Below are 57671 nucleotides of genomic sequence, written 5' to 3'. Positions count from 1 at the left end.
ACCCGCAGCCCCGCCTCCAGGTCGTCGACGAGGACCACGCCGCTCTGCTCGCCGCGCAGCGCGGTGCCGATCCGCTCGGCGTGCTTGGCGGCCGGCGCCTGCCGGGCCAGCTCGGCGTCGACCGCGTCGGCCAGCTCGCTGGACGGGGTGACCAGCACGCTGGCCGCGAGGGGGTCGTGCTCGGCCTGGCTGATCAGGTCGGCGGCGACGTGCGCCGGGTCGGCGGTGTGGTCGGCCAGGATGGCGATCTCGGTCGGGCCGGCCTCGGCGTCGATGCCGACCACGCCGCGCAGCAGCCGCTTGGCCGCGGTGACCCAGATGTTGCCCGGCCCGGTGATCATGTCGACCGGCTCGCAGCGCTCCGCGCCGGCCGGGTCGACGGTGGCGCCGTACGCCAGCATCGCCACCGCCTGGGCACCGCCGACGGCGTAGACCTCGTCGACGCCGAGCAGCGCGCAGGCGGCGAGGACGCGCCGGTCGGGCAGGCCGTCGTTGTCCTTCTGCGGCGGGCTGGCCACCACCAGCGAGCGGACCCCGGCCGCCTGGGCCGGAACGACGTTCATCACCACGGTCGACGGGTACATGGCCAGGCCGCCGGGGACGTAGAGGCCGACCCGGTCGACCGGCACCCACCGCTCGGTCACCGTGCCGCCCGGCACGACCTGGGTGGTGTGGTCGGTGCGACGCTGGTCGTCGTGGACCTTGCGGGCTCGGGTGATCGACTCCAGCAGCGCGGCCCGGACCTGCGGGTCCAGCTCGTCCTCGGCGGCGCGGATCACCTCCACCGGCACCCGCAGACGCTCCGGCGAGACGCCGTCGAACCGCTCGCTGGCCTCCCGGATCGCCGGGTATCCATGCTCGCGGACCGCCTCGACGAGCGGGCGGATCCGCTCGACCGCCACGGAGACGTCGAGCTGGGCACGGGGCAGCAGGCGGCGCGGGTCGCGTACTCCGCCGCGCAGGTCGATCCGATTCAGCACGTCTGCGAGTCTAGGCCGCCACCGCGCGGACCGGTCGGGGCCGCCCGCACGCCGGGACGGTGAGCCGGGACACGCCGGACGGGCGTACGGGGGATACGCTCGATCAGTGAGCGCACGGCTGCCGGTGTTCCCCCTCGGGACCGTCCTCTTCCCCGGGCTGGTCCTTCCGCTGCACATCTTCGAGGAGCGCTACCGGGCGTTGGTCCGCCACCTGGTCGGGCTGCCCGAGGGCGCGCCCCGCGAGTTCGGGGTGGTGGCGATCCAGGCCGGGTGGGAGGTCGCGCCCGCCGGGCCGCCGGGGCGGTCCGGGCTGGCCGGCGGCCCGGTCACCCTGCACGAGGTGGGCTGCACCGCCGAGCTGCGGCAGGTCACCGAGCTGGCCGACGGCGGTTTCGACATCGTCACCGTGGGGCGGCGGAGGTTCCGCATCGCCGAGGTCGACGACGCCGCCGAGCCCTACCTCACCGCCGAGGTGGAGTGGCTGCCCGAGCCGACCGGCCCGGACGAGACGGCCGATCTGCTGGCCGCCCGGGTGATCTCGGTGTTCCGGCACTATCTGGGCCTGATCCGGCCGGACCCGGAGGACATCTCCGAGCAGCTGCCCGAGGACCCGACCGTGCTGTCGCACCTGGTCGCCGCGACCGCCGCGCTGACCGTCGCGGACCGGCAGCGGCTGCTCGCCATCGACGACACGCCCGGCCGGCTGCGCGCCGAGCTGCGCCTGCTGCACCGGGAGACGGCGCTGCTGCGCGAGGTGCGGGCCGTGCCGGTGCCGCTCAGCGAGCTGGCGGGTCTCCCGGCGCCGAACTGATCCCGGGCGGCGGCCAGTCGCCCGCCTGACCCGTCGGCGGCGGCCAGTCGCCCACCTGACCCGTGGGGGGCGGCCAGTGGCCGCCGGGCTCCGGTTCCGGGCGCAGCGACGGCCAGCGGGACCACCCGGCCAGCAGCGTGTATGTCACGGCCGCGCCGAACGCGGCGAGCAGCAGGCTGCCGTGCGGCACGGGCAGCGGTCCGTACCAGTCGACGCCGCCGGCGCGCAGGTCGGCGGGTTTGGTGAAGTCGGTGCCCGGCGGCGCGGTGTCCAGCAGCCGCTGGAACGTGGCCAGCCCGATCCGGCGGCCCACCTGCCAGGCCACCACGGCCGCGCCGAGCCCGCCCAGCGTCACCGCGAGCAGGCCGGCCGGGCCGCGTCGACGACGCAGCAGCACCCAGAGCGCGACCGCGGCGAGCACGCCGAAGCCGAGCGCCAGGAGGCTGAACCAGCCGTCGGCGGCGATCGGCTGCTCCGGCTGCGGGGTGACGTAGACCGCCCCGTCCGGGGTCTGCCGCACCGGTGTGTCCGGCGCCAGCCACGCCCACAGCAACCCCAGCGGCGCGCCGAGCGCGGTCAGCAGCGCGGCCAGGCCGAGGACGGTCGCGACCGGGCGGCGGACGGCGCGCCGGGCGGCCGGGGCCGCTCCGGGCAGCTGCCCCACGACGCCCGGATGGCCGGCGAGCGGGTCCGCGCCGGGCGCGGTGACCGGGGTGCCGGCGGGCACCGGCAGGCCGCTCGGCCAGGCGGGCGGTTGCGCGTCGGCCGCGCGCGCGCCCTCGGGCGACCGCCCGTCGGTCGCGCGGGCGCCGGCGGACTGCGCCGCCTCGGGCGCCTGCCGGTCGGTCGGTCCGCCGCCGGGACGCTCGGGATCAGGGGTGTCCGGACTCACCCGGTGATCCTCTCAGGCCGGGGCCCGGCGCGGGGCGGTGGTGGGCGGTCAGCGCGCGAACGGCTCCACCATCACCGCGGCCGCCTTGAGCCAGGCGTCCCGGGTCTCCGCCTGGAGCTGGTGGTATTCGATCGAGGAGCCGGTCTCCAGCGCCGGGTCGTAGGGCACCACGGCGACCGCCCGGGTGCGGGTGGCGAAGTGCCGCTCCAGGTCGTCCTGCAGGGAGGTGCGACCCGGGGTCGGGCAGGAGATCAGCGTGACCGCGTTGTCGGCCAGCTCACCCATGCCGACCTCGTGCAGCAGGTCGAGCATCCAGTCGGCGCTGAAGGCGGCGTCCTCGCGCGGCACGGTGGTCACCACGAGCTGGTCGGCGGCCTGCATGACGGTGCGCCAGTTCGGGCTCTCCACGTTGTTGCCGGTGTCCACGCAGACCACCTCGTGGGTCCGGCGCAGCAGCTCCAGCACCCGCTTGACGGTGAACTGGTCGAGGCGCTGGGCGAACCGTGGGCTCTCCTCGCCGGCCAGCACGTCGTAGGAGCCGTCGGAGGCGTGCCGCAGGTAGTCGTCGAGGTGCGACAGCAGCGTGTCACCCTCCAGGATCTCGATCTGCGCCAGGTCGTGGACCAGGTGGCGGATGGTGCGGGCGTGGCGGGCGCTGCCGGCCCGCAGACCGAGCGTGCCGCGCAGCTCGTTGTCGTCCCAGGCGAGCACGCCGCGCCCGCGCACGCTGCCCACGGTGGCCGCGGCGAGCACGGTCGCGGTGGTCTTGTGCACGCCGCCCTTGGGGTTGGCGAACGCGAGCACCCGGGGCGTGCCCAGCTCGCGGCGGAGCACCCCGGTCGCCCGCTCCAGCTCGGGGTCCTGCTGCGGGGCGCGGGCCCGCCACCGCGCCGGCGCCGGCTCGACCGGGCCGGGCCGGGCCTCCACCGGCCGTCGCGGGGCGGGCAGCACCGGCTCCGGGGCGGGCGGGGTCTCCGGGCGGTAGCGGCCCCGGTCCAACAGCGCGTAGCGGGACTCCGCCGGGGGCGGCGCGGGCCGGTAGCCGCCGTCGAGCAGCGCGTAGCGGGACTCGACCGGCGCCTCGGCCCGCCCACGGGGCTCGGGGACCGGCTCGCCGCCCCACGACGGTTCCGCGCGTGGTTCCGGGGCGAGGGGCGCCTCGGCGCGCCAGGACGGCTCGGGGGCGTACGTCGGCTCGGCCCGCCAGCTCGGCGCGGCCGGCTCCGGGTCGGCGCGGTACGCGGGCTCCGCGCGGTAGGCCGGCTCGCCGTCGAGGCGGGGGTCGGCGCGGAAGGCGGGATCGACCCGGAACGTGGCCTCGGCGCGGTAGCCGGGCTCGGCGCCGTACGACCCGTCGGCAGCGCGGCCGACGGCGGCGGCGCGGCCGGTCCACCCGTTGCCCGCGCCGCGACGCGGCAACGGCTCGGGTGGTGGTGCCGGGTTCTCCTCGGCGCGCCGCTCGGCGTCGGTGTGCTCCGCGCCGCGACCGCCCAGGCGGGCCCGGTCGAGCAGCGCCCGCCACCGCGGTGCCGGCTCACCCTGCCGACCCCAGCCGGTCTCGCTGCCGTCCAAGGATTCGCCCTCCCCCAGCCCATCGATCTCCGCCTGACAGGCTACGAACGAAACCCTATTCGGACCACTCCCCGCTCCGCACATCGCCCGGTGGCCCTCCTCACCGTGTCACCCGTCGCGCCGTCGCGCACCGGGGTGTCTCAGGAGGTGGGAGCGGGATTGGGCGACCCGGACCCGGTGGCGGCCGGGCGGGCGACGGGTGAGGGTCCGCTCACCGTCGGTGCGGCTTCCGACGAATCACCCATACCGTCGCCGGACGCCAACCCGGTGTCGGCCGGCGGCCGGGCCACGTCGCGCTGCTCCGGCAGCGGCGGGGTGAACACCGTGCGGTCCAGGCGGGTCACCTCCGGCGCCGGGTCGACCCCGCGTACGCCGGGACGGGCGGCGAGCGTGCGCAGCGCGTCCGGCCCGCCCCGCACCACGGCGGCGTAGACGCAGGCGCACCCGGCCCGGTAGGCGTCCGCCTCCCGGGCCGCCACCTCGGCCCCGGTGGCGTACACCCGGCGCGCCTCGGGGTCGGCGGTGGCCGCCGGGGCGGCGGCGCGGGCCCGGTAGTCCGCCGCCTCGCGGTCCTTGCGCGCGGCGACCTCGGCCATCCCGCCGGCCACGTCGTCGGGCAGGCGCAGCGCGGCGATGCGCACGATCTCGGTCTGCCGGCCCGGCAGCGGCACCCGGGCGACCACGGCCGACACCGGCGTGCCGCCCAGCGTGGACGCCACCCGGGCCGGCGTCAGGTAGGCGCTGAACGAGACCAGGGCGTAGCCGTCGGGCGCGTCGAGCCGGGCCAGCTCGTCCCCGGCGGCGCGCAGGTACGCCGGCACCGCGTCGCCGTCGGCCACGCCGACCCGGGTCACCTCGCCCACCGTGCGGTCGCCCACCGGCCGGTCCCGCCGCTGTGCCACGCCCACGACCAGCACGATCAGCGCACAGGCGAGGGCGAGCCAGGTCAGCGCGGCGGCACGCGACCGGCGCGGCGGCGCGGGACGGTCGGTCACGTCAGTCGCGCAGGATCTCCAGCGCCCGGGCCAGGTCGTCCGGGTAGTCGCTGACGAAGGTGACCTCGTCGCCGGTGCGCGGGTGCGCGAAGCTCAACGAGCGGGCGTGCAGCCACTGCCGGGCCAGGCCGAGCCGGGCGGACAGCGTCGGGTCGGCGCCGTAGGTCAGGTCACCGACGCAGGGGTGCCGCATGCTGGAGAAGTGCACCCGGATCTGGTGCGTACGCCCGGTCTCCAGCCGCACGTCGAGCAGGCTGGCGGAGGGGAACGCCTCCAGCGTGTCGTAGTGGGTGATGCTCGGCTTGCCCCCAGAGACGACCGCCCAGCGGTAGTCGTGGTGGGGGTGCCGGTCGATCGGCGCGTCGATGGTGCCGCGCAGCGGGTCCGGGTGGCCCTGCACCACGGCGTGGTAGCGCTTCTCCACCTCGCGTTCCTTGAACGCGCGCTTCAACGCGGTGTAGGCCAGCTCGCTCTTGGCCACCGTCATGATTCCGGTGGTGCCCACGTCGAGCCGGTGCACCACGCCCTGCCGCTCGGCGGCGCCGCTGGTGGAGATCCGGTGACCGATGCCGGCGAGCCCGCCGATCACGGTCGGGCCGGTCCAGCCGGGGCTCGGGTGGGCGGCCACCCCGACCGGCTTGTCCACCACCACGATGTCGTCGTCGGCGTAGACGACGGTCAGCCCGGGCACGGCCTGCGGCACCACGGTCGGCGGCGCGGCCGGCGCGGGCAGCGTGACCTCCAGCCAGGAGCCGGCCCGGACCTTGTGCGAGTTGGCCCGGACCGCGCCGTCGACCAGCGCGTCCCCGGCGTCCACCAGCGCCGCCGCGGCGGTGCGGGACAGCCCGAACAGTCGGGACACGGCCTGGTCCAGCCGCATGCCGTCGAGCCCGTCCGGGACGGGCAAGGACCGGTGGTCGCCGCCGGTGGCGAACGCGGCGGTCACGCGCGCTCCTTCTGGTCGGCCGGGGCGTCCTCGGTGGCGGGTTTCGCGGCGGCCCGGGAGCCGTCGCGCTGCCGGCCGGTCAGCTCCAGGAAGACCGCCAGCACCACGCCGCAGAACAGCGAGCTGTCGGCCAGGTTGAACACCGGGAAGAACTCACCGTACGGGCCGAACACGCTGATCATGTCGACCACGTGGCCGACGAAGTGCCCCGGCGCGCGGAAGATCCGGTCGGCCAGGTTGCCCAGCGCGCCGCCCAGCACCAGACCCAGCGAAACCGCCCAGGGCAGCGAGCGCAGCCGCAGCGCCATCCAGGCGATCCAGCCGATCACGCCGAACGTGATCAGCGGGAAGACCCAGGTGTGGTCGGAGCCGATGCTCCAGGCCGCGCCGCTGTTGCGGGTGAGGGTGAAGTAGACGGCGCCGCCGAGCACCGACACCGGCTCCTCCCGGCCGGGCAGCTCGCTGAGCGCGAGCTGCTTCGTGCCGAGGTCCGCCAGGAGCGAGACCAGGGACACGCCGAGCAGCAGGCCGACCGCCTTTCGGCGGGGCGCGCCGGCGCCTGTCTCGGTGGTGCCGGAACCGGCGGGCGGTGCTGCGGTCATCTGCTCCCCATCGACGCTCGCGACGGTGGCGGTCACCGTCTGCCGTACGGCCGCCGGGGAGCGGACGTCAGCGCCGCTCCTCCAGCTGCTTGCAGCTCACGCAGAGGGTGGCCGACGGGAACGCGGCGAGCCGCTCCACCGGGATCGGGTTGCCGCACCGCTCGCACCAGCCGTAGCCACCCTCGTCGAGCCGCTCCAGCGCGCGCTCGACCTGCGTGATCCGCTCCTTGATGCTGTTGGCGAGTGAGATCTCCTGCTCGCGCTCGAACGTCTTGGTGCCGGTGTCGGCCTGGTCGTCCCCGGCCGAGTCGGTCAGCCGGTCGCGCTGCAGCTCGGTGATCTCGCTCAGCGTCTGATCGTACTCGGCGTTGAGCTCGTCCCGCCGTGCCGCCAGGGCGGCCCGGATCTTCTCGGTCTCCGCCGCGCTGCGGGTGGCCTTCGCCACCGGCTTGCGGCCGGCGGTCCTGGTCTCGGCTGGCTTCGCCATCGTCAGCTCCCTCAGCCGCGTGGGCGCGGCGCTCAGCGGTACGTGGGCAGGGGTCACCGGCGCCGGCGTCCCCCACGAACAGACGGGCGCACGGCGACCGCGCCGCGCACTCCGGAGGTTGGCAAGAATACGGAACGTACAGGCGTCCGACAACGTGCCGCACCGTCGCTCCGCTTTTCCGCCCCGGAATGCCACTAACCGGGGCAAAAGGAACGCTAGCAGATCAGCCGGTCCGGTCCTCCCCGTACTCGCCAAACCAGCGGGCCAACCGGCCCCGTCGACTGACCGCCCGCAACCGCCGCTCGGTGGCGTCCCGCACCCCGGCGGTGGCGACGATGAGCAGGCTGTCCGCCACCTTCAGCCGGGTGTCCGGACCGGGCACGAAGCCGACCCCGTCCCGCAGCACCAGCGTGACCGCGGCGCCCACCGGCAGCCGCAGCTCGTCCACGTGCACCCCGGCCAGCCGGGAGCCGGCCGGCACCTCCAGCTGGAGCAGGTCGGCCCGCATCCGCTCCAGCGGCGCGGTCTCCAGCAGGATCTCGCTCGCCTCCGCGGGCGCGGTCACGCCCAACCGGCGGGCCGCCCGGGCCAGCGTCCCGGCCTGGAGCAGCGTGAAGATCACCACCAGCACGAACACCGCGTCGAAGAGCCGGTCCGCGCCGGGCACCCGCAGCGAGAGCGGAATGGTGGCCAGCACGATCGGCACCGCCCCGCGCAGGCCGGCCCAGGACAGGAAGAGCTGCTCGCGCAGGTTCACCCGGAACGGCAGCGCGGACACCGCCACCGACAGCGGCCGGGCGAGCAGCAGCAGGGCCAGCCCGGTGATCACCGCCGGCAGCACCGCGGCGTCCAGCCGGCTCGGCGACACCAGCAGACCGAGCAGCACGAACAGGCCGATCTGGGCCAGCCAGGCCAGCCCGTCGGCGAAGCCGAGGATCGCCTGCCGGTGCGGCAGCCGGGAGTTGCCGAGCAGCACCCCGGCCACGTAGACGGCCAGGAAGCCGGAGGCGTGCAGCACCGAGCCGGCCGCGTACGCCAGCACCGTGAAGCCGACCACCGCGATCGGGTAGAGCCCGGACGAGGGCAGCGCGGCGCGCCGCAGCGCGTACCGCCCGGCCAGGCCGGCGCCCACCCCGACCGCCGCGCCCGCCCCCAGCTCGTAGCCGAGCACCAGCGCCTCGTACCACCAGGGGTGGGCCGCCTCGGCCCCGGCCCGCGACAGCAGCAGCACCAGCAGGACCACCGGGGCGTCGTTCATCCCGGACTCGGCCTCCAGCGTGGCCACCAGTCGCGGTGGCAGGCGCAGCCGGCGCAGGGTGGCGAAGACCGCCGCCGCGTCGGTGGACGACAGCACCGCGCCGTAGAGCAGGGCCAGCCGCCAGTCCAGGTCCAGCAGCAGGTGCACCACCACGCCGACCACCACGATGCTGACCACCACGCCGACCGTGGACAACGCCGAGGCCAGGCCGAGCACCGGGCGCAGCGTGCTCCACCGGGCGCTCAGCCCGCCCTCGGCGATGATCACGATGAGCGCGCAGAACCCGAGCACCCGGGTCAGCTCGACGTCGTCGAATTCGATGCCCAGGCCCGCCTCGCCGATCAGCACGCCCAGCGCCAGGTAGACCAGCAGGCTGGGCACGCCGAGGCGGGTGGAGAAGCGCACCGCGCCCACCGCGACCAGCAGCACGGCCGCGCCCACCAGCAGCGCGAGGTTCAGCCCCGGGGTCATCGCCGACCGGCCCGACGGTTCCTCACCCGGCGCTGCCGTCGCGCAGCCGACGCAGCACCTCGGGCAACCCGTCGGGCGGGTGCGCCACCAGGAAGATCTTGTCCCGGCTGGTCGCGCCGGACCGCAGCGACACCGCGGCGGGCCGGACGCCCAGCGCGTCCGCCAGCGCCCGCCGGACCGCCTCGGTGGCCCGGCCGTCGACCGCCGGCGCGTGCACGGCGACGACGAGCGCGGGACCGTGCGGCCCGTCGTGGCGACCGCCCACCCGGGCCCGGGACGCGCCGGGCTTCACGCGCACCGCGACGGTGAGCGGGGTGTCCGCGATCGTCATGGTCAGTACGGCCGGGCGTCGGCGAGCAACGTGGTGCCCGCGGCGCAGTGGGCGCACGGGGTGAAGCCGAGCTCGACGGCCTCGGCGACCGGCAGTGGTTCGTCCGCCCGGCCCACCAGGTGCGGGCAGTCGGTCAGGTGGAAGCGCGGGTGGCCGTCGACGACCCGGACCTCCTCCGGCAGCCGCACCAGCCGGGCCAGTTCGCCGGCGGTGAGGTGTTCGGCCGGGGGCTCACCCTCGGACAGGTCGCCCGGCGCGGGCGAGGTCGGTGTCACCTCGGCGCGGCCGGCGGCGCGGGGCACCGGGGGCGCCCAGGCGTCGGCCGGCGGGTCGTACGGCTCGGCCACCGGCGACCCGGGCGGTTGCCGCCACCCGGATCCGCCGGCGCCGACCGTCGACGTGTGGTGCGGGACCGGGCTCACCGGCTCGTCCGGGGACGGGCCGGAGCGCGCGGTCCGGGTGCGCGGGCCGGCTTCCCGACCCGCCGTGGTCCTCGCGGCGGCCGCCTGGCGGGCGAACGCGACGAAGGCGACGGCGGACAGCAGGCTGGCCGCGATCGACACGATCAGCAGCGGGCTCGACCCACCGGCCAGGCCCACCACCAGCAGCACGACCGCGACGAGGATGAGCAGGACGCTCGCGGCTATCACAGCTCACCCCCGGCCGCGTCGTGTCGGTCTGGGCGGTCGGTGGCCGTCCCGGGGACGGCCACCGACGCGGGATCAGCGGCCGGACTCGAGCGAGCCGGCGCGGCCGCCGCCGTACGAGCCGGCGAGGCCGGCCGTGGCGAGACCGTTGCTGCCGCCGGCGGCACGGGTGCCCTCGGCGCGGTTCATCTCGACCTCGAGGCCCTGCCCGCGACCGTCCAGGTCACGCAGCTGGCTCTCCAGGTAGGCCTTGAGACGGGTGCGGTACTCCCGCTCGAACTGCTTGAGCTCCTCGATGTGCTTCTGCAGCGCGGTCCGCTTGGCGTCCAGGCCGCCCATGGCCTCCTGGTGCCGCTGGCGGGCGTCCCGCTCCAGGGCGTCGGCCTTGGCCCGCGCCTCGCGGGTGACCTCCTCGGCCTTGGACCGGGCCTCGGAGAGCAGGCTGTCGGCCTCGCGCCGGGCGTCGGAGACGTGGTCGTCCGCGGTGCGCTGGGCCATCATCAGCACGCGCAGCGCCTGCTGCTCGCCGTCCCCGGTCACCCCTGCCGGGCCGCCCTGCGTGCGGACCTGCTCCAGCTCGGCCTGCATCGCCCGGGCCGCCTGCTCGGCGGCCGCCTTGTCGCGCTGCACCCGGTCGAGCTGGGCCTTGACGTCGTTGAGCTCCGCCGCGAGGCGGGCGTCGCCGCCGGGGCCGGCGGGCGCGCCACCCCGACCGCCGCGCTCCACCTGGGCGCGCAGCTCGTTGTTCTCCTCGATCAGACGGGCCAGCTCACGCTCGACCTCGTCCAGGAAGGCGTCGACCTCCTCCTCGTCATACCCCCGCTTGCCGATCGGCGGCTTTTTGAAGGCGACGTTGTGGACGTCGGCCGGGGTCAGCGGCATCGAAACTCCTCGGGTCAGTTGCGGCCGCGAAAGCGCTCTGGTCAGGCGAACGCCACGATCAGGCGCTGTAACACGAACTCCATCAGCACGAACAGGATAACCAGGAGCACAAGGGAGGCCAGGTCGATGCTCACGGTACCAATTCGCAGTGGTGGGATCACACGCCTCAACGCTCGCAGGGGCGGATCAGTGACGCTCCACACGACTTCCAGTCCCGCCGATGCGCCGCGCCCCGGCTGCCAGCGGCGACCGTAGGCCAGCACCGCGCCGAGAACAAATCGGGCAAGTAGGACGAGCAGGAAGAAGTACAGCAGCAGGTAGAGCACCTGGAACAGGATCGACAACACGGTAGGCGACGTCCCTCGGTCGTGCGGGCTAGCTCAGGCTGAAAAAGCCGCCCTCAGCGATCTTGGCCTTGTCCTCCGCGGTGACCTGGACGTTGGCCGGTGAGAGCAGGAACACCCGGTTGGTCACGCGCTCGATCGTACCGCGCAGGCCGAACGCGAGCCCGGCGGCGAAGTCCACCAGCCGGCGGGCGTCCGCCTCGTCCATCTCGGTGAGGTTGATGATCACCGGCACCCCGTCCCGGAAGTGCTCGCCGATGGTCCGCGCCTCGCGGTACGTCGTCGGGTGCAGGGTGGTGATCTGGTAGCGCTGCTCCTCCTCCGGAGCCACCACCCGCTCGCGCGGCTGGGCCTGCGGCGCGAGGGCGAGGTTGTCCCGGGTGTGGTAGCTCAGCGCGCCGGAGCCGTCGGAGGAGCGGGTGATCGACCGGACGCTGGAGCGCTCGGTCCGCTCGGCCCGTTCCGGGCGCTCGATCTCGGACCGGTCGGCGTCGACGGCGCGGCCGGTGCGCTCGCTCAGCCGACCCCGCTCGCCGACCCGGCTCCGGGTCGTCGGCGGCTCGTCGGCCTCGTCGTCGTCCTCGTCGGCGAACTCCTCGGCGTACCGGCTCGACCGGTAGCGCGACGAGTCCCGGTAGCCACCCTTGTCGTAGCCACCGTCCTCGTACGCCCGCTCGTCGTCCTCCTCGACGAGACCGAGCCAGACCCCCGCCTTGCGCAGTGCACCCATCCCCGCGCCCTTCCGTCCGCCGTGCGGCACGCGCCCCCGTGCCGTGTCGCTTGATCACGAGTGGACGATCATGCCCACCGGACCGGATCGGCAATCCCCTGACGTGCGGTTCGCGGCCCGCCCGCCACGGCCCCCGGCTACGGGAACGCCGTCCTGAACAACACTGATGTAATTTGCTTCCGTCGTGGTCAGGCTACCCCAGCGTGGGGCGCATTCCGAGCAACGCGCTGCCGACGCGGACATGTGTCGCGCCGTGCGCGACAGCGCTCTCCAGGTCGCCGCTCATCCCCGCCGACAGCACCGTGGCGCCCGGATGGTCGCCGCGCAGCCGCCCCGCCACCTCGGCCAGCCGGGCGAACGCCCGGTCCGGCTCCCAGCCCAGCGGGGCCACCGCCATCAGGCCGGCCAGCCGCAGCCCGTCCGCGCCGGCCACCGCCGCGGCCACCGGGTCGAGCCCCCGATCGGGGTCGGCCAGGCCCGGCAGCGCCCCGCCCCGGGCCGCGTCGCCGTCGATACTCACCTGCACCAACACGTCCAACGGCCGGTCCCGGACGGCGGTCGCGGCGGTGCCGAGCGCGGCGGCCAGCCGGACGCTGTCGACCGACTGGACCACGTCGGCGTACCGGACCACCGACCGGGCCTTGTTGCGTTGCAGCTGGCCGATGAAGTGCCAGCGCGGCGCGGCCCCGGCGGCGGCCACCGCCGCCGCCTTCGGCGCCGCCTCCTGGTCCCGGTTCTCCCCCACGTCGCGCACCCCCAGCTCGGCCAGCGCGAGCACGTCGACCGCCGGGTACGTCTTGGTGACCGCGACCAGGGTGACCGAGTCCGGGGACCGGCCGGCCGCCGCGCAGGCGTCCGCGATCCGGGACCGGACCCGGGCCAGCCCGGCCGCGAGCTCGGTGCGACGCTCCGGCCGCACCGTCAGGGGTGACTCCGTCATCGGGGCGGCTCAGGACCCGTTCTTGAGGAAATCGGGCACGTCGACATCGTCGAAGAGCACCCGGCGCGACGGCTGCTGCGGGGCCGGCATGGTGGCCGGCGGGCTCACCGGCGCGTTCGACTGCGCCGGCGGGTTCTGGTTGCTCTTGCGCGGCGGCTCGACCGCCTTGTACGCCGGAGCGCCCCCGTCGAAGCCGGCCGCGATCACGGTCACCCGCACCTCGTCGCCGAGCGCGTCGTCGATGACCGCGCCGAAGATGATGTTCGCGTCCGGGTGGGCCGCGTCGGTGACCAGCTGCGCCGCGTCGTTGATCTCGAACAGGCCGAGGTCCGAGCCGCCGGCGATGGACAGCAGCACGCCCCGCGCGCCGTCCATGCTCTGCTCCAGCAGCGGGCTGGAGATGGCCGCCTCGGCCGCCTCCACGGCGCGGTTCTCGCCCCGGGCGCTGCCGATGCCCATGAGCGCGCTGCCGGCGCCGCTCATCACGCTCTTCACGTCGGCGAAGTCCAGGTTGATCAGACCCGGCGTGGTGATCAGGTCGGTGATGCCCTGGACACCGGAGAGCAGCACCTGGTCCGCGGTGCGGAACGCGTCCATCATGGAGATGTTGCGGTCGCCGAGGGCCAGCAGCCGGTCGTTCGGGATGACGATGAGCGTGTCGCACTGGTTGCGCAGCTCCTCGATCCCCGCCTCGGCCTGCACCTGGCGGCGCTTGCCCTCGAACGAGAACGGCCGGGTGACCACGCCGATGGTGAGCGCGCCGAGCTTGCGGGCGATGTTCGCCACCACCGGCGCGCCGCCGGTGCCGGTGCCGCCGCCCTCGCCGCAGGTCACGAAGACCATGTCGGCGCCCTTGAGCACCTCCTCGATCTCGTCCCGGTGGTCCTCGGCGGCGTTCTTGCCGACGTCCGGGTTGGCGCCGGCACCCAGCCCCCGGGTCAGCTCCCGGCCCACGTCGAGCTTCACGTCGGCGTCGCTCATCAGCAGCGCCTGCGCATCGGTGTTGATCGCGATGAACTCGACGCCCTTGAGCCCAACCTCGATCATCCGGTTGACGGCGTTCACGCCGCCACCCCCGATGCCGACGACCTTGATGACCGCCAGGTAGTTGTGCGGAGGTGTCATCTCCGGTCCTTTCCCTTCGAGATTGGCATGGGCCGACCCCACACGGCTTGGCCGGACCAGCGGCGGAGCATCTGCCCTGAACTCTCCGACGGCTGAACCCTCACCCTCTACTAGAGGCTTAGGGCTATGTCAACCACTGATCTCTTCGGGGCAACGTATGCGCCGCCGCGCCAGGAGCCAAGGACCCTTCCGGCGTGTCGCCGACCGAGCGACCCGGGACACAAGAGCCGCTCGCCGCACCGGGGCTACTGGAACGTGACCACGTCCGGGGCGCTGACGTCGATCCGGTCGGCCCGGCGCCCCAGCAACGCGGTGGCCACCGTGGACTTCTCCGGGCCGCGCGAGGCGTCCCCCCAGAACACCTCGCGGTCGCCGCGCAGCAGCAACGTGATCCGGGCCAGCCCGGCCACGTCGACCGCGACCAGCTCCGCGCGCAGCTTCGGACCGAGCGCGGCCAGCACCGCCAGCCCGGCCCGGGTGCCGGGGTCGTCCGGGCCCGGGCGCGCGACCCGGACCAGCGGCAGCCCCGCCGGCGCCTGGTCCAGGTGCTGGAAGACCACACCGGAGTTGTCGACCACCGCGAACCGCTCGCCCTGCGGCACCGCCGCCACCGGCACCCGCTCCTCGACCCGGATCACCAGCGTCCCCGGCCAGTCCCGCTCCACCGTGGCCCGCGCCACCGGCGGCAGCGCGCCCACCCGGCGCGCGGTCGCGGCCAGGTCCACCCGGGCCAGCGGCGCGTTGTCCGGCACCGCCGCGGCGTCCCGGATCTCCACCGGCGTGACCGTGCGGGCACCGACCACCCGGACGTCGCGCACGCCGAACAGGCCGGTGCCGAGCACCGTCCAGGCGACCAGCCCGGCGACGGCCGCCACCGCGGCGGCGACCGCCCAGGGCAGCGCCGCCCGCATCCGTCGCTGCCGGGCCCGGGCCATGAAGCGACGGGTGGACGGCGGCACCGCGTCCGCGCCGGCGCGCACCAGCTGCCAGCGCCGGACCGGGCTGCGCCGCCCCGACCCGCCGTCCTGACCGGAGGTGCGGCCGCGGGCCGGCCCCGGGCTCATCCGGCGGTGGCCGCCGCGCCGTCCGGGTCGACGCCGGCGCCCAGCGCCGCGGCGCCTCCGGTGCGCGCCAGCAACGCGTCCAGCAACTGGTCGCCCATCAGCGAGATCGGCGGCGCGCCCATGGTCACCACCACGTCTCCGGTGCGGGCCCGCCGGGCCACCTCGGCCGGCACGTCGTCCCACGCCTCGACGAACACCTTGTGCCCGGCCGGCAGCGGCACCGCCTCGATCAACGCGGCCGAGCCCTCGCCGGGCCGGCGCATCTCGCCCGGGCCGAACACCTCCAGCAGCACCAGCTCGTCGGCGATGCCCAGGGCGGCGGCGATCTCCGCCTGCAGGTCCCGGGTGCGATAGAGCCGGTAGGGCTGGAACACCACGATCAGCCGTCCGTCGCCGGCCACCTCGCGCAGCGTCTGCAGGGCCAGCGTCATCGAGGTCGGGTGGTAGGCGTACTCGTCGTAGACCAGCACGCCGTCCGCGACGCCCTTGCGCTCGAACCGCCGCCGCACGCCGGGGAACGCGCCGAGCGCGGCCTCCGCCGCCGCCACCGGCAACTCCAGCAGGTACGCCGCGAGCACCGCGGCGGCGCTGTTGAGCGCCATGTGCCGCCCCGGCATCGGCAGCCGGATCTCGCCCAGCGACCGGCCCTCGACCTCGGCCAGGTAGCGCACCCCCTGGGCGGAGGAGGTGACGTCGCTCATCCGCAGGTCGGCGTCGGCGGACTCGCCGTACGTCCACACCCGACGCCCCTCCGCCCGCAGCGTCTCGGCCAGCCGCCGGCCGCCCGCGTCGTCGGCGCAGGTGACGACGAACCCGTCCGGGTCGGTGAGGCGGGCGAACTCCGCGAACGCGGCCTCCAGGTTGGCCAGGTCGCCGTACGTGTTGAGGTGGTCCGCCTCGATGTTCGTGATGATCGACACGTACGGGCGGTAGATGAGGAAGGAACGGTCGCTCTCGTCCGCCTCGACCACGAAGTGCTCGCCGGTGCCGTGGTGCGCGCCGGAGCCGACCTCGGAGATCTCCCCGCCGATGACGAAGGACGGGTCGGCGCCGGCCTGCTGGAGCACCATGGTGACCATCGACGTGGTGGAGGTCTTGCCGTGCGTGCCGGCGACCGCCACCGTGCGCCGGCCGGTCATCGCCGCCGCCAGCGCCTCGGAGCGGTGCAGCACCCGCAGGCCCCGCCGGCGCGCCTCGACCATCTCCAGGTGGTCCTGCGGGATCGCCGAGGAGTAGACGACCGTGTCCACCCCGTCCAGGTTGGCCGCCTCGTGCGTGGAGTGGATCGTCCCGCCCAGCGCCCGCAGGCCGGCCAGGGACGGCCACTCCCGCAGCTCGCTGCCGGAGACCGGCAGGCCCCGGGTGAGGAAGAGCCGGGCCAGGCCGGCCATCCCGACCCCGCCCACCCCGATCAGGTGGATCCGGCCCAGGTCCTCCGCGGTCGTCGTGCCGGCGGGCGTGAACTGCGCGGTGTTCATGAGAGGTACCTTCCCGTCGCGGCGCGGCCCATTACCGGCCCACCGCCTCGTAGACGAAGTTCAGCAACGCCACGTCCCCGTCACGCCGGCCGTACGCGGCCGCGGCGTGGCTCATCGTCCAGAGCCGCTGCGGGTCCCGGATCAGCGGGATCACCGTGCGCTCCACCCAGGCCGGGGTCACCTCGGCGTCGTCGACCAGCAGACCGCCGCCGGCCTCCACCACGGGCAGCGCGTTGCGCTTCTGCTCCTGGTTGCTGTGCGGGTAGGGCACGTAGATCGTGGGCAGGCCGATCGCGGCGACCTCGGCGCAGGTCATCGCGCCGCCCCGACCCAGCATCAGGTCGGCCGCCGCGTAGCCCAGCTCCATCTCGGACAGGTAGGGCAGCGTCACGTACGGCACCGGCAGGTCGGTGGGGACGGAGACCGGCTCGTTGCGGGCGCCGATCACGTGCAGCACCTGCACGCCGTTGCGGGCCAGCTCCTTCGCCGCGCCGGACACCGCCAGGTTGATCGAACGGGCGCCCTGCGAGCCACCGGCCACGAAGAGCACCGGCAGGTCGGGGCGGAGCCCGAAGTGGGCGCGGGCGGCGTCGCGCAGGGCGGCCCGGTCCAGCCCGGCGATCCCACGACGCAGCGGTACGCCGACCACCCGGGCGTCGCGCAGGGCCTCGGCCTGGGCCGGCTGGTGCGGGAAGCCCACCGCGACGTTCTTGGTGAACTTCATGCCGAGCCGGTTCGCCACGCCCGGCGGCACGTTGACCTCGTGGATGACGATCGGCAGGTCGCGGCGCCACGCGGCCAGGTAGCCGGGCACCGAGACGTACCCGCCGAAGCCGATCACCACGTCGGCCTGGACCTCGTCGATCACCTTGCCCGCCGCGCGGGCCGCCTTCCACATCCGGTCCGGCGTGCGCACCAGGCTCATGTTGACCGACCGGGGCAGTTGGTAGGCCGGGATCTGGCGCAGGTCGTAGCCGGCCGGCGGGATCAGCTCGTTCTCCAGGCCCTTGGGTGTGCCCAGACACGTGATCCGGACGCTCGGGTCGTGTCGGCGCAGGCAGTCGGCGAAGGCGAGCAGCGGGTAGATGTGCCCGCCCGTACCCCCTCCGCAGAGCACCACCGAACGCAGCGGACCCATCAGCGTCTCCTCTCGCTCGCCGAGCCGGCGCGCGCCCGGTCGGGCCGGGCGCCGCGCGGCGCGGCCTGGTCGTCCTGCCGTCGCTGCCGGGACCGGGGCACGGACCCACGGTCCGCCGGGGGCGGCGCCGGTCGACGGCGCCGGCCGGGAAGCGGCGGCAACGGGGCCCACACTAGTCGGACCCATCGGGCCGGTGGACGGGCATGCAGGGCGCGGGCCGCGTCCGGCTCGGCGCGGGCGAAGGAGGCGAGCATGCCGATCGCGGCCAGCGTCACCACCAGGGCGCTGCCGCCGTCGGAGATGAACGGCAGGGGTACGCCGGTCAGCGGCAGCAGGCCGGTCACGCCGCCGATGTTGATCACGGCCTGGCCGACCAGCCAGGCGGTCACGCCGGCGGCGGCGAGCCGGCGGAACGGGTCCTCGACCCGGCGGGCGATCCGCATCCCGGTGTACGCGAGCACGGCGAACAGCGCCAGGATCACGGTGCAGCCCACCACGCCCAGCTCCTCGGCGACGATGGCGAAGATGAAGTCGTTGTGCGCCTCGGGCAGGTAGTTCCACTTCAGTGAGCTCTGGCCCAGGCCGACGCCGAACCAGCCGCCGTTGCCGATCGCGTAGCGGGCCTGCACGAGCTGGTAGCAGTAGTCCAGCTCCTGCTCGAAGCAGGTCTTCGGGGACGGCGGGTCGAGCCACATGGTGAGCCGGCCGAGCCGGTAGTTGTCGGCGTCCCGCGAGCCCGAGCCCGCGCCGAGCGAGGCGGCGGCCACCAGCAGGCCGATGCCGGCCAGCCCGATCGCGGAGAGCGCGGCGAAGACCCGGCCCCGCACGCCGGCCGCCCACAGCAGCCCGACCACGAGCGCCAGCAGGCAGAGCATGCTGCCCAGGTCGTTGAAGCCGACCAGCACGAACAGCAGACCGACCACCGGGAACAGCGGCGTGGCCAGTTCCCGCCACCAGCCCAGCGCGGCGCCCTTGCGGGCCAGCACGTGCGCCGCCCACAGCACCAGCGCGAACTTCGCCACCTCGACCGGTTGCAGCGAGATCGGGCCGAGGGAGAGCGACAGGAGTTCGGCCTTCAACGGCCCGATGGACGCCACCCCGAACAGCGATTCCAGCGCGACGAGCAGGTTGAGCAGCAGCATCAGCGCCACCGCCACGCCGAGAGCCGGGCGGCTCACCGCCCGGAACGTGCGTGCGGGCAGCCGCTGACAGGCCCAGAACGCGCCGATGCCGATCACCGCGAAGACGGCCTGCTTGGTCAGCGACGCCGACGCGTCGCCACCCTCGGCGAAGTCCTTCACGCTGGTCGCGGAGAAGACCATGGTGAGGCCGATCAGCAGCAGCAGGCCGGTGCTGGACAGCAGCAGGTAGTAGGAGGCGAGCGGGCGGGCCAGCAGGCCGCGCAACGCGGCCAGGCCGCCGGCCGGATCCCAGCCCGCCGCGACGGCCGGTGGATCGGCCGGCGGCGTGGCCGCGGGCGCGCGGCGGGTCGGCGGGTCGCTGCTGGCCTGGATGTCTCGTCCCTCCCCCACCCGCCCATCATGGCGGCTCGACCCGCCCGCCCGTGGCGCAACCGCCCGGTCGGCGTGTCGGAACTGAAGGAAGGGCCCCTTCTTAACAGACGTCTGTTAAGAAGGGGCCCTTCCTTACACCTAGCTGACCGCGGCGAGGAACTCGCTGTAGAACAGGCCCAGCGCGATGGCCACGCCGATCCCGGCGATGATCCAGAACCGGACCACGATGTTGACCTCGCTCCAGCCGGCCAACTCGAAGTGGTGCTGCAGCGGCGACATCCGGAACACCCGCTTGCCGGTGGTGCGGAACGAGATGATCTGGATGACCACCGACATCGTGATGATCACGAACAGGCCGCCCAGGATGGGCAGCAGCAGGACGGTCCGGGTGGACATCGCCATGCCGGCGATCAGGCCACCCAGCCCGAGCGCACCGGTGTCACCCATGAAGATGCGGGCCGGCGAGGTGTTCCACCAGAGGAAGCCGACGCAGGCCCCGGCCGCCGCGCCGGCGATCAGCGCGATCTCCAGCGGGTCGCGCACGGTGTAGCAGTATTCCCCGGCCGGGTAGTTCGGGTCCGCACACCAGTGCCGGTACTGCCAGAACGCGATCAACGCGTACGCGGCGAGCACCATCACCGAGGCGCCGGTGGCCAGGCCGTCCAGGCCGTCGGTGAGGTTGACGCCGTTGGTCGCCGCCATCACCACCATGATGATGACGATCACCGCGCCGATCTTGCCGATCTCCAGCGCCGGGATGTCCCGGATGAAGCTCAGCGTGGTGCTGCCCACCGTCTCGGTGTTGGTCGCGTTGCCGCTGACGTCGGTCATGCTCGACGGGAAGTAGACCGCCACCGCGCCGAAGACCGCGCCGACCAGGATCTGCCCGGCCAGCTTGCCCCGCTTGTTGAGGCCGCCGCTGTGCCGCTTGCGGACCTTCAGGAAGTCGTCGATGAAGCCGACCGCGCCGGAGAACACCATCAGCCCCAGCAGCACCAGCGCCGTGATGGTCGGCTCGACCTGCGCGATCTGCGCGTCCGGCAGCGTGGTCAGGGCCAGGTGCCCGGCGACGTACGCGATCACCGTGGCCAGGATGAAGACCACGCCGCCCATGGTCGGCGTGCCCTTCTTGCCCTCGTTGCTCGCGAGTCCGAGGTTCGATCGGATCGGCTGGCCGGCCTTCAGCCGGGCGAACACCTTGATCGCGATCGGGGTGCAGAACAGCGAGATCAGGAACGCGACCCCGATGGCGACGATGACCGCCCTCATGCGGCGCCGCCCTCCGTCCCGTCCGCACCGGCGTCCGCGAGCAGCGCGTCGGCCACCTCCCAGGTCCGGTACCGGGAGCCCTTCACCAGCACCACGTCGCCCGGACGCAGCTCGCTCCGCAGCACCTCGACGGCCGCCGCCTGATCGGTGAGCAGCACCGACTCTCCTCCCCAGTTGCCTACCGCTGTCGCGCCCTCGTGGATCGGCGCCGCCGGCTCGCCCACCACGAGCAGCCGGTCCACTCCCAGCTCGGCCGCGAGCCGGCCGACCTGCTGATGTCCCTCCCGTTCGAAGTCGCCCAGCTCGGCCATGTAGCCGAGCACCGCGACGGTACGCCCCTCGCCGCGCATGCTGGCCAAGGCGCGCAGCGCCACGCCGGTCGAGGCCGGGTTGGCGTTGTACGAGTCGTCGATCAGCGTCACGCCGTCGGAGCGTTCGACGACGTCCATCCGCCGGGTGGAGACCAGACCCAGCTCGTTCAGCGCCGCCGCCAGGTCGGGCAGCGGCAGGCCCAGCTCCCGGCCGACCGCCGCGGCCGCGAGGGAGTTGGACACCTGGTGCCGGCCGGTCAACCCGAGCCGCACCGGGGCGCTGCCCTCCGGGGTGACCAGCGTGTACGAGGGCCGTCCCCGGCCGTCCAGCGTCACGTCCACGGCGCGCACGTCGGCGTGCGCGGACTCGCCGTAGCGGACCACCCGGGCCGGCGTGCGCGACGCCATCGCGTCGACCCGGGGGTCGTCGGCGTTCAGCACGGCCAGCCCGTCGGCGGGCAGCGCCTCGACCAGTTCCCCCTTGGCCAGCGCGATGGCCTCCACCGAGCCGAACTCGCCGAGGTGCGCCACCCCCACGTTGAGCACCACCGAGATCCGCGGCGGCACCACGTCGCACAGGTAACGGACGTGGCCCACCCCCCGGGCGCCCTTTTCCATCACCAGGTAGCGCGTCTCCGGCGTGGCCTGCAACGCGGTGTACGGGTGCCCCAGCTCGTTGTTGAACGATCCGGGCGGCGCCACGGTCGGGCCGAGCCGGACCGCCAGCTGGGCGATCAGATCCTTGGTGGTGGTCTTGCCGGAGGAGCCGGTCAGCCCGATCACGGTCAGTTCGGGCAGCCGGTCGACCACGGCGCGGGCCAGCCGGCCCATCGCGTCGAGCGCGTCGTCGACCAGCACCATCGGCACGCCGGGCACCTCCCGGGTGCCGAGCACGGCCACCGCGCCGGCCTCCACCGCGCCGGCGGCGTAGTCGTGGCCGTCGACCCGCTCGCCGGGGAAGGCGACGAAGAGCCCGCCCGGCGCCACCTTGCGGGAGTCGAACTCCACCGTCCCGGTGACCCGGGCCTCCGGGTCGGCGCCGGTCAGTCGACCGTCGACCGCGGCGGCCACCTCGGCCAGCGTCAGCGGGATCATCGCCGACCCACCAGGTCACCGAAGCGGGCGCGCAGCGCCGCCGCCAGCTCCACCCGGTCGTCGAACGGCAGCACCTCGCCGCCGATCTCCTGGCCACGTTCCTGGCCCTTGCCCAGCACCGCCACCACGTCACCCGGTTCGGCCACCCGGACCGCCTCCTCGATCGCCGCCCGCCGGCCGGGCACCTCGATGATCCGGGCCGGTGTGGCGGCGGCGTACGCGCCGGCCAGCACCTCGGAGCGGATCAGGGCCGGGTCCTCGGTACGCGGGTTGTCGTCGGTCACCAGCACCACGTCGGCGCCCCGGGCGGCCACCTCGCCCATCACCGGGCGCTTGCCCCGGTCCCGGTCGCCGCCGGCGCCCAGCACGCAGACCAGCCGGCCGTCGGTCAGGCCGCGCAGCGCGGTCAGCACCGCCTCGATGGCGTTCGCCTTGTGCGCGTAGTCGACCACCCCGCGTACCGGCGCGTCGCCGCTGACCAGCTCCAGCCGGCCGGGCACGCCGCCGCAGGCGGCCACGCCGCGCGCCGCGACAGCCGGGTCGACGCCGGCGGCGACCAGGGTGGCGACGGCCAGCAGCGCGTTGGCCACGTTGTGCCGGCCGGGCAGCGCCACGGCGGTGGGCAGGGTCAGCCCGTCCGGGCCGTGCAGCGTGAAGCGCTGGGCGTAGCCCTCCCCGTCGATCCCGTCGGCCCACCAGGTGGCGGTCGGGTCGCCGGCCGCCGAGTAGGTCACGGTCTCCGGCTTGTGCAGCGGTCGCAGCGCCGGGTCGTCGTGGTTGAGCACCTCCACCCGGCAGCGCCCGTCGAAGAGGCGGGCCTTGGCGGCGAAGTAGTCCGCCTCGTCGGCGTGGAAGTCCAGGTGGTCGGAGCCGAAGTTGGTGTAGCCGCCGACGTCGAACCGGACCCCGCCGACCCGGCCCATGGCGAGCGCGTGGCTGGACACCTCCATGACCACCGCGTCCACCCCCCGCTCGCGGGCCACCGCGAGCATGGCGTGCAGGTCGGTGGCCTCCGGGGTGGTCCGGACGCTGTCCACCACCAGGTCACCGAGGCGGGTCTCCACGGTGCCGATCAGGCCGGTGGTGTGCCCGGCGGCGCGCAGGCCGGACTCGATCAGGTAGCTGGTGGAGGTCTTGCCGGCGGTGCCGGTCACCCCGATCACGGTCAGCCCGGCGGTCGGGTCGCCGTAGACCATGGCGGCGACCTCACCGAGCGCGGCCCGGGGGTCGTCGACGACCAGCACGGGCAGCCCGGCGTCGGCGGCCAGCGCCACGCCGGCCGGGTCGGTCAGCACGGCCACCGCGCCGGCAGCGGCCGCGGCGGCGGCGAACTCCGCGCCGTGCCGGCGGGCGCCGGGCAGGGCGGCGTACAGGTCGCCGGGACGGACCTCCTGGCTGGCGTGGGTGACGCCGGTGACGGCCGGCTCGGCGGCGGCCTCCGGCGGCGTCAGCGCCAGTCGGGCGGCGAGGTCGCCGAGCCGGACGGGACGCACGGTGGCGGGACGTGGATTGCCGGGCACGGCGTCAGACCCTACCCGGTCGTCCGGTTCCGACCGCACAGCCGCCCCGGTGGTTCGTCGCCACTCACCGATGATGTCCCGCCGTGCCGGCTCAGCGCGGAAAGACCTCGAACTTCGGGGACTTGTCGGTCAGCGACGGCGGCACCCGGTAGTGCCGGAGCGTGTAGCCCATCATCTCCCGGAACGCCGGCGCGGCGACCGCGCCGCCCCCGCCGCCGGGGCTCCAGACGAAGACCGCCACCACGTAGCGCGGGTTCTCCGCCGGGGCCATCCCGATGAACGACCCGACCTCGCCGGGCTGCTTCTTGCCGTTGTCGTAGCGCAGGCCGGTGCCGGTCTTGCCGGCCACCCGGTAGCCCGGCACCGCGGCGGCCAGGCCGGTGGCCGACCCCTCCGGGCCGTCGACGGTGGTGACCGCCTCCATCATCAGCCGCAGGTCGGCCGCGTTCGTCGGGCTGAGCACCGAGCGGGTGGTCGGGGCGGCGCCCGGGGTCCGCCGGCCGTCCGGCCCGACCGTCTCCTTGATCAGGTGCGGCTGCACGTACGTCCCGTTGTTGGCGATCGCGTTGTACGCGGCGGCCATCTGCAGCGGCGTCGCGTCCACGCTGTGCCCGATCGGCACCGACCCCCACGCCGAGCCGCTCCACTGGTCGGCCGGGAGCAGCCGGCCGGGCGCCTCGCCCGGCAGGCCCTCACCGGTCGCCTGGCCCAGCCCGAACCGCTTCTGGTAGTCGATCAGCCGGTCCTTGCCCAGCTTCTCGGCGATCTCGATGGTGCCGACGTTGGACGAGAAGGCGAGCATGCCCGGAATGCTCATGGTTCGGCCGTTCGCCTTGTGGGTGTCCTGGAAGGGCACTCCACCCCGGACGATGACGTTCGGCACCGGGAGCGTGGTGTTCGGCGTGATCACGCCCTCCTGGAGCGCCGCGCCGAACGTGATCGCCTTGTGGATCGAACCGGGGTCCACCACGAACGTGGTGGCGGCGTCGTCCCGGTCCGACGGCGAGTCGACCTTGCCCGGGTCGGCCGCGTTGTAAGTGGGCTGGCTGGCCTGGGCCAGCACCTCACCGGTCGGGACGTCGATGATCACGGCCGCGCCGACGCTGCCCTTGGCCTGGGCCATCTGCTTCGCCAGGATCCGCTGGGTCATGAACTGCAGGTCCCGGTCGATGGTGAGCCGCAGGGAGCTGCCCGGCTTCGGCTGGGTGGTGCGGCTGTAGCCGCCCGGGATCGGCGCGGCCAGGTCGCCCAGGCCCACCTCGTACGTGCGCTTGCCGGCCTGCCCGCGCAGCACGTCGTCGTACTTCGCCTCCAGCCCCTCCAGCCCGTTCATGTCCTGACTGACGAAGCCGATCAGGTTGGCGGCCAGGTCGTCGCCGGGCACCTCGCGCCGCTCGTCCCGGTGCACGTTGATGCCGGCCAGGTCCAGCGCCATGATCTGCTTGGCCCGGCCGATCTCGACACCGCGCGCCAGGTAGACGAACTGCGACGGGGTGTCGGTGCCGGGCAGGGTGCGCTTGCGCATCTTGTCGGCCAGTTCCGAGGCCGGCACGCCGAGCAGCGGGGAGAGCAGCCGCGCGGTGGCGAACCGGTCCTTCACCCGGGTCGGGTCGGCGAAGACGTACCGGGCCTCGACGCTGTGCGCCAACGGCTCGCCGGCCCGGTCGAGGATGGCCCCGCGCGGCGCCGGCAGCTCGACCACGGCGAGCCGGTTGGGCAGGCCGCCGTCGGCGTACGCCGGGGTGTCCACGGTCTGCAGGTAGACCAGCCGGACGCCGATGCTGGCGAACAGCGTCAGCGCCAGCACGGTGCCGAGCCGCAGCCGACGGCCCGCGTCGCCCAGCCGGGGCGGGCGGCGCGGCTTGCGCACCGGCCGGCGGGCCGCCGGGCGGCGCGGACCGGGCCGGCGCCGTGGCGGCGGGCCCTCGTCCTCGTCGTCGAACGGTTCGCGGGCGGAGCGGTCCGCGACGGTCCGGACCACGCCGGCGCGGCCGCCCGGCGTGGTGGTGCGGCGGCCGGCGCGGGCCGGCTCGCCCGCCGGCGCCGGCTCCCGGCGGCCCGCCCGCCCGGCCCGACCGCCGTCGAGCACCTGCAACGCCGGCCGGAACGGGTCGCCGGACCGGCTGCTGCGGGGGGTACGACGCTGCTCGGCGCCGCCCTCCCGGATGGTGCGCCCGCGCGGCGTGTAGGCCCGGGCGTCGGAGATGCCCCCGACGCCCGGCTCCCGTGGCTCGGCCCCCCGTGACGAGCCGCGCCGGGAGCCCGTGGCGTCCCGGCGCGGTTCCTCCGACCTCGGTGGCACTGCTCAGCCTCCGTTGCCCTGCTGGCTGGTGACCGACGGGGCACCCTCGGCGGGGTGCGGGACGCCGATCGTCTTCCCGTCCGGCAGCCGGATGTAGGCCGGGTCCTCCGACTCGACCAGGCCCAGCTTGCGGGCGTTGGCGGTCAGGTTGCCGGGATCCTTCTGCTCGGCGATCTCCTTGTTCAGCTGCTGCTCGTCCACGTCGAGCTTCGCCTGCTGCTGCTGGAGCTTCTCCAGCCGGAAGGCGTTCTCGTTGATCTTGGTGTTGATCGCCAGGATGCCGAGCACACCGCCGACCACGAGCACCAGGATCAGCCCGACGAACGGCGCCCGCGGCACCCGGATCGGCGGCGGCGGGGCGACCCGCAGCCGCGGGGTCGTCGCGCCGGTGGTCCGGGTGCGTTCGGCCGGCCGCAGCGCGGCGCTGCCCTGGGTCGGGAACTCGCGCGCCCCCCGGGCGCGAGTCCCCTCCCGGCGGTCGGTCACCGCCGTCGTGTCCCGCGTGGTGCGCTGCGCCGTGGTCCGGCCCCCCGACCGCGGTGCGCGCTGCCCGACGGCGCCCCGGCCGTCGCGCTTCTCGACGTTCATGTCCCCTCCCCCTCTTCGTCCGTCCCGTTCCCGTCCCCCGGGGTCGACCGCGGGTCCGTTCCGGACCCCGGTGACCCCGTCCCCGGTTGGTGCATCGCCTTCGCCCGGCGGCGGTACCGTTCGCGGTCGGTACGCCCCTGCCGGGTCGCCTCCGGATCGAGCCGTTCCGCGGCCCGCAGCCGCACCGAGGCGGCCCGCGGGTTCGCGGCCACCTCGTCCTCCCCGGGAAGCTCGGCGCCCCGGCTCAGCAGCCGGAACGTCGGGCCCGACCCGGGCAGTTCGACCGGGAGGTCGACCGGGCCCTTGCTGCGGACCCGGTCGGCGAGCGCCTGCTTGGTGAGCCGGTCCTCCAGCGAGTGGTAGGACAGGACCACCATGCGGCCGCCCACGGTGAGCTTGTCCAGAGCGGCCGGCAGCGCCGTCTCCAGCGCTGCCAGTTCTCTGTTTACCTCGATCCGTAAAGCCTGAAACGTTCTCTTTGCCGGGTGTCCGCCGGTTCGTCGGGCCGGTGCCGGAATGGCGTCCCGGACCAGCTCGGCCAGCCGGGCCGAGGAGGTGATCCGGGTGCGCTCCCGTTCCCGGATGATCGCCGAGGCGATCTTCCCGGCGAACTTCTCCTCGCCGTACACCCGCAGCAGCCGGGCCAGATCCGGGTGGGAATAGGTGTTGACCACCTCCTCGGCGGTCACCCCCCGGGTCTGGTCCATCCGCATGTCCAGCGGCGCGTCCTGCGCGTACGCGAACCCGCGGTCGGGCGCGTCCAGTTGCAGCGACGAGACGCCGAGGTCGAACAGCACCCCGTCGATCGCCGGGTAGCCGAGCCGGTCGAGCACCTCGGGCAGCTCGTCGTAGACGGCGTGCTCCAGGTGGATCCGGTCGGCGAACCGGGCCAGGCGGACCCGCGCGTGGGCGAGTGCCTCGGTGTCCCGGTCCAGGCCGATCAGCACCGTCTCCGGGTGCGCCGTGAGCACCGCCTCGGCGTGCCCGGCCAGGCCGAGCGTGGCGTCGACGTGCACGGTCCGGCCGGGGCGGCCCAGCGCGGGGGCCAACAGCTCGAGACACCGCTCGAGCAGCACCGGCACGTGCGTGCCGCGTAGCTCCCCCATCTCGACCCCCACCCGTTCGTCAACCGTTTCCGTCACGTGTCCGTCGTCGCCACGACGCCTCGCCATACCGCCAGATCCCCATCCGCTCCCGCCCGCCGGAGGCCGCGGCCCTCCGTGTCGGATCGTGCGCCTGGCACCGGGGAAGGGGTGCCAGGAACTCGAAAGCGGCTGGAGATCTCGCAGTACGTCGGGCGCCGTCACGCCCTACAGACCGCCGGGCAGCACCCCCTCCTCGATGTCGGCGAAGTCGTCTTCGCTCTCCGCGAGGTAGGCCTCCCAGGCCACCCTGTCCCAGATCTCCACCCGGGTGCTCGCCCCGATCACGACCAGGTCCCGGTCGAGGGCCGCGTACGACCGCAGGTGACCGGGAATGGTGACCCGCCCCTGCTTGTCGGGCACCTCGTCGTGCGCGCTGGCGAAGAAGACCCGGCTGTAGGCCCGGGCCGCCTTGCTGGTCATCGGCTGCGCGCGCAACTGGTCCGCGATCCGCTGGAACTCGGGCATCGGGAAGACGTAGAGGCAGCGCTCCTGCCCTTTGGTGATCACGACACCCCCCGCCAGCTCGTCCCGGAACTTCGCCGGCAGGATCAACCGGCCTTTGTCGTCCAGGCGCGGAGTGTGGGTGCCGAGGAACATCGGCCCAACCCCCTCGCCCTGAGCGGCGTTCGCGGCGCCGCTGACCCCCCGGGCCGGTGTGGCCCTCCCGGCCTCACCATCGCGCCCCACTCTACTCCACTTCCCTCCACCTGCAACCAGAATCGCCCGTCCGGCGTGGCGTGTCCGCGCGCAAAACCGCACGTCAATGCGGGTGGGGCGGAGTGGAGGGGGTGGCGGCCCCCTCGGCGCGGTCCGCTACCCGACATCGACCGCCGCCGTCCGGGCGAGCGCGGCCCGACCGTCCGCCGCGCCGTCCCCGGCCGAACGGTTCACCGTCGGCGGCGATCTGGCGGGGGCCGTGGTCCGGTAACCTCGCTCGGGTGACGGACGCGAAGATGCCCTTGCGGGCAAAGGTGGCCAGCTCCGTGTCGCGCACCGCCGCGGCGCTGTCGCGGGCCGCGGGCCGGGGCGACGGCTCGGTGATCGGTGGCTGGATCGGCCTCAAGATCGACCCCGACCTGCTCGCCCACCTCTCGACCGGGCGCGCGATCGCGCTCGTGTCCGGCACCAACGGCAAGACCACCACCACCCGGCTCACCACCGCCGCGGTCGGCGTGCTGGGCCGGGTCGCCACCAACTCCTTCGGCGCCAACATGCCCACCGGCCACACCTCGGCGCTGGCCAAGGCCGGCAGCACGCCCTACGCGGTGCTGGAGGTGGACGAGCACTACCTCGCCCAGGTGCTGGAGGCCACCGAGCCGCACGTGGTGGCGCTGCTCAACCTCTCCCGCGACCAGCTCGACCGGGCCAAGGAGGTCGCCATGATGGCGCAGCTCTGGCGCGCCGCCCTGGTCCGGCACCCCGACGTCCGGGTGGTCGCCAACGCCGACGACCCGATGGTGGTCTGGGCCGCCTGCCCGCCGGCCGACCCGGCGCAGGGGCACGTGCCGCCGCACGTCACCTGGTTCAGCGCCGGCCAGCGGTGGCACGACGACTCGTGGGTCTGCCCCGAGTGCGGCTCCACCATCCAGCGCTCCGGCGAGCAGTGGTGGTGCACCGGCTGCCCGCTGCGCCGCCCCGAGCCGCAGTGGACCGTCGAGGACGACGGCGTGCTCGACCCCACCGGCGCCTGGCACAAGATCCAGCTCCAGCTCCCCGGCAAGGTCAACCTCGGCAACGCGGCCACCGCCCTGGCGGTCGCCGCCGAGTTCGGCGTACGCCCGGTGGACGCGGTCTCCCGGCTCGGCTCGGTCACCTCGGTGGCCGGCCGCTACGCCCAGGTCGACCGGGACGGGCGCAACATCCGACTGCTGCTGGCCAAGAACCCGGCGAGCTGGCTGGAGGCGTTCGACATGGCCGACGTCGCGCCGACACTGCTCTCCATCAACGCGCGCGACCCCGACGGGCTGGACACGTCGTGGCTCTTCGACGTCGACTTCTCACCCCTGGCCGGCCGCCAGGTGCTGATCACCGGCGACCGGGCGTACGACCTGGCGGTGCGACTCGACGTCAACGGCGTGCCGTTCCGGCACGTGCGCACGTTCGACGAGGCGGTCCGCGCGGTGCCGCCGGGCCGGCTGGAGGTCATCGCCAACTACACCGCCTTCCAGGACATCCGAGCGGAGCTGGACCGTGTCAACTGAGAGCCTGCGCATCGTCTGGATCTATCCCGACCTGCTGTCCACCTACGGCGACCGGGGCAACGCGCTGATCCTGGCCCGCCGGGCCCAGCTGCGCGGCATGCCGGTCGAGGTGCTGGAGGTCCGCTCCGACCAGCGGCTGCCCGCCACCGCCGACATCTACCTGATCGGCGGCGGCGAGGACGGCCCGCAGGCGCTGGGCGCCCAGCGTCTGATCGCCGACGGCGGCCTGCACCGCGCGGTGGCCCAGGGCTCGGTGGTGTTCGGGGTCTGCGCCGGCTACCAGCTCCTCGGCACCTCCTTCTTCGCCAAGGGCACCAGGTGCGCCGGCCTGGAACTGCTCGACCTCTCCTCCGACCGGGGGCCGACACGGGCGGTCGGCGAGCTGGCCGGCGAGGTCGACCCGCGGCTGGGCATCCCGCACCTGTCCGGGTTCGAGAACCACGGCGGGCGCACCCACCTCGGCCCGGGCGTGTCACCGCTGGCCCGGGTCACGGCCGGCGTCGGCAACGACGGCACCACCGAGGGCGCGTGGCGGGGCAAGCTGCTCGGCACCTACTCGCACGGTCCGGCGCTGGCCCGCAACCCCGACCTGGCCGACCTGCTGCTGCGCTGGGCCACCGGCATCCACCAGCTCCCCCCGCTCGACGACACCTGGGCCGACCGGCTCCGGTCCGAGCGCCGCACCGCGGTGGCCGCCGCCGCCCGGGCATGACCGGCGCCGCCCGGCCGGGGCGGCGACCGGTGGCCCGCCGGCTCGTCGGGTTGCTGCGGCAACCGTCGGCGCGCCGGTTCGGGCTGCTCCTGATGCTGCTCGCCGGGTTCGGCGTGACGCTGCTGCTGGCGCCCCGGCCGGACCCGGCCGAGCTGCCCCGGCTCGCCGACGCGCTCGGCGGCTACGGTCCGGTGGCGGCCGTGGTCGGCGGCGCGCTGCTGCTGGTGGCGCTGGTGCCCCGCACGTTCGTGACGCTGGCCGCGGGCGCGATCTTCGGCCCGGTGCAGGGTGCCGCGTACGCGCTCGGCGCGGCGCTGCTCGCGGCGGCGCTCGGTTTCACCGTCGGCCGGCTGCTGGGCCGCGACTTCGTCGCCGAGCGGGTACGCGGCCGGCTGGCCCGCCTCGACGGCTGGTTCGCCCGGCAGAGCGTGTTCGGGGTGATCACCGTCCGGCTGCTGCCGATCGCCGGCTTCGGGCTGGTCAGCTACGGCTACGGCACCACGGCGGCCCGGATCCTGCCGTTCCTCGCCGGCAGCGTGATCGCCTCGGCCCCCACCGCCATCGGCTACGCCGCGATCGGCGCGGCGGTGAGCAGTCCCGGTTCGATCAACTGGTACGCGGCCGCGCCGGCCAGTCTCGGCCTGATCGCCAGCGTGCTGATCATTCATCGGTGGTGGCGGGCCGAACGGCAGCGCCGGATCGGCCCGAGCTGACGTGACCGGCTCCGGCGAGATCCTGCCCGGCGGCTTCGTCGCCGAGGTGGTCCGCGTCGGTGACACGGTCCGCCGGACCCCACCGGCCGACGCCGCGTTCGTCGCCGCGCTGCTGCGCCACCTGGCGGCCACCGCGCCCGGGGTCGCGCCCGCGTACCTCGGGGTGGACGAGCGGGGCCGGCAGGTGCTGTCCCACGTCGAGGGCCGGGTGCCGTGGCGCGACCGGGAGGACCCGGCCTTCTTCACCGACGCCGCGCTGACCCGGCTCGCCGGGCTGGTCCGGTCGCTGCACGACGCCTGCGCCGGCACCGACCTGGCCGCCGGCGCGGAGACGGTCTGCCACCGGGACCTGTCGCCGAAGAACACGGTGTACCGGGACGGCCCGGACGGTCCGGTGCCGGTGGCGCTGCTGGACTGGGACCTGGCCGCGCCGGGGCGGCGGATCGAGGACGTGGCATTCGCCGGCTGGCACTGGGCCACCCTCGGCGGCGACGCCGACCCGGCCGAGCTGGGCCGCCGCTGCCGACTGCTCTGCGACGCCTACGAGGGGCCGGCCGGCCGGCTGCTCCCCCGCGACGAACTGGTCGGTGTCCTGCTCGACCAGGTCGAGGGCACCTGGCGCGGCATCGCCGCCGGCGCCGACCGGGGCGAGCCCGCCATGCGCCGGCTGCGCGCCGCCGGCGTGGTCGAGACGGTACGCGGCTGGCACGACTGGCTGCGCCGGCACCGGCCGACGGTCGAGGCCGCGCTCTTCACGGGGTGAGTGCCCCGGCACGGCGGGCCAGCGGCCCGGCACCGCTCCCCGGCTTCGGGTAGCTGGCCGGCCCCGGCCACGCCGGCCCCCGGCCACGCCGACCCCGGGCCACCGGACGCCGGCCACCAGACGCCGGCCACCAGACGCCGCAACCAGGCGCCGGCCCTGCCGTGTCGGCCCCCGGCCACGGGGCACCGGGCACCGGGCACCGGGCACCGGGCAGCGGGCAGCGGGCACCGGGCACCGGACACCGGACACCGGGCACCGGGCACCGGGCACCGGGCACCGGGCACCGGGCACCGGGCACCAGTAGCCGGGCACCGGCCACCGGCAGCCGGCCCGTCACCTCCGCAACGCCTTTCGAGCTGATATCAGAAACGACTCGGGGCACCGGTGCCCGCCCACTCCGGGAACGCGTGAGTCGTTGACGACATCAACTCGAAAGGCACCGTGAGAGCATCTGGTGGCCGCCCGGTCGACGCTCACCGGCGAACACGTCGCCGACTACGTCAAGGCCTGACCCGAACCGACGACTGTCCAGGTAGCCGGCCAGCACCCGGTCCACCCCGACGGCGCCGCCCGGCCGCCCCACCGACGGCCGGACCGCCGGACCGCCGGACCGCCGGACCGCCGGACCGCCGGACCGCCGGTGCAGGTCACCGGACGCGCCGAGGCGAGCAGCTCACCCACCCGGCGCGGTCGGCGCCCGGCCGGCGGGCACCACCGACGTCCCGCGTCCGCTCGGCCGCCCGGAGCGACGGCAACCGCGTGGGCGCTCGCGCCACCCGGCGGGATCCGGTCAGCGGGGTGGGACGACCAGGCCGGCCTCGTAGGCGGCGATCACCAGATGCACCCGGTCCCGGGCGGCCAGCTTGGTGAAGAGCCGGGCCACGTGCGCCTTGGCGGTGGCCGGGCTGATCACCAGCTCCGCCGCGATCTCCGCGTTGGACAGCCCGCGCGCGACCAGGCCGAGCACCTCCCGCTCCCGGTCGGTGACGCCGGGCAGGGCACGGCGGCGGGGCGCCGGGGCGGGTTGGCGGGCGAACTCGGCGATGAGCCGCCGGGTCACCCCCGGCGCGATCAACGCGTCGCCGGCCGCCACCACCCGCACCGCGCCCAGGATCTCCTCCAGGGCCATGTCCTTGACCAGGAAGCCGCTCGCGCCGGCGCGCAGCGCCGCGTGCACGTGCTCGTCGTCGTCGAAGGTGGTGAGCACGAGGACCCGGGTGGCTCCACCGGAGGCGACGATGTCCCGGGTGGCCGCGATTCCGTCGGTGCCGGGCATCCGCAGGTCCATCAGCACCACGTCGGGCGCCAGCTCCCGCGCCGACCGGACCGCCTCCGCGCCGGTGCCCGCCTCGCCGACCACCACCAGGTCCGGCGCGTCGGCCATGAGCACCCGCAGGCCGGCCCGCACCAGCGGCTGGTCGTCGACGAGGAGCACCCGGATCGTCATGCCGGACCCACCGGCAGCACCGCGGCGACCCGGAAGCCGCCCTCCGGTCGTGGCCCGGCGGCACACCGGCCACCGAGCAGCGCGGCCCGCTCCCGCATGCCGACGATCCCGTGCCCGTCGCCGCCGACCGGGCCGCCCCGCCCGTCGTCGACCACCTCGACGCGTACCCCGTCCGGCGCGTGCCGCACGGTCACCCGGCACCGGTCGACCCGCGCGTGGCGTACCACGTTGGTCAGCGCCTCCTGCACGATCCGGTACGCGGCCAGTTCCACCTCGGCGGGCAACGGCCCCGGCTCGCCGTCGACGGCGAGCGTCACCCGTACCCCGGCGTCGGCCGCGGCCGCGACCAGCCGGTCCAGGTCGGACAGTCCGGGGGTGGGGTCCAGCGACGCCGCAGGGTCGTCGGGGCGGCGCAGCGCGCCGAGGGTACGGCGGAGCCCGGCCAGCGTCTCCCGGCTGGTCGCCTCGATGGTGGTGAGCGCGGCCCGCGCCTGCGCGGGTTGGGTGTCGATGACCCGGGCGCCCACGCCCGCCTGGATGGCGATCACGCCGATGCTGTGTGCCACCACGTCGTGCAGCTCCCGCGCGATGCGGAGTCGTTCGGCCGCGACCGCCTCGGTGGCCGCGTGGGCCCGCATCTGCTCGGCGTACGCGCGACGGGCCAGCACCGAGTTGCCGGCCACCCAGGCGGCCAGGACCGCCGGGACGGAGAGCGTGGCCCGGTCCACCGCGTCGGCGGCCGGGTTCACGAAGGCGGCGGCCACCTGCACCAGGAGCACCATGACCGCCGCGGGCACCGACACCCGACGCGGTGCGCGGGCCGCGACCACGCCGAGCATCACGTCCACGACGAGGAACTGGAGGTACCAGAGGCCGTTCAGGTAGCCCTGCTCCCACGCGTTGGTGGTGGCGGTGACCAGCGACGCGCCGGCGAGCATGAGGCCGAGGGCGAGCAGCGGCCGGCGACGCAGCAGGCCGGCGGGGAGCAGCACCACCAGGACCGGCGCGAGGTAGCGCAACGGGAGCACCGGCACGCTGTGGTCGGGGGTGGGCACGACCAGCACCGGTCCGCCCGCGCCGGAGGTGGCCGCGAGCAGCAGCGCCACCGGCAGCAACGCCACCGCGGACCAGATCAGGACCGTCCGCACCCGTCGGGCCACGACGCGCGGACGCGGGACGACCGCCTCCATGGACCCACCGTAGTCAGCGGCCGGTGTCCCGGTCATCGGCCGGCGGGCGTACGCCCGGGGGCGGGTGTCGCGGGGCCGGGTGTGGTCCCCGGCACGACGACCCGGCGGGCGGGACGCGGGAGCGTCGAGGCCATGATCGAGCTCAGGGACCTCACCAAGCGGTACGGCGGGACGACCGCCGTCAATCGACTGACCCTCACCGTCCGGTCCGGACACGTCACCGGATTCCTCGGCCCGAACGGCGCCGGCAAGTCCACCACGCTCCGACTCGTCCTCGGCCTGCACCGGCCGACCGGCGGCGCCGCCCTGGTGGACGGGCGGCCGTTCGCCGGCCGACCACGCGGGCTGCGGTACGCGGGCGCGCTGCTGGACGCCGGCGACGTGCACGGCGGGCGCAGCGCCCGGGCGCACCTGGCGGCGCTGGCCCGCAGCAACGGGCTCCCCCGGGCCCGGGTGGGCGAGGTGCTGGAGCAGGTCGGCCTGGCCGAGGTGGCCCGACGCCGGATCGGCGGCTTCTCCCTCGGCATGCGGCAGCGCCTCGGCATCGCCGCCGCGTTGCTCGGCGACCCGCCGGTGCTGATGTTCGACGAGCCCTTCAACGGCCTCGACCCGGAGGGGGTGCGCTGGGTGCGCGGCCTGTTCCGCCGGCTCGCCGCCGAGGGCCGGACCGTGCTGGTCTCCAGTCACCTGATGAGCGAGGTGGAACAGACCGCCGACCACCTCGTGGTCATCGGGCGCGGCGAACTGCTCGTCGACGAGAGCCTCGCCGCGTTCGCCGCCCGCACCGCCCACGACCGGGTCGTCGTGCGTACGCCCGATCCGGCCACGCTCGGCGCCGCGCTCGCGGCGGCCGGCGGGGTGGTCGCCCGCGACGGCGACGGCCTGACGGTCACCGGCCTGCCCGCCGGGCGGGTCGGTGAGCTGGCCTTCCGGGCCGGTGTCGTGGTGCACGGGCTGCACGCCGGCGCCGCCTCGCTGGAGGAGGCGTTCATGGCGCTCACCGCAGACCGACTCGACTACGCCGCCGGAGGCCGATGATGCGCGCTCGTTTCCGTGACCTGCTCGCCGCCGAATGGATCAAGCTGTGGTCGCTGCGCTCCACCTACGGGGCGCTGGCCCTGATCGCGGTCTCGGCGGTGCTGTTCAGCGCCCGGGCCGCGCTGGGCGACCACCACAACTGGCCGGACTACCCGGCCGATCGGCGGGCCGCCTTCGACCCGATCCACGACGCCTTTCCCGAGGAGGGCTGGCTGTTCGTCGTGCTCGCGGCCGGCGCGGTCGGCGCGGTCATGATCGCCGGCGAGTACGCCAGCGGGCAGATCCGCACCACGTTCCTCGCCGTGCCGGACCGGCGGGCCGTGGTCGCCGCCAAGGTCACGGTGCTCGCCGCCGTCATGCTGGCGGTCGGCGCGGTGGCCGCCTCCGCCTCCTTCTGGGTGTCCCAGACGATCCTCGCCGACCGCGACGCGGGCGCGTCGATCGGCGACCCGGGGGCGTTGCGTGCCGTCGTCGCCTCGACGCTGCTGCTGCCGGTCTGCGCGCTCCTCGGGCTCGGCGTCGGCGCCCTGGTGCGGCACACCGCCCCGGCGATCGTGGTCACCACGACGCTGCTGCTGCTCGCCCCGCTGGCCTTCGACATCGACCGGCGGTGGACCGCGGCGATCCACAACGCGCTGCCGGTGTCGGCCTGGGAACGCCTGGTCGGGAACCCGTACGTGCTGCCGAACCTGCACGTGGCGACCGTGCCCGGGTCATGGGCGGTGTACGCCGCCTGGCCGGTGGCCGCCGCGCTGCTCGCCGCCGTGGTCGTGCACCGCCGCGAGCCCTGATCCGCCGTGGGCGCGCCGCACCGGGCGCGCCCACGGACCGGTTCAGACCACGACCGAGACCATCCGGCCCTTCACCACGATCACCTTGCGCGGCTCCTTGCCGGCCAGCGATCCGGCGACCGCCTCCAGCGCGGCGGCGCGGACGGTGTCCTCGGTCGCGTCGGCGGGCACCTCGACCCGGCCCCGGACCTTGCCGTTGACCTGCACCGGGTAGGTGACCGAGTCGGCCACCAGCAGGGCCGGGTCGGCGACCGGGAAGTCCGCGTACGCCAGCGAGGTGTCGTGGCCCAGCTTGCGCCACAGCTCCTCGGCCAGGTGCGGGGCGAACGGGGCGACCATCAGCACCAGCGGCTCGGCCACCTCGCGCGGCGTCCGCTCCAGCCGGGTCAGTCCGTTGGTCAGCTCGATCAGCTTGGCGATCGCGGTGTTGAACCGGATCCCGTCCATGTCGCCGCGGACCCCGTCGACCACCTTGTGCAGCAGCCGCCGGGTCGCCTCGTCGGCCGGCGCGTCGGCGACCCGCAGCGCGCCGGTTTCCTCGTCGACGACCGTGCGCCAGACCCGCTGCAGGAACCGGTACGAGCCGACCACGGCCCGGGTCTCCCACGGGCGGGACACCTCCAGCGGGCCCATCGACATCTCGTACACCCGGAACGTGTCCGCGCCGTACGCCGCGCACATGTCGTCCGGGGTGACGACGTTCTTCAGCGACTTGCCCATCTTGCCGTACTCGCGCCGGACCTCGGTCTCGCCGTGGAACCACCGGCCGTCGACCTCGACGACCTCCTCGGCGGGCACGTAGGCGCCCCGCGGGTCGGTGAACGCGTACGCCTGGATCATTCCCTGGTTGAACAGGCGGCGGAACGGCTCGAACGACGAGACGTGGCCCAGGTCGTACAGCACCTTGTGCCAGAAGCGCGCGTACAGCAGGTGCAGCACGGCGTGCTCGGCGCCGCCGACGTACAGGTCGGTGCCCCCGCAGTCGCCCGCGCCGCGCGGCCCCATCCAGTACGCCTCGTTCTCCGGCTCGGCGAACCGTCGCGTGTCGGTGGGGTCCAGGTAGCGCAGCTCGTACCAGCAGGAGCCGGCCCACTGCGGCATCACGTTCGTCTCGCGGGTGTAGCGCTTCGGCCCGTCGCCCAGGTCCAGCTCCACCTCCACCCAGTCGCGCCGCCGCGACAGCGGGGTCTCCGGGTTGCTCGCCGCGTCCTCCGGGTCGAACGTCTTCGGCGAGAAGTCGTCGACCTCGGGCAGCTCGACCGGCAGCATCGACTCGGGCAGCGCGATCGGCGCCCCGGTCTCGTCGTACACGATCGGGAACGGCTCGCCCCAGTAGCGCTGCCGGGAGAACAGCCAGTCGCGCAGCCGCCAGGTGACCGCGCCGGCGCCGTGCCCGTTGGCCTCCAGCCACTCGATGATCCGCGCCTTGGCCTCGGCCACGCCCAGGCCGTTCAGGTCGATGCCGCGCTCCGGCGCGGCGCTGTTGACCGCCGGGCCGTCACCGGTCCACGCCTTGCCGGCGAAGCCCTCCGGCGGCTGCACGGTCCGCACGATGGGCAGCTCGAAGACCTCGGCGAAGTCCCAGTCCCGCTCGTCCTGGGCCGGCACCGCCATGATCGCGCCGGTGCCGTAGCCGGCCAGCACGTAGTCGGCGATGAAGATCGGGACCCGCCCGCCGGTGGCCGGGTTGGTCGCGTACGCGCCGACGAAGACGCCGGTCTTCTCCTTGCTGTCCGACTGCCGCTCCACGTCCGTCTTGGCCGCGGCGGCCTTCCGGTACGCCTCGACGGCCTCGCGCGGGCTGCCGTGCCCACCGGTCCAGGCGTCCCGGGTGCCCTCCGGCCAGGCGGCCGGCGCCAGCACGTCGACCAGCTCGTGCTCGGGGGCCAGCACCATGTAGGTGGCGCCGAAGACGGTGTCCGGCCGGGTCGTGAACACCCGCACCGGGGCGGCGTCGGTCGGGAAGTCGATGTGCGCGCCGGTCGAGCGGCCGATCCAGTTGCGCTGCTGCAGCTTGATCGGCTCGGGCCAGTCCAGCGTGTCCAGGTCCTCCAGCAGCCGGTCCCCGTACGCGGTGATCCGCATCATCCACTGCTTCAGGTTGCGCTTGAAGACCGGGAAGTTGCCGCGCTCGGAGCGACCGTCGGCGGTGACCTCCTCGTTGGCCAGCACGGTGCCCAGCCCCGGGCACCAGTTCACCGGCGCCTCCGAGACGTAGGCCAGCCGGTGGTCGTCGACGACCCGGCGGCGCTCGGCCACGGTCAGCTCGGTCCACGGGCGGCCGTCCGGGGTGGGGCGGGTGCCGCCCTCGAACTCGGCGATCAGCTCGGCGATCGGGCGGGCCCTCCTCGCCTCCGTGTCGTACCAGGAGTTGAAGACCTGCAGGAAGATCCACTGCGTCCAGCGGTAGAAGTCGGTGTCGATGGTCGCGACCGAGCGCCGCTCGTCGTGACCCAGCCCCAGCCGGCGCAGCTGCGCCTTGTACCGCTCGATGTTCGCCTCGGTGGTGGTCCGGGGGTGGGTGCCGGTCTGCACCGCGTACTGCTCGGCGGGCAGGCCGAACGCGTCGAAGCCCATCGCGTGCAGCACGTTGCGCCCGGTCATCCGCTGGTAGCGGGCGTAGCAGTCGGTGCCGATGTAGCCCAGGGGGTGACCCACGTGCAGGCCGGCGCCCGACGGGTAGGGGAACATGTCCAGCACGTACAGCTTCTCGGCGCCCGCGCGGGGGTGGCCCGGGTCGGCCAGCGGGCCGACCGGGTTCGGCGCGTGGAAGGTGCCCTCCCGCGCCCAGGTGTCCTGCCAGCGGGTCTCGATCTCGTCGGCCAGGGCGGCCGTGTAGCGGAACGGGGGAATGTCGGTGGCCGGTGCGGCTGCCTCACTCATGGCGTCTCCTCGGCGCGGGTCAGGTCGGGTGTGGGAGCTGCGCTGCGGGCACAAAAAAGCCCCTCGCGCAGGAGGGGCGGCCGTGCTGTCGCGCGTCAGCGCATCAGCACGGCTCGGTAAGAAGCAGGAAGACTCCGGCCATGTCCGGCAGTGTACCCCCGTCCCCCGTCCGGCGAATATTCGGGGCGTAACCGACCGACCACCTGCGGGGGTCGGCGATAACGACAAACATGGTTAGCCTGAGAGGCCAGTGAGATTTCTGCGGCAAACGAGGCTCGGCGTCGCGAACCCAACGGCGGGTCCAGGTGCTCTATACAGAGCTGCCGTCCAGGCGACGAGGAGGAGGCCCGTGACACAACAGACCTGGGACGAGGTGGGCGGTCTGCTGCCGCACGACGAGTTCCGTGCCGCCAGCGAGGCCGTCGTGTCCAACATCGAGCAGGTCATCGAGGGCAAGACGGCCACCGTCCGGCTCGCCCTGGCGGTGCTGCTGGCCGAGGGCCACCTGCTCATCGAGGACGTGCCCGGCGTCGGCAAGACCAAGCTCGCCAAGGCGATGGCCCGTTCCATCGACTGCTCGGTCCGCCGGATCCAGTTCACCCCCGACCTCCTGCCCAGCGACGTCACCGGCGTCAGCGTCTACAACCAGGAGACCCACGACTTCGAGTTCCGCCCGGGCGCGGTCTTCGCCAACCTGGTGGTCGGCGACGAGATCAACCGGGCCTCCCCGAAGACCCAGTCGGCCCTGCTCGAGTGCATGGAGGAGCGGCAGGTCACGGTCGACGGGGTGACCTACCAGCTGCAGACGCCGTTCATGGTGATCGCGACGCAGAACCCGATCGAGATGGAGGGGACCTACCCGCTGCCGGAGGCGCAGCGGGACCGGTTCACCGCCCGGATCGCGATGGGCTACCCGGACCCGCGCGCCGAGCTGGCCATGCTCGACGGGCACGGCGCCACCGACCCGTTGCAGGGGCTGCGCCCGGTCTCCGACGCGGCGACCGTGCGCCGGCTGATCGGCCACGTCCGGCAGGTGCACGTCGCCGACGCCGTCAAGCAGTACGCGATCGACCTGGTCACCGCCACCCGCGAGGCGCCCGACCTGCGCCTGGGCGCGTCCCCGCGGGCCACCCTGCAACTGCTGCGCACCGCCCGCGCGGTGGCCGCCCTGGAGGGCCGCGACTACGTCCTGCCGGACGACCTGCAGGTGCTCGCGGTGCCGGTGCTGGCGCACCGGATCATCCCGACCGCGGACGCGCAGCTGGCCCGGCGCACCACCGACGCGATCGTCGCCGAGCTGGTGCACCGCCTGCCGTTGCCGCACGACCGGCAGCGTTCCCCGTACGACACCCGGCCCGGCGGCGGTGGCAACGGCCGCGGGCCGTACGAGCCGCGGAGGCCGTGACGTGCGCGACGGGCTGCGTGGGCTGACCACCCGCGGCCGCTCCTTCCTGGCGGCCGCGGTCGCCGCCGCGATCTCCGCGGGCATCCTCGGCGAGAAGGATCTGCTCCGGGTGGCCGTGCTGCTCGCCGTCCTGCCGCTGCTCGCGGCGGCCTACGTCGGGCGCAGCCGCTACAAGCTGGCCTGCAACCGCTCGCTCGAACCGCACCGGGCGCCGGTCGGGGCCAGCTCCCGGGTGGTGCTGCGGCTGCAGAACCTGTCCCGGCTGCCCACCGGCACGCTGCTGCTGGAGGACCGGCTGCCCTACGCGTTGGGCAGCCGGCCCCGGGTGGTGCTGGAGCGGCTCGGCGCGCACCAGGCCAGCTCGGTGGCGTACACGGTCCGCGCTGACGTGCGCGGCCGCTACGAGGTGGGTCCGCTGGTGATCCGGCTGACCGACCCGTTCGGCCTGTGCGAGCTGACCCGGTCCTTCCCCAGCACCGACCACCTCACCGTGATCCCGCAGGTCACCGCGCTGCCCTCGGTGCGGCTGCCCGGCGAGTACGCCGGCAGCGGCGACAGCCGGGCCCGCTCGGTGGCGGTGCACGGCGAGGACGACGCCGCCACCCGGGAGTACCGGATGGGCGACGACCTGCGCCGGGTGCACTGGAAGTCGACCGCCCGCACCGGCGAGCTGATGGTGCGGCGCGAGGAGCAGCCCTGGGAGAGTCGGGCGACCGTGGTGCTGGACACCCGGGCCGCCGGCCACCGCGGCGAGGGCCCGACGGCCAGCTTCGAGTGGGCGGTCTCGGCGGCCGCCAGCATCACCATGCACCTGCGGCAGGCCGGCTACAAGCTGCGCCTGGTCACCGGCAACGGCGTCGACGTCGGCGCCACCGAGGCCGGCGGCGAGGGCCTGCTCCTCGACCACCTCGCCGAGGTGCACCTGGACCGGCGGGGCGAGATCACCACGCTGGTGCAGCAGGTCCGGCAGCGGGCCGACGGGGGTCTGATCATCGCCCTGCTGGGCACGCTCGGCGCCGCCGAGGCGGAGCTGCTGGCCGGGCTGCGTGGCAACGGCGCCACCTGCGTGGCGTTCCTGCTCGACAGCAACACCTGGCTGAACCTGCCGGCGAAGGCGCGGGCCGAGGCGGAGCGGGCGCACGGCAGCGCCGCGCTCGCCCTGCTGCAGAGCGGCTGGCGGGTGATCGGCGTGGAGCACGGCAACCGGCTTCCGGTGCTGTGGCCGCAGGCCGGCCGTGGCTCCCAGGGCTTCGCCCTGCGGGCGGCGCTGGCCGAGACGGTCGCCGGAGGCATGCGATAACCGGAAGGGTGGTCCTGTGACCCCGCACCGCAACATCGGCTTCGTCGCCGCGGCGGCGACCCTGCTGGCGTCGGCCCCGCTGTCGGCGATCTTCGAGCGTTGGACCTGGTTGATCCAGGCCGCGATCGTGGTCGCCGTGGTGGCCGGCGCGGCGGCGCTGAGCCGGCTGGGCCGGGCTCCGCTGTGGGGGCAGCTGCTGGCCATGCTGGCCGGTCTGACCCTGGGGCTGACCTGGGTCTTCCCGGGCGGCACCGAGGCGTTGGCGTTCGTGCCGACCCCGGCCACGTTCGGCCACTTCGGTGACCTGCTCCAGGCGTCACTGCAGGACATGCGCACCTACGGCGTCAAGGTTCCCGACGTCGACTCGCTGCTCTTCCTCGCCGTGCTCGGCATCGGCGCGGTGGCCGTGGTGGTGGACGTGCTCGCGGTCGGGCTGCGCCGCCCGGCGCTGGCCGGGCTGCCGATGCTGGCCATCTACTCGGTGCCGGTCGCGGTCTACCTGGACAGCGTCCCCGCGACCCCGTTCGTGGTGGGCGCCTGCGGCTACCTGTGGCTGCTGGTCACCGACAACGTCGACCGGGTCCGCCGGTTCGGTCGCCGGTTCACCGGCGAGGGGCGCGACGTCGACGTCTGGGAGGCCTCGCCGCTGGCGGCGGCCGGCCGACGGCTCGCGGTGGTCGGTGTGGCCGTGGCGGTCGCGCTGCCCCTGGCCGTGCCCGGGATGACCGGCGGGCTGATGAACAACGTCGGCGCCGGCCCGGGCGACGGCACCGGGCGCCCCGGGCAGGGTGGCGGTCCCGGCCGGATCGACCTGTTCGCCGCGCTCAGCGGCCAGCTCAACCAGAGCGAGGAGGTCGAGCTGGTCAAGGTCAGCACCAACGAGCCGAGCCCGTTCTACCTGCGTCTGGGCGTGGTGGACGAGTTGCGACCGAGCGGCTTCCAGGCCCGGGTGCCGTCGGGCGGGCCGGTCACCCGCGCCCTGCCCGACCCGGGCGACCGCGCTCCCCGCGGGGTCGAGCAGCGGCGCTACCGGGCCACCGTCGAGGTGACGAAGAGCCTGAACATGCCGCTCATGCCGGTCTACGCCGAGCCGGTCGACACCGACGACCTGAGTGGCAACTGGCTCTACGACCCGAACCAGCAGATCGTCTTCTCCAACCGGGAGAACGCCCGCGGCAAGCGCTACTCCTTCGAGTACGTCCGGTCGACGTTCAGCCCGTCGGCGCTGCGCGCCGCGCCGACCCCGCCGGCGGAGAGCGCGGTGATGCGGCAGCAGACCTCCCGGCCGTCGGTCGCCGCCGTCGAGGACCTGGTCCGGAAGCTGGTCAGCGGCCGGCAGAACGACTACGACAAGGTTCGGGCGATCTACGAGTACTTCTCCGTGGAGAACGGCTTCTCCTACTCCCTGTCGACCCGCAACGGCAGCAGCGGGGAGGACATCACCGACTTCCTGGCCACCAAGGTCGGCTACTGCCAGCAGTACGCCGCGGCCATGGCCTGGCTGGTCCGGGCGGCCGGCGTACCGGCCCGGGTCGCGGTCGGGTTCACCAACGGCGGCCGGGCCGACGGCGGCACCTACGTCCTGACCAACCGCAACCTGCACGCCTGGACCGAGGTCTACTTCGGTGGGATCGGCTGGGTGCCGTTCGACGCCACGCCGGCCGCCGCCGTCACCGGCTCGGTCCGCTCGTCCTGGGCGCCGGACACCGACGCCCCGGAGGAGATCTCCCCCTCGGCCGGCACCACCGCCGCGCCGGGTGCCACCGACCCGTCGGCCGGGCCGCAGCAGCCGGAGCGGGAGGAGCGGGACATCGACCAGGGCCTGGCGCTCGGCGACGGTGGGCGGGCCCAGCAGAACCCGGTCTGGCCGTGGTGGCTGGCCGGGGCGCTCGCCCTGCTGGCCCTGCTCGCCGTGCCGGCCCTGCGCCGCTCCACGCTGCGCCGACGGCGGGTCCGGACAGCCGCCCCGACGGCCACCGCGGTGACCGTGCCCGGGCAGCGGGGCGGCCCGCGCGAGATCGTGGTCGGGGCGGACGCCGACGCGGTCCGCGCCGACGCGCACGCCGCGTGGGACGAACTGCTGGACACGCTCGTCGACTTCCACGTCCGGGTGGACCGTACGGAGACTCCGCGGGCGACCGCCGAGCGGTTGAGCCGGGAGGCGCTGGCCGAGGACGCCGGCGCGGCGACCGGGGTACGGCTGCTGGGCCGGGCCGAGGAGCGGGCGCGCTACGCCCGGGACCCGCTCGGCGGCGCCGAGCTGCACCCGGCGCTGCGCAGCGTCCGGGGGGCCCTGGCGGCCCGCGCGGACCGGCGGACGAGGCTGCTGGCCGCGTTGCTGCCGCCGTCGGTGTTGGCGCGGTGGCGGACCGCCGCGGCCGAGCGGTCGGCCCGAATGGTGACCACGACCGGGCGGGCGCGGCAGCGGATGCTGCGCTGGAGCCCGCGCCGCCTGTTGGCGGGCCGCCCGGCCCGCTGAACCACCCCGACCCGCTGACCCACCCCGACCCGCTACCCCACCCGGCCCGCCGGCGCTCCCCCGCCGGCGGGCCGCACCCATCAGCCCGCCTCACCACGCGCCCTCCTCACCGCACCCCGCCCCGCCGCACCCCGGTTGACCAAGGAGTTTGCGTCGGCGCACACCCCTTCCCCCGGCACAAACTCCTTGATCGCCACCGCCGCACGCCGCACCGCCGCACCGCCGCACCGCCGCACCGCCGCACCGCCGCACGATCTTGGTACGAAACGGCCCCTGGAGGGGCGCTCCCGTACCAAGATCGGCGTGATTCTCGCGAGGTGGAAGATCGATCTCGCGAGCGAGGCTGCGGGGCGCGGTCACGGGGACGGCGAGGGCTGAAGGGACGTGGAGCACGTACCGGATGGGCCGGCAGCGACGGTCAACCGGTTGGACTGACAGTGACGGACACAGCGGGGAAGATCGGCGCGGCGATCAGGGGTGCGGGGTCGGCCCCGAGGAGGACCGGCGGGCACGACGCGGCAGTGCGAGCGCGGCGCGGCAGTGCGAGCGCGGCGCGGACAAGCACGGCGCGAGCAACCGCGGTGCCAGCAGTCGCGGTGCCAGAACTGAAGCGGCCACGGCGCCTGCCGGCAAGCAGGCGCGGGCGCGGCCCGGATCGCGGCCATGGCGAGGGGAGCGCGCTCGTCGACGGGTCGACGAGTCGGCGCTGCGGCCCGCCCCGGTTCAGGGGCGGGGCGTGGTCAGCGGTGGCCCTCCGGGCGCTGCCGCCAGCGGTCCTCCATCCGGTCGAGGAAGGAGCCCCGGCGACCGGCGCTGCGGCCACGGGGACGACGCCGGCTCGTCGTGCCACCCACCACGTGCAGGTCGGGTGACTGGGATCTGCGGTGCGACTGCGCCGCGAAGATCAACGAGGCCAGCATGACGACGAAACCCGCCACGGCCACCGCGGGAATCTTGATCACGGCACCGTAGATCAACAGGGCCAGACCAGCGACGACCACGCCGGCAGCGACGAGCACGCGACGCCGCGCGTGGAAACGCGGGTCGCTGGCGCGCACGGCCGAGGCGAACTTGGGGTCCTCGGCAAGCGACCGCTCGATCTGCTCGAACAGCCGCTGCTCGTGCTCCGAGAGCGGCACGGCACTCCTCCCCGGTCACGTTGGTCGGCCCGGGCGGGCCGACAGACCGTGGCAGCCAACCGGCTGCTTACCCGCAAGTCTACGAGGGCCCTCGCGCGTCGGAAAGCGGGACGACCTACGGCCGGGTCGGTTTTTCGACTCGTCGTGGATCCCGCCTGCCGAGAAGACTGGCCGGACCTATGACGGACCGCCCGAATCGGGCGGCCGCCGCGTCGGCCGCCGCCTCCGCCTCCCGCCAGCCCCGCTCGGGCGCGCCCAGCGTGAGCTGCTGCGGCGTCTCCTCGGCCGGGGCGAGCCCCTCCATCCGGACACCGACCAGTCGGACCGGTTCACCCGGGGCGAGGGCGCCCCAGAGCGCCCAGGCCGTGTCGAACATCTCCCGCGCGGTGTCGGTGGGCACGGCGAGGGTGCGGGAGCGGCTGATCGTGCGGAAGTCGGCGAACCGGACCTTCAGCGACACCGTGCGGCCCACCTGGCCGGCCGCGCGCAGCCGGGCGCCGGCCTTGTCGGCGAGGGCGAGCAGGGATCGCCGGATCTCCGTCGGGTCGGTGACGTCGGTGTCGAACGTGACCTCGGCGCCGATCGACTTCTCCACCTGCTCCGGGGAGACCCGGCGCGGGTCCCGCCCCCAGGCCAGCTCGTGCAGGTGGGCGGCGGACGCCTCACCCACCGCCCGACGCAGCAGACCGGCCGGCGCCTCGGCCAGGTCGCGCACGGTGCGCAGGCCGAGCCGGTGCAGTGCCTCGGCCGAGCGCTCCCCCACGCCCCACAGCGCGGACACCGGCAGCGGGTGCAGGAACTCCAGCACCTGGGCGGCGGGCACCACGAGCAGCCCGTCCGGCTTGGCCCGGGTGGAGCCGAGCTTGGCCACGAACTTGCTCGACGCCACGCCGACCGAGCAGGTCAGGTGCTGCTCCTCGGCGACCCGGCGACGGATCAGGCCGGCGATGGCGGCCGGCGGACCGAACAGCCGCCGGGCGCCGGTCACGTCGAGGAACGCCTCGTCCAGCGAGAGCGGCTCGACCAGCGGCGTGACGTCGCGGAAGATCCGCATCACGGCGCGGGACGCCGTCGAGTAGGCGGTGAAATCGGGCGGCAGGTAGACCGCGTGCGGGCAGAGCGCCCGGGCCCGGGCGGTGGGCATGGCGCTGCGGACGCCGTAGCGGCGGGCCTCGTAGCTGGCGGAGCTGACCACCCCGCGCGGGCCGACGCCACCCACCACCACCGGCCGGCCACGCAGCTCGGGGCTCCGGCGCACCTCCACCGAGGCGAAGAACGCGTCCATGTCGACGTGCAGGATCGCGCAGCCGGTGTCGTCGGCGTCCGGCCCGAAGCGCGGATCCCCGCCCCGGGGCAACGACTGGCTGCGGCCCATGCCCCGCAGGCTAACCCGCCGGTCCGACAGGGTCGCCGGTCAGCCCCGGACCACCAGCAGCGGGACGGTCATCTCCGCGGCGGTGTCCGCGCCGTGGTACGCCACCAGCCGCGACACCACCGGAGGCTCGGAGCGGGTGGCGACCACCGCGTACGTGTCCCGGCAGACCACCACCACGTCGCCGATCCGGCCCAGGTGCGCCTCGGGCACCGGCCCGAACCAGCCGGTGGCCACCGCCTCCGCCCGGGTCAGCACGTCGGCCGCCCCGCCCAGCACCCCGGTCCAGGTGGCCACCACGTCCGCCTCGGCGCCCGGCTCGACGTGCAGGTAGCGGACCCGGGGCTCGCCGGCGACCACCCGCACCCCGGCCCGCAGCCGGGGGTCGGTGTCCAGGTCGATCCGGTGCCCGGCGGGAATGTCGAGCTGGCCGTGGTCGGCGGTGACCAGCAGCGCGGCATCCGGCGGCAACCCGTCCACCAGGCGGGCCAGCAGCGCGTCCACCTCGGCCGCCGCCGTCCGCCACGGCGCGGAGTCGATGCCGCTCAGGTGCCCGTGCCGGTCCAGGTCGGGGTGGTAGCCGGAGACCAGGGTGGGCCCGGCGCCGGCGGCCAGCGCGGTCAGCATCCGCGCGGCGAGCGCGTCGACCCCGGTCGCGCCCCGGTAGTCGCCGCCCCGGTTCGCGGCCAGGGTGAGGCCGCTGCCGGCGAACTCGGGTCGGCTGACCACGGTGACCGCCACCCCGGCGGCCCGGGCCCGCTCGTACCAGGTGGGGACCGGCTGCCAGCGGGCCGGATCGGGGTCGGCGGACCAGTCGACGTGGGTGAGCACCCGGTCCGTGCCCGGTACCCGGACGGTGAAGCCGAGCACCCCGTGCGCGCCGGACGGGGTGCCGGTGCCGAGGCTGACCAGGCTGGTCGGGGTGGTGGAGGGGAAACCGGAGGTGAGCGGCACGCCGGTGGTGGCGGCCAGTCCGGCCAGCGTGGGCGCGTACGGGGCGGCGGTGGGGATCTGGTGCCAGCCCAGCCCGTCGACCAGCAGCACGGCGATGCGGCGTACCCCGGCGAGCCGGGGCGTCAGGTCGAGCAGGTCGACCGCGCCGGGCACGCCGAGCAGCGTGAGCGCACTGGGCAGCACGTCGACCAGGCTGCCGCCGCCGTAGCGGGGCGCGACCCGGTCGAGAGGGCCGGTCATGCCGGGCGGCGGGCGAAGACGTGCAGCTGGGCGGCCAGGTCCCGGTACGGCGACCGACCGGCCAGGGACCGTTCCAACTCCACCAGGGCGGCCGGCTGACCGTCCGCCACGGCGGCCGGCAGCAGGTCGGCGAGGACGCGTACGCCGTGGATCTCCTCGACGACGAGCCCGGCGGCGGTGAGCAGCGCGGCCGCGCCGTCGGCGTCGTAGCGGCGGCGCAGGCTGTCCCGACCGCCGGCGGTGCCCTGCGGGTCGGCGGCGAGCGCGGCGGCGCTGTCCAGCTGCCCGTTCATCGCCCGGCCGAGGACGGCGGCGGCCCGCCCGGCGACCAGTACGCTGGCAGCTCCGCCCGGTCGGAGCGCGGCGACCAGCGCCGTCGTCACCGGTTCCGGGTCGTCGACCACCTCGAGGACGGAGTGGCAGAGCACCAGGTCCACGGAGGCGGGCTCGACCACCCCGGCGAGCGCGTCCGCGTCCCCCTGCCGCGCGCGTACCCGGTCGGCGACCCCGGCCTCGGCGGCCCGGCGGGTCAGCGCGGCGAGCGCGTCGGGGCTGGCGTCGACCACGGTGACCCGGTGCCCGGCCTCGGCCAGGGGGACGGCGAAGCCGCCGGTCCCGCCGCCGACGTCGAGCACCGAGAGCCGCTCGCCGGCCCGCCGGTCCAGCTCGGCCCGGAGCACGGCCCAGATCACGGCGGTGCGGGGGGTGAGGGTTCGGGTCTGCTCCACGTCGCCGAGCCTAGCCATGGCCAAACGCACCGAACGCAGTGAGGGCCGTGCGGCCGTGGCCATCAAGGCCAGCCACGGCCGTCGCGGCCGGTCACCCCCCGCCCGCGGGTCAGGACTCGCCGCCGCCGGCCGGGTCCTCCTCGGCGCGGGAGCGCTGGGCGTTGGCCACCGGACCCTCGGTCACCTGGTATTCCCGCGGCTCGACCTCGTGGGTGGGCGCCCATCCGGTGCCGAGGCGGGTCCGTCGGGCGTTGGCCACGCCACCGGGGTACGTGCTGTGAAAGGTCATCTGGTTCATCCCCCATACCCGGGTGGGCCACTCTGCCCAACCCGTGTCCGGGAGTCTCCCGCCTCGGGCTCCGGGAAACCGTAATGTGGATCACTCCACTCAGCGGAAATCCCGGGACGCCGGCGTGACGGGCGGCTCGATCGCGTCCAGCCGGTCCGCGGTGAGGTTCGTGACGCCCTCGTGCCGCTGCAACCGGCCCCGCACCACCAGCGCGCCGCTGGTGCGGGCGATTCGACGGTAGCGCTGCCAGAGCCCCGGCGAACACGTGACGTTGAGCATGCCGGTCTCGTCCTCCAGGTTGAGGAACGTGACCCCGCCGGCGGTCGCCGGCCGCTGCCGGTGGGTGACGATCCCGCCGACCCGGATCCGCTGCCCGGGCGGCACCTGACCGAGCCGGGCGATCGGCACCGCGCCCAGCGCGTCGAGCCGGTCCCGGACGAACCGGGCCGGGTGGCTCTCCGGGGACAGGCCGGTGGCCCACACGTCGGCGACCAGCCGGTCCACGTCCGCCATGCCGGGCAGCGTGGGCGGGTCCGCGCCGGTCACCGTGCCGGGCAGCCGACCGGGCCGGTCCTGGGCCGCCGCGCCGGCGGCCCAGAGGGCCTGCCGCCGGGTCAGCCCGAAACAGGCGAAGGCGTCCGCGGTGGCCAGCGCCTCCAGCTGCGCGGCGGTGAGACCGACGCGGCGGGCCAGGTCCGGCATGTCCCGGTACGGCCCGTGCGCCGCCCGCTCCGCCTCGATCCGCTCGGCCACGTCGTCGCCGAGGGTACGGACGCTGCCCAGCCCGAGCCGGACCGCCGGGCCGCCCAGCCCCCAGGCGTGCGGCGGCTCGCCCGGCACGCTGCCCCACCGGGTCTCCGGCGTGGACTCCAGCACCGCCTTGGCGCCGCTGGCGTTGATGTCCGGCCGGCGCACCTCCACGCCGTGCCGGCGGGCGTCGTCGGTGAGCGTCTGCGGCGAGTAGAAGCCCATCGGCTGGGCGTTGAGCAGCGCGGCCAGGAACGGGCCCGGGTGGTAGCGCTTGAGCCACGAGCTGGCGTAGACCAGGTAGGCGAAGCTCATCGCGTGGCTCTCCGGGAAGCCGTAGCTGGCGAACGCGGTGAGCTTGCGGTAGACGTCGTCGGCCAGCTCGCCGGTGATGCCCCGCTCGGCCATCCCGGCGTAGAGCCGGTCGGCGATCTGCGCCATCCGCTCCACCGAGCGTTTCGCCCCCATGGCCCGGCGCAGCTGGTCGGCACCGGCCGCGTCGAACCCGGCCAGGTCGATGGCGAGCTGCATGAGCTGCTCCTGGAACAGCGGCACGCCGAGCGTCTTCTCCAGCGCGTTGCGCATCAGCGGGTGCGCGTACGTCACCGGCTCCTGGCCGTTCTTGCGCCGGATGTACGGGTGCACCGAGCCGCCCTGGATCGGGCCGGGACGGATCAGCGCCACCTCCACCACCAGGTCGTAGAACTCGCGCGGCTTGAGCCGGGGCAGCGTCGCCATCTGGGCCCGGCTCTCCACCTGGAACACCCCGACCGAGTCGGCCCGGCAGAGCATGTCGTAGACCTCGGGGTCGTCCAGCGTCATGTCGCCCAGGTCCAGGCTCATCCCGATCATGTCGTAGCCGTAGTGCAGCGCGGAGAGCATGCCGAGCCCGAGCAGATCGAACTTGACCAGGCCGACGGCCGCGCAGTCGTCCTTGTCCCACTGGAGCACGCTGCGCCCGGGCATCCGGCCCCACTCCACCGGGCAGACCTCGATCACCGGCCGGTCGCAGATCACCATGCCGCCGGAGTGGATGCCCAGGTGCCGGGGGAAGGTCTGCAACTCGTTGGCGTACGCGACCACCTGCTCCGGGATGTCCGCGACGTCGACCGCGGCGACCGAACCCCACCTGTCGATCTGCTTGCTCCAGGCGTCCTGCTGCCCGGGCGAGAAACCGAACGCCTTGGCCACGTCCCGCACCGCCGACCGGGGCCGGTAGGAGATGACGTTGGCGACCTGCGCGGTGTGCTCCCGGCCGTAGCGGGCGTAGACGTGCTGGATCACCTCCTCCCGCCGGTCGGACTCGATGTCCACGTCGATGTCGGGTGGCCCGTCGCGTTCCGGGGCGAGGAACCGTTCGAACAGCAGCCGGTGCCGGACCGCGTCCACGTTGGTGATGCGCAGCGCGTAGCAGACCGCCGAGTTGGCCGCCGACCCCCGGCCCTGGCAGTAGATGTCCTGCGCGCGGCAGAACGCGACGATGTCGTAGACCACCAGGAAGTAGCCGGGGAAGCCGAGGTCGGAGATCATCCGCAGCTCGTGCTCCAGCTGCGCGTACGCCTCCGGGTGCGCCTCGGACGGGCCGTACCGCTCGCGGGCGCCGTCCATGGTCAGCCGGCGCAGCCAGCTCATCTCGGTGTGCCCGGCCGGCACCGGGTACGCCGGCAGCTGCGGCGCGACCAGGTGCAGGTCGAAGGCGAGTTCCGCGCCGAACTCCGCGGCCCGCGCCACCGCACCGGGGTACGCGGCGAACCGCGCCGCCATCTCCGCGCCGCTGCGCAGGTGGGCGGTGGCCGCGGCGGGCAGCCAGCCGTCGATCTCGTCGAGGCTGCGCCGGGCCCGGACCGCCGCCACGGTGGTGGCCAGCCGCCGCCGGCCCGGGGTGGCGTAGTGCACGTTGTTGGTGGCGACGGTGGGCAGCCCGGCCGCGGCGGCCAGCTCGGCGAGCGCGTCGTTGCGGTCGGCGTCGACCGGGTGGCCGTGGTCGGTCAGCTCCACCGCCACCGTCTCCGCGCCGAACAGCGCGGTGAGCCGGTCCAGTTCCCGGGCAGCCGCGTCGACGCCCTCGGTGAGCAGCGCGGCCGGCACGTGCCCCTTGCGGCAGCCGGTGAGCACGAGCACGTGGTCGCGCAGCTCGGCGGCGATCTCCTCCAGCTCGCCGTAGACCGGGCGGCCCTTCTCCCCGCCGCGCAGCTGGGCCCGGGAGATGGTGGCGGCCAGGCGGGCGTACCCCTCGTGGCCGTGCGCGAGCACCAGCAGGTGCCGGCCGAGCGGGTCGGGTTCGCCGTTCTGCGGGCCGGGCAGCCCGAGGGACAGCTCCGCCCCGAAGATCGTCGGCAGCCGCAGCGCGCGGGCCGCCTCGGCGAAGCGCACCACGCCGTAGAAGCCGTCGTGGTCGGTGACGGCGAGCGCGGTGAGCCCCAGCCGGGCCGCCTCCTCGGCCAGTTCCTCCGGGTGGCTGGCCCCGTCGAGGAAGCTGAAGTTGGAGTGCGCGTGCAGCTCCGCGTAGGGGACGACGCCGTCCGGGCGGGCCAGCTCCGGCGGTTGGTATTCCTGGCGCTTGCGGCTCCAGGCCGGGGAGTCGCCGCCGTCGGCGTCGACCGCGAGCGGGTCCACCACGTGCAGGTGCCGCTCGCCCCTGCCCGGCTCGTCCCCGCCCCGCCCGGAGAGCACCTGCTCCAGCTTCGACCAGGGCATCTTCGGGTTGTGGAAGCTCATCCCGCGCCCCCTGGCTCGGCGAGCACCGAGATCACCAACCGGCCGAGATCTTGGTAGAAAACGGCCCCTGGAGGGGCGTTTTCCTTCCAAGATCTCCCTTCTTCCTGACAGCTGGAACGCGTATCCCGGAGAGCGGAAGGAAACAGCCGGTGGGAGTGCTGCGGGATGCCCGGGACCGCCCGGCGATCAGATCGTGTGGCGGCTCGGCCGGCCGGGCACCGCACGCCGACAGGAGCCCGGCTCGGGACGGAGACCCACCGCTCAGTCATAGATCGCCTCCACCAGCCACTGCCCGCCCTCGACCGCGAGCAGCAGGGCGGTGCCGTCGGCCAGGCAGACCTGGAACCGGGCGCGACGACGCGCCTCGGCCGGCGCCCACCAGCGCTCGTCCACCGGCCACGGGCCGACCCATCCGGAGATGTCGGACGGCCGGCCGGTGCCCACGGTCAACCGGGCCGGCGGCGCGCTGACCGCCAGTCGGGCGCTCACCACGACCGGCTGGCCGGACGCGTCGTGCACCTCGGCCGACACCGGGGTGGGCAGCACCACGGCCGGTGACGGTGGCGGGATCCGCCCCGGCCACGGTGGCTCGGGCACCGCCCGACCCCGGCCGGCCCGGCCACCGGCCCGCCTCGCCGCCGCGCCCGGACCGCCGGACGCGACCGGCGCGGCAGCCGCACCGGACCGCACGGCCGGAACAGCGGCCGGACCCGACGCCCCGACCCCCGACGACGCGACGCCCGACGACGGAAGAGCCGACGACGCGACACCCGACGACGGAAGGGCCGACGAGGCGACGCCCGACGACGCGACCCCCGACGACGCGACGCCCGACGACGGAAGAGCCGACGACGCGACGCCCGACGACGGAAGAGCCGACGACGCGACGCCCGACGACGGAAGGGTCGGCAGGGGCGGGGGGCCGGGGCGGGCGGGCGCCCGTTCGTCGCCCCACGGCACCAGACGCACCTGCTCGGCCGGGGAGCGCCCGCCACCGAGGACGGCGGTGACCACCGCCTCGGGGCCGAGGATGCCCTGCACCCGGCTCAGTGCGCGGTGCGCCCGCTCCCGCTCCGCGCCGGTCTCCCCCCACAGCCCGGGTTGCAGGCCGGCCTGGGCGAGCACGCCGTCCGGCACCAGCCGCAACCGGATGATGCCGGCGGTCGGGCGGGCCGGCCGGGCCCCGCCCCGGCCGTTGCTGCCGGAGAGCCAGCCGTCGAGCTGCCACCGGACCCGGTCGGCGATGGCCGCGGCGGTCAGCAGGCCGTCGTGTCGCCAGACCCGGTGCAGTTCCTGGCCGTGCGCGGTGACCGCCTCGATGCCGAGCCGGGTGCAGGCCAGGCCGTAAGCGGCGAGCCGCTCGTGCAGCCGCTCGGCCAGCGTGCGGGCGGCGAACGCGGCGGCGTCGACCCGCTCGATCGGCTCGTCGTGGTCGGCGGTGACGGTCAGGTCGACGGGCGGCTGCCGGACCACGAGCGGCCGGTCGTCCCGGCCGGCGGCGAGCCGGTGCGCCAGCGCCCCGTCGAAGCCGAACCGGGCCAGCACGTCCCCCGCGGGCAGCGCCGCGAAGTCGCCGAGGGTACGGACGCCGAGCCGGCGCAGCAGGTCGGCCAGGGCGGGCCGACCCAGCGCCTCGACCGGCCGGCCGGCCAGGAACTCCGGGGTGCCGCCGGGGGGCAGGATGCGCCCCTCCCGGGCGGCCAGCCCGGCCGCGAAGACCCCGTCGGCGATGCCGACCTGGCTCTCCACCGCACAGCTCTGGGCGACGTGCTCGACGATCCGCTCGGCCGCCGCCTCCTCGCCGCCGAGGTAGCGGCTCGGCCCTCGGGCGGCCGTGACACACGCGCCGGGGCGGATCACCTCGACCCCGGCGACCACCTCCTCGACGGCGGCCACCACCGGTTCGAACGCCCGCGCGTCCCGGCCGGGGTCGTGGTCGACCACGGTGAGCTGCGGGCAGCGCCCCTGGGCCTCCCGCCGGCGCAGCCCGCGCCGGATCCCCTCGGCCCGGGCCCGCTCGGAGCAGGCGACCACCCGGTTGGCGTGCAGCACCACGACCGGGTCGGTGGCCGGCACGCCGTCGACGATCTCGGCGGCGAGGACGGGCCAATCCGGGCACCAGAGCAGCAGGGCCCGCGGCGGGGCGGTGCTCACCGGCCCACCGCGGGGGCCACCACGCGCAGCCGACGGGCCGGGGCGGTGACGGACGGGACGCCGGCCCCGGACGCGCGGGGGATCACCCGGGTCAGCTCGTCGCCGGGCAGCCACACCTTGATCTCCTTGGGCCGGGCGGCCGCTCCCCGGCCGCGGGCCGAGACGGTCACCTCGCGGCGGCGCAGCCGCCCCCGGCCGGGCCCGAGCCCCTGCCAGACCCCACGGACCACCTGGAGCGTCACGTCCGCGCCGTCCCACCGCCCGTACGGCACCAGGACGCTGCCGCGCTGCCGGGCCCGGGCGGCCAACCGGGTGGCGACCGAGGCGGCGACCGTGGTCGGCACGGCGGTGACCACCACGTCGACCCCGTCGATGAGCGCGGCGACGACGGTGGGCCACTCCGGGCCGGGGTGCGGCACCAGCGCGAGCCGGTCCAGGGCGATCCCGGCCTCGGCCGCCGCACCGGCCCCGAAGGTGGGTACGCCGACCACGGCGCACCACGAGCCGGCCCGGGACGCCTCGGCGAGCAGGGCGAGGATCAGCGAGGTGGCGCCGCTGTGCCGGGGCTGGCCGGCGCCGATCGCGACGGTGCTGCCACGACGCAGGCCCCGGTTGGGCAGCAGCCCGGTCAACTCGGCCCGGACGGGGAGCACCCGGTGGCCGCCGGCCGGGTCGGGCGCGCTCGCCGGCCGGACCAGCTCGGCCAGGGCGGCGGAACCGACCACCATGCGGCCCGCCATCGGACCAACCCCCCGTCGTGTTTCGCCACGGGCTCCGCCCGCGGATGGTGCTGTGGATCGTGTGCTGCGCGGCACGCGTGTGCCGTGGGAGCGGCGCCCGGCCGCCCGGGGTCCCGCCGATGGCGGCCGGGCGCCACGTCAGGCGGCGGCCGCCCCGGATCGCGCCGGGGCGTCGGAACCGCCGAGCCGCAGGGGCCGGTGCAGGCCGTCGAGCGTCGGTTGGTGGGCCAGCCCGAGTGCGGTCTCCACCACGGTGACGAACTGCTCGGCGGAACGGAGCAGGTCGTCGGCCTCCCGGCCGGTGACCACGCGGGGGATGCCCGCCTCGGCGGCGGCCCGCTTGCTCGCGCCGGCGGCGAAGTAGGCGGCCCACTCGTCCAGCTCGGGGGCGACGGTGGCGAGCAGCACCCAGACGCTGGTGATCCGGTTGCGCCGGGTGGGCGCGGGGCGGGCCCGGGCGGCGAGCACGGCGGCGGCGGCGCGCAGCGCCGCGAGGTGGGCGGCGGCGTAGCGGAGGCCGTCGGGGCGGGTGCGGGCGGCCTCGGCCAGCCCTTCGCGCGCCACCACGAGCAACTGGGCGGGGGTGCGGTGCGGCAACACGTGCGCGGGCACCGTGGGCGCCTGGGCCGGACTGGTCGGCATGGGTCTCTCCTCCGCGTGTGGCCGGGGCGGGCGGTCGCGCGACGAGGAGCCGTCGCCCGGTCGCCCGGAGCGGTCGGTGCGGAGGAAGACGCACCTCAGGTGGCGGCCGGCCGGGTGTGGACGCTTCCCCACACCCACACCCGGCCGGCGTACCGGCGGGTCCGTCGCCCGCCGCCCGGGGTCGTGGGCGGCGGGCGACGACCTGCCTGTCGGGCCCGGACTCGCGACTGTCCGAGGCCCGGTGCGGCCCGCGGAGCCGCACCTTCCGGAGGCCGGTGCCGCGAAACACCGTCTCCGGAGCCGTGGAACGAGGTGTCCGACCCGGGGGTCGGAATCGAACACTCGTTCTAACTACCCTGACAGTACACCTCCCCACCGACGAAAACGCAACGTGTGACGCGCCGGGGACACGCCGGCACCCCGTCGGATTCCCAGCCGGGGCACAGCAGCGGCAAAGGAGAACCGGAACTCGCCGGCCCAGGGTTTACCCCATGAGCGTCAGCCGTACCGAGAAGACCCTCCGGTGACCGCCGCCGTGGCCGGCCGGCGGGCCCCGCGCCGCCCGCCGCCGACCGCCCCCGCCTGGTGGGCCGACGTCGCCGGCGCCCTCGCGGCGCTCAGCCTGCTCGTCGTCACCGCCCTCTGGACCGCCGACCGTGGCGTGCAGGAGCTGCTGGCCGGCGCCGCCACCGGGCTCACCTCGCTCGGCCGGCTCGCCGGCCTGGTCAGCGCCGACCTGATGCTGGTCCAGGTGGTGCTGATGGCCCGGGTGCCGCTGCTGGAACGCCGCTTCGGCCAGGACCGGATCGCCCGCTGGCACCGGCTCGCCGGATTCGCCTCGTTCCACCTGCTGCTGACGCACGTGCTGCTGACCGTGCTCGGATACGCCGGCACCGCCCGCCGGGGGGTGCTCGCCGAGACCTGGGACCTCGTCGTCACGTACCCCGGGATGCTGCTGGCCACCGCGGCGCTGGCGCTGCTGGCGCTGGTGGTGGTGACCTCGGTCCGCGCGGCCCGGCGGCGGCTGCGTTACGAGTCCTGGCACCTGCTGCACCTCTACGCCTACCTGGGCGTCGCGCTGGCGCTGCCGCACCAGCTCTGGACCGGCGCCGACTTCCTCGCCTCGCCGCTCGCCCGCGCCTACTGGTGGACGGTCTACCTGCTGGCGCTGGCCAGCGTGCTGATCTGGCGGCTCGGCCTGCCCGCATGGCGCTCGCTGCGCCACCGGATCGAGGTGGCCGCGGTGGTCGCCGAGGCACCCGGGGTCACCTCGGTCTGGCTGCGCGGGCGGGACCTGCACCGGCTGCCGGTACGGGCCGGCCAGTTCCTGCTCTGGCGGTTCCTGGACGGTCCCGGCTGGTCCCGCGCCCACCCGTACTCGCTGTCCGCGCCGCCGCGGGGGGACCTGCTCCGGATCACGGTCAAGGACCTGGGCGACGGCAGCGCCCGGGTGGCCGCCCTGCGCCCCGGCACCCGGGTGCTGGTCGAGGGGCCGTACGGGCGGCTCACCGGACAGCACTGGCGGGGCGGCGGGATCACGCTGCTGGCCTGCGGTGTCGGGCTCACCCCGCTGCTGGCGCTGCTCTGGG

Annotated in this window: 49 protein-coding genes (1 of these 49 running past the window's edge); 11 read left to right on the top strand and 38 right to left on the bottom strand. The window is 75.1% G+C overall.

Annotation, left to right across the window (positions count from 1 at the left end; all coding sequences use genetic code 11):
- Nucleotides 1-980 carry the 5' portion of a histidinol dehydrogenase gene (gene hisD / locus COO58_RS28875; RefSeq protein WP_098748058.1) on the bottom strand. 346 nt of this gene lie to the left of the window's left edge, so 980 of the gene's 1326 nt are visible here — the first part of the coding sequence; it begins with the start codon at nucleotides 978-980; its stop codon lies off the left edge, out of view.
- A gap of 106 nt (nucleotides 981-1086) precedes the next feature.
- On the opposite strand from hisD, the gene COO58_RS28870 reads away from it, so the two are divergent.
- Nucleotides 1087-1791: an LON peptidase substrate-binding domain-containing protein gene (locus tag COO58_RS28870; protein WP_091573296.1), complete on the top strand. Its 705-nt coding sequence runs from the start codon at nucleotides 1087-1089 to the stop codon at nucleotides 1789-1791.
- Here the strand turns inward: COO58_RS28870 and COO58_RS28865 are convergent.
- The 25 genes from COO58_RS28865 to mraZ all read right to left on the bottom strand — a co-directional run bounded on the left by COO58_RS28865 (nucleotide 1757) and on the right by mraZ (nucleotide 28034).
- Nucleotides 1757-2683 carry a DUF2567 domain-containing protein gene (locus COO58_RS28865; RefSeq protein ID WP_369700230.1) on the bottom strand — a complete coding sequence of 309 codons (927 nt, stop codon included), beginning with the start codon at nucleotides 2681-2683 and terminating at the stop codon, nucleotides 1757-1759. The genes COO58_RS28870 and COO58_RS28865 overlap by 35 nt on opposite strands.
- 48 nt (nucleotides 2684-2731) lie before the next feature.
- Nucleotides 2732-4255 carry an ATPase gene (locus COO58_RS28860; protein ID WP_091573295.1) on the bottom strand — a complete coding sequence of 508 codons (1524 nt, stop codon included), beginning with the start codon at nucleotides 4253-4255 and terminating at the stop codon, nucleotides 2732-2734.
- Between the two features lie 140 nt (nucleotides 4256-4395).
- Nucleotides 4396-5250: a hypothetical protein gene (locus tag COO58_RS28855; protein ID WP_091573294.1), complete on the bottom strand. Its 855-nt coding sequence runs from the start codon at nucleotides 5248-5250 to the stop codon at nucleotides 4396-4398.
- Nucleotide 5251: 1 nt separating this feature from the next.
- The gene (locus COO58_RS28850; RefSeq protein ID WP_091573293.1) at nucleotides 5252-6196 is read right to left on the bottom strand and encodes an RluA family pseudouridine synthase; all 945 of its coding nucleotides are present in this window, start codon (nucleotides 6194-6196) and stop codon (nucleotides 5252-5254) included.
- Nucleotides 6193-6798 (bottom strand): signal peptidase II, encoded by a 606-nt coding sequence (lspA, locus tag COO58_RS28845; RefSeq protein ID WP_091577199.1) that lies wholly within the window; start codon nucleotides 6796-6798, stop codon nucleotides 6193-6195. The genes COO58_RS28850 and lspA overlap by 4 nt, the downstream gene beginning before the upstream one ends.
- 67 nt (nucleotides 6799-6865) lie before the next feature.
- Complete coding sequence (locus COO58_RS28840; protein WP_098748056.1) at nucleotides 6866-7285, bottom strand: TraR/DksA C4-type zinc finger protein; 420 nt, start codon at nucleotides 7283-7285, stop codon at nucleotides 6866-6868.
- 223 nt (nucleotides 7286-7508) lie between these two features.
- Nucleotides 7509-9014, bottom strand: a complete 1506-nt coding sequence (locus COO58_RS28835) for a potassium/proton antiporter (protein ID WP_091573291.1) — start codon at nucleotides 9012-9014, stop codon at nucleotides 7509-7511.
- 22 nt (nucleotides 9015-9036) lie between these two features.
- Complete coding sequence (locus tag COO58_RS28830; protein ID WP_091573290.1) at nucleotides 9037-9345, bottom strand: DUF167 domain-containing protein; 309 nt, start codon at nucleotides 9343-9345, stop codon at nucleotides 9037-9039.
- A gap of 2 nt (nucleotides 9346-9347) precedes the next feature.
- Entirely contained in the window at nucleotides 9348-9995 is a 648-nt protein-coding gene (locus COO58_RS28825; protein WP_098748054.1) for a hypothetical protein, read from the bottom strand.
- Nucleotides 9996-10067: 72 nt separating this feature from the next.
- Nucleotides 10068-10874 carry a DivIVA domain-containing protein gene (locus tag COO58_RS28820; protein WP_091573288.1) on the bottom strand — a complete coding sequence of 269 codons (807 nt, stop codon included), beginning with the start codon at nucleotides 10872-10874 and terminating at the stop codon, nucleotides 10068-10070.
- A gap of 41 nt (nucleotides 10875-10915) precedes the next feature.
- Nucleotides 10916-11221, bottom strand: coding sequence for a YggT family protein (locus tag COO58_RS28815; protein WP_091059628.1), 306 nt, complete (start codon nucleotides 11219-11221; stop codon nucleotides 10916-10918).
- Nucleotides 11222-11249: 28 nt separating this feature from the next.
- Nucleotides 11250-11948 (bottom strand): cell division protein SepF, encoded by a 699-nt coding sequence (locus tag COO58_RS28810; RefSeq protein ID WP_098748053.1) that lies wholly within the window; start codon nucleotides 11946-11948, stop codon nucleotides 11250-11252.
- A gap of 193 nt (nucleotides 11949-12141) precedes the next feature.
- Entirely contained in the window at nucleotides 12142-12888 is a 747-nt protein-coding gene (locus COO58_RS28805) for a YggS family pyridoxal phosphate-dependent enzyme (protein WP_098748051.1), read from the bottom strand.
- Between the two features lie 9 nt (nucleotides 12889-12897).
- Nucleotides 12898-14013, bottom strand: coding sequence for a cell division protein FtsZ (gene ftsZ, locus COO58_RS28800; protein WP_091573285.1), 1116 nt, complete (start codon nucleotides 14011-14013; stop codon nucleotides 12898-12900).
- Between the two features lie 245 nt (nucleotides 14014-14258).
- Nucleotides 14259-15077, bottom strand: a complete 819-nt coding sequence (locus COO58_RS28795) for a cell division protein FtsQ/DivIB (RefSeq protein WP_091573284.1) — start codon at nucleotides 15075-15077, stop codon at nucleotides 14259-14261.
- Nucleotides 15074-16555, bottom strand: a complete 1482-nt coding sequence (gene murC, locus COO58_RS28790) for a UDP-N-acetylmuramate--L-alanine ligase (protein ID WP_091573283.1) — start codon at nucleotides 16553-16555, stop codon at nucleotides 15074-15076. The genes COO58_RS28795 and murC overlap by 4 nt, the downstream gene beginning before the upstream one ends.
- Nucleotides 16556-16586: 31 nt before the next feature.
- Entirely contained in the window at nucleotides 16587-17693 is a 1107-nt protein-coding gene (murG, locus tag COO58_RS28785) for an undecaprenyldiphospho-muramoylpentapeptide beta-N-acetylglucosaminyltransferase (protein WP_091573282.1), read from the bottom strand.
- Nucleotides 17693-19108 (bottom strand): FtsW/RodA/SpoVE family cell cycle protein, encoded by a 1416-nt coding sequence (locus COO58_RS28780; RefSeq protein WP_172968085.1) that lies wholly within the window; start codon nucleotides 19106-19108, stop codon nucleotides 17693-17695. Before COO58_RS28780 ends, murG begins: the two co-directional genes overlap by 1 nt.
- A 237-nt stretch (nucleotides 19109-19345) precedes the next feature.
- Nucleotides 19346-20476 carry a phospho-N-acetylmuramoyl-pentapeptide-transferase gene (gene mraY / locus COO58_RS28775; RefSeq protein ID WP_098748050.1) on the bottom strand — a complete coding sequence of 377 codons (1131 nt, stop codon included), beginning with the start codon at nucleotides 20474-20476 and terminating at the stop codon, nucleotides 19346-19348.
- Entirely contained in the window at nucleotides 20473-21882 is a 1410-nt protein-coding gene (murF, locus tag COO58_RS28770) for a UDP-N-acetylmuramoyl-tripeptide--D-alanyl-D-alanine ligase (RefSeq protein WP_098748048.1), read from the bottom strand. The genes mraY and murF overlap by 4 nt, the downstream gene beginning before the upstream one ends.
- Nucleotides 21879-23441, bottom strand: a complete 1563-nt coding sequence (locus tag COO58_RS28765; protein ID WP_176559009.1) for a UDP-N-acetylmuramoyl-L-alanyl-D-glutamate--2,6-diaminopimelate ligase — start codon at nucleotides 23439-23441, stop codon at nucleotides 21879-21881. Before COO58_RS28765 ends, murF begins: the two co-directional genes overlap by 4 nt.
- Before the next feature lie 52 nt (nucleotides 23442-23493).
- Entirely contained in the window at nucleotides 23494-25704 is a 2211-nt protein-coding gene (locus COO58_RS28760; protein WP_098748045.1) for a penicillin-binding protein 2, read from the bottom strand.
- A gap of 3 nt (nucleotides 25705-25707) precedes the next feature.
- Nucleotides 25708-26292, bottom strand: coding sequence for a hypothetical protein (locus COO58_RS28755; protein ID WP_091573277.1), 585 nt, complete (start codon nucleotides 26290-26292; stop codon nucleotides 25708-25710).
- The gene (gene rsmH / locus COO58_RS28750; RefSeq protein WP_098748160.1) at nucleotides 26289-27398 is read right to left on the bottom strand and encodes a 16S rRNA (cytosine(1402)-N(4))-methyltransferase RsmH; all 1110 of its coding nucleotides are present in this window, start codon (nucleotides 27396-27398) and stop codon (nucleotides 26289-26291) included. Before rsmH ends, COO58_RS28755 begins: the two co-directional genes overlap by 4 nt.
- A gap of 204 nt (nucleotides 27399-27602) precedes the next feature.
- On the bottom strand, nucleotides 27603-28034 hold the full coding sequence (gene mraZ, locus COO58_RS28745; protein WP_098748158.1) for a division/cell wall cluster transcriptional repressor MraZ: 432 nt from the start codon (nucleotides 28032-28034) through the stop codon (nucleotides 27603-27605).
- A gap of 356 nt (nucleotides 28035-28390) precedes the next feature.
- On the opposite strand from mraZ, the gene COO58_RS28740 reads away from it, so the two are divergent.
- From COO58_RS28740 to COO58_RS28725, 4 genes are read left to right on the top strand one after another with little or no spacing between them, the layout of a single operon-like run.
- A complete protein-coding gene (locus COO58_RS28740; protein WP_091577191.1) occupies nucleotides 28391-29638 on the top strand; it encodes a MurT ligase domain-containing protein in 1248 nt (415 codons plus the stop codon).
- Nucleotides 29628-30350, top strand: coding sequence for a type 1 glutamine amidotransferase (locus tag COO58_RS28735; RefSeq protein ID WP_091573276.1), 723 nt, complete (start codon nucleotides 29628-29630; stop codon nucleotides 30348-30350). The genes COO58_RS28740 and COO58_RS28735 overlap by 11 nt, the downstream gene beginning before the upstream one ends.
- Nucleotides 30347-31063: a TVP38/TMEM64 family protein gene (locus COO58_RS28730; RefSeq protein ID WP_098748044.1), complete on the top strand. Its 717-nt coding sequence runs from the start codon at nucleotides 30347-30349 to the stop codon at nucleotides 31061-31063. The genes COO58_RS28735 and COO58_RS28730 overlap by 4 nt, the downstream gene beginning before the upstream one ends.
- A 1-nt stretch (nucleotide 31064) precedes the next feature.
- The gene (locus tag COO58_RS28725; RefSeq protein ID WP_091573274.1) at nucleotides 31065-31826 is read left to right on the top strand and encodes a phosphotransferase; all 762 of its coding nucleotides are present in this window, start codon (nucleotides 31065-31067) and stop codon (nucleotides 31824-31826) included.
- A 790-nt stretch (nucleotides 31827-32616) separates the two neighbouring features.
- Here the strand turns inward: COO58_RS28725 and COO58_RS28715 are convergent.
- Nucleotides 32617-33273 (bottom strand): response regulator transcription factor, encoded by a 657-nt coding sequence (locus tag COO58_RS28715; RefSeq protein WP_098748040.1) that lies wholly within the window; start codon nucleotides 33271-33273, stop codon nucleotides 32617-32619.
- Nucleotides 33270-34463 (bottom strand): sensor histidine kinase, encoded by a 1194-nt coding sequence (locus COO58_RS28710; protein ID WP_098748039.1) that lies wholly within the window; start codon nucleotides 34461-34463, stop codon nucleotides 33270-33272. Before COO58_RS28710 ends, COO58_RS28715 begins: the two co-directional genes overlap by 4 nt.
- Nucleotides 34464-34595: 132 nt before the next feature.
- Between COO58_RS28710 and COO58_RS28705 the strand changes: the two genes are divergently transcribed.
- Both COO58_RS28705 and COO58_RS30425 read left to right on the top strand, forming a co-directional pair.
- Complete coding sequence (locus COO58_RS28705; protein WP_098748037.1) at nucleotides 34596-35501, top strand: ABC transporter ATP-binding protein; 906 nt, start codon at nucleotides 34596-34598, stop codon at nucleotides 35499-35501.
- Nucleotides 35501-36292 carry an ABC transporter permease gene (locus COO58_RS30425; protein ID WP_218012429.1) on the top strand — a complete coding sequence of 264 codons (792 nt, stop codon included), beginning with the start codon at nucleotides 35501-35503 and terminating at the stop codon, nucleotides 36290-36292. The genes COO58_RS28705 and COO58_RS30425 overlap by 1 nt, the downstream gene beginning before the upstream one ends.
- 42 nt (nucleotides 36293-36334) lie before the next feature.
- Here the strand turns inward: COO58_RS30425 and leuS are convergent, their stop codons facing one another.
- The gene (gene leuS / locus COO58_RS28695; RefSeq protein WP_098748035.1) at nucleotides 36335-39175 is read right to left on the bottom strand and encodes a leucine--tRNA ligase; all 2841 of its coding nucleotides are present in this window, start codon (nucleotides 39173-39175) and stop codon (nucleotides 36335-36337) included.
- A gap of 349 nt (nucleotides 39176-39524) precedes the next feature.
- On the opposite strand from leuS, the gene COO58_RS28690 reads away from it, so the two are divergent.
- From COO58_RS28690 to COO58_RS28680, 3 genes are read left to right on the top strand one after another with little or no spacing between them, the layout of a single operon-like run.
- The gene (locus COO58_RS28690) at nucleotides 39525-40580 is read left to right on the top strand and encodes a MoxR family ATPase (protein ID WP_091573268.1); all 1056 of its coding nucleotides are present in this window, start codon (nucleotides 39525-39527) and stop codon (nucleotides 40578-40580) included.
- A 1-nt stretch (nucleotide 40581) separates the two neighbouring features.
- The gene (locus COO58_RS28685; RefSeq protein WP_098748034.1) at nucleotides 40582-41880 is read left to right on the top strand and encodes a DUF58 domain-containing protein; all 1299 of its coding nucleotides are present in this window, start codon (nucleotides 40582-40584) and stop codon (nucleotides 41878-41880) included.
- Between the two features lie 16 nt (nucleotides 41881-41896).
- A complete protein-coding gene (locus tag COO58_RS28680; RefSeq protein WP_098748032.1) occupies nucleotides 41897-44359 on the top strand; it encodes a DUF3488 and transglutaminase-like domain-containing protein in 2463 nt (820 codons plus the stop codon).
- A gap of 740 nt (nucleotides 44360-45099) precedes the next feature.
- Here COO58_RS28680 and COO58_RS28675 read toward each other — a convergent pair.
- From COO58_RS28675 to COO58_RS28635, 9 genes are all read right to left on the bottom strand, one after another.
- Complete coding sequence (locus COO58_RS28675; RefSeq protein WP_091573265.1) at nucleotides 45100-45498, bottom strand: DUF3040 domain-containing protein; 399 nt, start codon at nucleotides 45496-45498, stop codon at nucleotides 45100-45102.
- A gap of 115 nt (nucleotides 45499-45613) precedes the next feature.
- Nucleotides 45614-46873 (bottom strand): DNA polymerase IV, encoded by a 1260-nt coding sequence (locus COO58_RS28670; protein ID WP_098748031.1) that lies wholly within the window; start codon nucleotides 46871-46873, stop codon nucleotides 45614-45616.
- Nucleotides 46874-46912: 39 nt separating this feature from the next.
- Complete coding sequence (locus COO58_RS28665) at nucleotides 46913-48064, bottom strand: alkaline phosphatase family protein (protein WP_098748029.1); 1152 nt, start codon at nucleotides 48062-48064, stop codon at nucleotides 46913-46915.
- Complete coding sequence (locus COO58_RS28660) at nucleotides 48061-48810, bottom strand: methyltransferase domain-containing protein (protein WP_091573262.1); 750 nt, start codon at nucleotides 48808-48810, stop codon at nucleotides 48061-48063. Before COO58_RS28660 ends, COO58_RS28665 begins: the two co-directional genes overlap by 4 nt.
- Before the next feature lie 91 nt (nucleotides 48811-48901).
- Nucleotides 48902-49081, bottom strand: coding sequence for a hypothetical protein (locus tag COO58_RS28655; RefSeq protein ID WP_091573261.1), 180 nt, complete (start codon nucleotides 49079-49081; stop codon nucleotides 48902-48904).
- 99 nt (nucleotides 49082-49180) lie between these two features.
- Nucleotides 49181-52546 carry an error-prone DNA polymerase gene (locus COO58_RS28650; protein ID WP_098748028.1) on the bottom strand — a complete coding sequence of 1122 codons (3366 nt, stop codon included), beginning with the start codon at nucleotides 52544-52546 and terminating at the stop codon, nucleotides 49181-49183.
- Nucleotides 52547-52807: 261 nt separating this feature from the next.
- On the bottom strand, nucleotides 52808-54700 hold the full coding sequence (locus COO58_RS28645) for a DNA polymerase Y family protein (protein ID WP_098748026.1): 1893 nt from the start codon (nucleotides 54698-54700) through the stop codon (nucleotides 52808-52810).
- Nucleotides 54697-55440 (bottom strand): hypothetical protein, encoded by a 744-nt coding sequence (locus tag COO58_RS28640; RefSeq protein WP_098746664.1) that lies wholly within the window; start codon nucleotides 55438-55440, stop codon nucleotides 54697-54699. Before COO58_RS28640 ends, COO58_RS28645 begins: the two co-directional genes overlap by 4 nt.
- Before the next feature lie 138 nt (nucleotides 55441-55578).
- A complete protein-coding gene (locus tag COO58_RS28635) occupies nucleotides 55579-56082 on the bottom strand; it encodes an SAV_6107 family HEPN domain-containing protein (RefSeq protein ID WP_098746667.1) in 504 nt (167 codons plus the stop codon).
- 523 nt (nucleotides 56083-56605) lie between these two features.
- On the opposite strand from COO58_RS28635, the gene COO58_RS28630 reads away from it, so the two are divergent.
- Nucleotides 56606-57671, top strand: a 1066-nt coding sequence (locus COO58_RS28630) for a ferric reductase-like transmembrane domain-containing protein (protein WP_255292808.1), incomplete at its 3' end; no start/stop codon positions are given.

This window comes from Micromonospora sp. WMMA1996, assembly GCF_002573675.1.
Classification (GTDB): Bacteria; Actinomycetota; Actinomycetes; order Mycobacteriales; family Micromonosporaceae; genus Micromonospora; species Micromonospora sediminicola.
This window is presented reverse-complemented; position numbering and strand designations above follow the sequence as displayed.

Bases quoted from the DNA above. Each gene is read 5' to 3' on its own strand.
- lspA (WP_091577199.1), bottom strand. From the start codon at position 6,798: ATGACCGCAGCACCGCCCGCCGGTTCCGGCACCACCGAGACAGGCGCC.
- COO58_RS28840 (WP_098748056.1), bottom strand. From the start codon at position 7,285: ATGGCGAAGCCAGCCGAGACCAGGACCGCCGGCCGCAAGCCGGTGGCG.
- COO58_RS28835 (WP_091573291.1), bottom strand. From the start codon at position 9,014: ATGACCCCGGGGCTGAACCTCGCGCTGCTGGTGGGCGCGGCCGTGCTG.
- COO58_RS28830 (WP_091573290.1), bottom strand. From the start codon at position 9,345: ATGACGATCGCGGACACCCCGCTCACCGTCGCGGTGCGCGTGAAGCCC.
- COO58_RS28820 (WP_091573288.1), bottom strand. From the start codon at position 10,874: ATGCCGCTGACCCCGGCCGACGTCCACAACGTCGCCTTCAAAAAGCCG.
- COO58_RS28810 (WP_098748053.1), bottom strand. From the start codon at position 11,948: ATGGGTGCACTGCGCAAGGCGGGGGTCTGGCTCGGTCTCGTCGAGGAG.
- COO58_RS28805 (WP_098748051.1), bottom strand. From the start codon at position 12,888: ATGACGGAGTCACCCCTGACGGTGCGGCCGGAGCGTCGCACCGAGCTC.
- ftsZ (WP_091573285.1), bottom strand. From the start codon at position 14,013: ATGACACCTCCGCACAACTACCTGGCGGTCATCAAGGTCGTCGGCATC.
- COO58_RS28795 (WP_091573284.1), bottom strand. From the start codon at position 15,077: ATGAGCCCGGGGCCGGCCCGCGGCCGCACCTCCGGTCAGGACGGCGGG.
- murC (WP_091573283.1), bottom strand. From the start codon at position 16,555: ATGAACACCGCGCAGTTCACGCCCGCCGGCACGACGACCGCGGAGGAC.
- murG (WP_091573282.1), bottom strand. From the start codon at position 17,693: ATGGGTCCGCTGCGTTCGGTGGTGCTCTGCGGAGGGGGTACGGGCGGG.
- mraY (WP_098748050.1), bottom strand. From the start codon at position 20,476: ATGAGGGCGGTCATCGTCGCCATCGGGGTCGCGTTCCTGATCTCGCTG.
- murF (WP_098748048.1), bottom strand. From the start codon at position 21,882: ATGATCCCGCTGACGCTGGCCGAGGTGGCCGCCGCGGTCGACGGTCGA.
- COO58_RS28755 (WP_091573277.1), bottom strand. From the start codon at position 26,292: ATGAACGTCGAGAAGCGCGACGGCCGGGGCGCCGTCGGGCAGCGCGCA.
- rsmH (WP_098748160.1), bottom strand. From the start codon at position 27,398: ATGGGGGAGCTACGCGGCACGCACGTGCCGGTGCTGCTCGAGCGGTGT.
- mraZ (WP_098748158.1), bottom strand. From the start codon at position 28,034: ATGTTCCTCGGCACCCACACTCCGCGCCTGGACGACAAAGGCCGGTTG.
- COO58_RS28740 (WP_091577191.1), top strand. From the start codon at position 28,391: ATGCCCTTGCGGGCAAAGGTGGCCAGCTCCGTGTCGCGCACCGCCGCG.
- COO58_RS28730 (WP_098748044.1), top strand. From the start codon at position 30,347: ATGACCGGCGCCGCCCGGCCGGGGCGGCGACCGGTGGCCCGCCGGCTC.
- COO58_RS28715 (WP_098748040.1), bottom strand. From the start codon at position 33,273: ATGACGATCCGGGTGCTCCTCGTCGACGACCAGCCGCTGGTGCGGGCC.
- COO58_RS28710 (WP_098748039.1), bottom strand. From the start codon at position 34,463: ATGGAGGCGGTCGTCCCGCGTCCGCGCGTCGTGGCCCGACGGGTGCGG.
- COO58_RS28705 (WP_098748037.1), top strand. From the start codon at position 34,596: ATGATCGAGCTCAGGGACCTCACCAAGCGGTACGGCGGGACGACCGCC.
- COO58_RS30425 (WP_218012429.1), top strand. From the start codon at position 35,501: ATGCGCGCTCGTTTCCGTGACCTGCTCGCCGCCGAATGGATCAAGCTG.
- leuS (WP_098748035.1), bottom strand. From the start codon at position 39,175: ATGAGTGAGGCAGCCGCACCGGCCACCGACATTCCCCCGTTCCGCTAC.
- COO58_RS28670 (WP_098748031.1), bottom strand. From the start codon at position 46,873: ATGGGCCGCAGCCAGTCGTTGCCCCGGGGCGGGGATCCGCGCTTCGGG.
- COO58_RS28665 (WP_098748029.1), bottom strand. From the start codon at position 48,064: ATGACCGGCCCTCTCGACCGGGTCGCGCCCCGCTACGGCGGCGGCAGC.
- COO58_RS28660 (WP_091573262.1), bottom strand. From the start codon at position 48,810: ATGGCTAGGCTCGGCGACGTGGAGCAGACCCGAACCCTCACCCCCCGC.
- COO58_RS28655 (WP_091573261.1), bottom strand. From the start codon at position 49,081: ATGACCTTTCACAGCACGTACCCCGGTGGCGTGGCCAACGCCCGACGG.
- COO58_RS28650 (WP_098748028.1), bottom strand. From the start codon at position 52,546: ATGAGCTTCCACAACCCGAAGATGCCCTGGTCGAAGCTGGAGCAGGTG.
- COO58_RS28640 (WP_098746664.1), bottom strand. From the start codon at position 55,440: ATGGCGGGCCGCATGGTGGTCGGTTCCGCCGCCCTGGCCGAGCTGGTC.
- COO58_RS28635 (WP_098746667.1), bottom strand. From the start codon at position 56,082: ATGCCGACCAGTCCGGCCCAGGCGCCCACGGTGCCCGCGCACGTGTTG.